The organism is Pseudanabaena sp. FACHB-2040 (assembly GCF_014696715.1).
Taxonomy (GTDB): Bacteria; Cyanobacteriota; Cyanobacteriia; order Phormidesmidales; family Phormidesmidaceae; genus JACVSF01.
Window position 1 is genome coordinate 1 of sequence record NZ_JACJQO010000012.1, and the last position, 55,902, is coordinate 55,902.

The 55,902-nt window shown below is 53.8% G+C and carries 53 protein-coding genes, 3 tRNA genes and 1 pseudogene (1 of these 57 only partly in view); 29 read left to right on the top strand and 28 right to left on the bottom strand.

Annotated features, from left to right (window positions below):
• Positions 1 to 71 precede the first annotated feature (71 nt).
• Positions 72 to 144: transfer RNA gene (locus tag H6G13_RS14690), tRNA-His, on the bottom strand.
• A 110-nt stretch (positions 145 to 254) separates the two neighbouring features.
• Between H6G13_RS14690 and H6G13_RS14695 the strand changes: the two genes are divergently transcribed.
• From H6G13_RS14695 to H6G13_RS14715, 5 genes are all read left to right on the top strand, one after another.
• Positions 255 to 674, top strand: coding sequence for a DUF4359 domain-containing protein (locus H6G13_RS14695; RefSeq protein ID WP_190483983.1), 420 nt, complete (start codon positions 255 to 257; stop codon positions 672 to 674).
• A 156-nt stretch (positions 675 to 830) separates the two neighbouring features.
• Positions 831 to 1,766: a sirohydrochlorin chelatase gene (locus H6G13_RS14700; RefSeq protein ID WP_190483984.1), complete on the top strand. Its 936-nt coding sequence runs from the start codon at positions 831 to 833 to the stop codon at positions 1,764 to 1,766.
• Positions 1,767 to 1,971: 205 nt separating this feature from the next.
• Entirely contained in the window at positions 1,972 to 2,793 is an 822-nt protein-coding gene (gene cobA / locus H6G13_RS14705; protein WP_190483985.1) for a uroporphyrinogen-III C-methyltransferase, read from the top strand.
• Between the two features lie 200 nt (positions 2,794 to 2,993).
• Entirely contained in the window at positions 2,994 to 3,554 is a 561-nt protein-coding gene (def, locus tag H6G13_RS14710) for a peptide deformylase (RefSeq protein ID WP_190483986.1), read from the top strand.
• A gap of 43 nt (positions 3,555 to 3,597) precedes the next feature.
• Positions 3,598 to 3,792 (top strand): hypothetical protein, encoded by a 195-nt coding sequence (locus H6G13_RS14715; protein ID WP_190484346.1) that lies wholly within the window; start codon positions 3,598 to 3,600, stop codon positions 3,790 to 3,792.
• 95 nt (positions 3,793 to 3,887) lie between these two features.
• Here the strand turns inward: H6G13_RS14715 and H6G13_RS14720 are convergent, their stop codons facing one another.
• The 6 genes from H6G13_RS14720 to H6G13_RS14745 form a co-directional block, all read right to left on the bottom strand.
• On the bottom strand, positions 3,888 to 4,646 hold the full coding sequence (locus H6G13_RS14720; protein ID WP_242028336.1) for an anti-sigma factor: 759 nt from the start codon (positions 4,644 to 4,646) through the stop codon (positions 3,888 to 3,890).
• 19 nt (positions 4,647 to 4,665) lie between these two features.
• Complete coding sequence (locus H6G13_RS14725) at positions 4,666 to 5,250, bottom strand: sigma-70 family RNA polymerase sigma factor (RefSeq protein ID WP_190483988.1); 585 nt, start codon at positions 5,248 to 5,250, stop codon at positions 4,666 to 4,668.
• A 150-nt stretch (positions 5,251 to 5,400) separates the two neighbouring features.
• Entirely contained in the window at positions 5,401 to 6,030 is a 630-nt protein-coding gene (locus tag H6G13_RS14730; protein WP_190483989.1) for a CHRD domain-containing protein, read from the bottom strand.
• Positions 6,031 to 6,159: 129 nt separating this feature from the next.
• Complete coding sequence (gene nei, locus H6G13_RS14735) at positions 6,160 to 6,993, bottom strand: endonuclease VIII (RefSeq protein ID WP_190483990.1); 834 nt, start codon at positions 6,991 to 6,993, stop codon at positions 6,160 to 6,162.
• A gap of 29 nt (positions 6,994 to 7,022) precedes the next feature.
• The gene (locus H6G13_RS14740) at positions 7,023 to 7,271 is read right to left on the bottom strand and encodes a hypothetical protein (protein ID WP_190484404.1); all 249 of its coding nucleotides are present in this window, start codon (positions 7,269 to 7,271) and stop codon (positions 7,023 to 7,025) included.
• Between the two features lie 106 nt (positions 7,272 to 7,377).
• A complete protein-coding gene (locus H6G13_RS14745) occupies positions 7,378 to 7,623 on the bottom strand; it encodes a helix-turn-helix transcriptional regulator (protein ID WP_190483991.1) in 246 nt (81 codons plus the stop codon).
• Between the two features lie 127 nt (positions 7,624 to 7,750).
• Here H6G13_RS14745 and H6G13_RS14750 point away from each other — a divergent pair, with 127 nt between their 5' ends.
• Positions 7,751 to 8,005, top strand: coding sequence for a hypothetical protein (locus tag H6G13_RS14750; protein WP_190483992.1), 255 nt, complete (start codon positions 7,751 to 7,753; stop codon positions 8,003 to 8,005).
• Between the two features lie 103 nt (positions 8,006 to 8,108).
• Here the strand turns inward: H6G13_RS14750 and H6G13_RS14755 are convergent.
• A pseudogene (locus H6G13_RS14755) lies at positions 8,109 to 8,447 on the bottom strand (HEPN domain-containing protein); the annotation flags it as partial.
• A gap of 29 nt (positions 8,448 to 8,476) precedes the next feature.
• Positions 8,477 to 8,800, bottom strand: a complete 324-nt coding sequence (locus H6G13_RS14760; protein WP_190483993.1) for a nucleotidyltransferase domain-containing protein — start codon at positions 8,798 to 8,800, stop codon at positions 8,477 to 8,479.
• A gap of 275 nt (positions 8,801 to 9,075) precedes the next feature.
• On the opposite strand from H6G13_RS14760, the gene H6G13_RS14765 reads away from it, so the two are divergent.
• On the top strand, positions 9,076 to 9,477 hold the full coding sequence (locus H6G13_RS14765) for a hypothetical protein (protein WP_190483994.1): 402 nt from the start codon (positions 9,076 to 9,078) through the stop codon (positions 9,475 to 9,477).
• 122 nt (positions 9,478 to 9,599) lie between these two features.
• On the opposite strand, the gene H6G13_RS14770 is transcribed toward H6G13_RS14765, so the two are convergent.
• The 4 genes from H6G13_RS14770 to murA form a co-directional block, all read right to left on the bottom strand.
• The gene (locus H6G13_RS14770; RefSeq protein ID WP_190483995.1) at positions 9,600 to 11,276 is read right to left on the bottom strand and encodes a nucleoside hydrolase; all 1,677 of its coding nucleotides are present in this window, start codon (positions 11,274 to 11,276) and stop codon (positions 9,600 to 9,602) included.
• A gap of 174 nt (positions 11,277 to 11,450) precedes the next feature.
• Positions 11,451 to 11,532 (bottom strand) — tRNA-Leu (locus tag H6G13_RS14775).
• Complete coding sequence (locus tag H6G13_RS14780) at positions 11,511 to 12,386, bottom strand: M48 family metallopeptidase (protein ID WP_347277491.1); 876 nt, start codon at positions 12,384 to 12,386, stop codon at positions 11,511 to 11,513. Before H6G13_RS14780 ends, H6G13_RS14775 begins: the two co-directional genes overlap by 22 nt.
• A gap of 247 nt (positions 12,387 to 12,633) precedes the next feature.
• The gene (gene murA, locus H6G13_RS14785; RefSeq protein ID WP_242028337.1) at positions 12,634 to 14,010 is read right to left on the bottom strand and encodes a UDP-N-acetylglucosamine 1-carboxyvinyltransferase; all 1,377 of its coding nucleotides are present in this window, start codon (positions 14,008 to 14,010) and stop codon (positions 12,634 to 12,636) included.
• 208 nt (positions 14,011 to 14,218) lie between these two features.
• Between murA and H6G13_RS14790 the strand changes: the two genes are divergently transcribed.
• Both H6G13_RS14790 and H6G13_RS14795 read left to right on the top strand, forming a co-directional pair.
• A tRNA-Leu gene (locus tag H6G13_RS14790) sits at positions 14,219 to 14,302 on the top strand.
• Positions 14,303 to 14,530: 228 nt separating this feature from the next.
• Positions 14,531 to 15,319 carry an RNA methyltransferase gene (locus H6G13_RS14795; RefSeq protein ID WP_190483998.1) on the top strand — a complete coding sequence of 263 codons (789 nt, stop codon included), beginning with the start codon at positions 14,531 to 14,533 and terminating at the stop codon, positions 15,317 to 15,319.
• 56 nt (positions 15,320 to 15,375) lie between these two features.
• Here H6G13_RS14795 and H6G13_RS14800 read toward each other — a convergent pair whose 3' ends face one another.
• Positions 15,376 to 15,633 (bottom strand): hypothetical protein, encoded by a 258-nt coding sequence (locus H6G13_RS14800; protein ID WP_190483999.1) that lies wholly within the window; start codon positions 15,631 to 15,633, stop codon positions 15,376 to 15,378.
• A gap of 400 nt (positions 15,634 to 16,033) precedes the next feature.
• On the opposite strand from H6G13_RS14800, the gene lpdA reads away from it, so the two are divergent.
• The 3 genes from lpdA to H6G13_RS14815 all read left to right on the top strand — a co-directional run bounded on the left by lpdA (position 16,034) and on the right by H6G13_RS14815 (position 18,757).
• Positions 16,034 to 17,470 carry a dihydrolipoyl dehydrogenase gene (gene lpdA / locus H6G13_RS14805; protein WP_190484000.1) on the top strand — a complete coding sequence of 479 codons (1,437 nt, stop codon included), beginning with the start codon at positions 16,034 to 16,036 and terminating at the stop codon, positions 17,468 to 17,470.
• A 39-nt stretch (positions 17,471 to 17,509) separates the two neighbouring features.
• Positions 17,510 to 18,391, top strand: a complete 882-nt coding sequence (gene trpC, locus H6G13_RS14810; RefSeq protein ID WP_190484001.1) for an indole-3-glycerol phosphate synthase TrpC — start codon at positions 17,510 to 17,512, stop codon at positions 18,389 to 18,391.
• Between the two features lie 102 nt (positions 18,392 to 18,493).
• Positions 18,494 to 18,757 carry a DUF5340 domain-containing protein gene (locus H6G13_RS14815; RefSeq protein WP_190484002.1) on the top strand — a complete coding sequence of 88 codons (264 nt, stop codon included), beginning with the start codon at positions 18,494 to 18,496 and terminating at the stop codon, positions 18,755 to 18,757.
• Between the two features lie 130 nt (positions 18,758 to 18,887).
• Here H6G13_RS14815 and H6G13_RS14820 read toward each other — a convergent pair whose 3' ends face one another.
• From H6G13_RS14820 to H6G13_RS14830, 3 genes are all read right to left on the bottom strand, one after another.
• Entirely contained in the window at positions 18,888 to 19,403 is a 516-nt protein-coding gene (locus H6G13_RS14820; RefSeq protein ID WP_190484003.1) for a photosystem I reaction center subunit XI, read from the bottom strand.
• A gap of 122 nt (positions 19,404 to 19,525) precedes the next feature.
• Positions 19,526 to 19,651, bottom strand: a complete 126-nt coding sequence (locus H6G13_RS14825; RefSeq protein ID WP_190484004.1) for a Photosystem I reaction center subunit IX — start codon at positions 19,649 to 19,651, stop codon at positions 19,526 to 19,528.
• Between the two features lie 43 nt (positions 19,652 to 19,694).
• Positions 19,695 to 20,195, bottom strand: a complete 501-nt coding sequence (locus H6G13_RS14830) for a Photosystem I reaction center subunit III (RefSeq protein ID WP_190484005.1) — start codon at positions 20,193 to 20,195, stop codon at positions 19,695 to 19,697.
• Positions 20,196 to 20,368: 173 nt separating this feature from the next.
• Between H6G13_RS14830 and tsaD the strand changes: the two genes are divergently transcribed.
• Together tsaD and H6G13_RS14840 are read left to right on the top strand one after the other, a co-directional pair.
• A complete protein-coding gene (gene tsaD / locus H6G13_RS14835) occupies positions 20,369 to 21,424 on the top strand; it encodes a tRNA (adenosine(37)-N6)-threonylcarbamoyltransferase complex transferase subunit TsaD (protein WP_190484006.1) in 1,056 nt (351 codons plus the stop codon).
• Between the two features lie 30 nt (positions 21,425 to 21,454).
• Positions 21,455 to 23,224 carry an RluA family pseudouridine synthase gene (locus tag H6G13_RS14840; RefSeq protein WP_190484007.1) on the top strand — a complete coding sequence of 590 codons (1,770 nt, stop codon included), beginning with the start codon at positions 21,455 to 21,457 and terminating at the stop codon, positions 23,222 to 23,224.
• A gap of 43 nt (positions 23,225 to 23,267) precedes the next feature.
• On the opposite strand, the gene H6G13_RS14845 is transcribed toward H6G13_RS14840, so the two are convergent.
• From H6G13_RS14845 to H6G13_RS14865, 5 genes are all read right to left on the bottom strand, one after another.
• The gene (locus tag H6G13_RS14845; RefSeq protein ID WP_190484008.1) at positions 23,268 to 24,518 is read right to left on the bottom strand and encodes a glycoside hydrolase family 10 protein; all 1,251 of its coding nucleotides are present in this window, start codon (positions 24,516 to 24,518) and stop codon (positions 23,268 to 23,270) included.
• Positions 24,519 to 24,681: 163 nt separating this feature from the next.
• On the bottom strand, positions 24,682 to 25,758 hold the full coding sequence (locus tag H6G13_RS14850; protein WP_190484009.1) for an S-layer homology domain-containing protein: 1,077 nt from the start codon (positions 25,756 to 25,758) through the stop codon (positions 24,682 to 24,684).
• Positions 25,759 to 25,880: 122 nt separating this feature from the next.
• Positions 25,881 to 26,744, bottom strand: coding sequence for an SDR family oxidoreductase (locus tag H6G13_RS14855; protein ID WP_190484010.1), 864 nt, complete (start codon positions 26,742 to 26,744; stop codon positions 25,881 to 25,883).
• 138 nt (positions 26,745 to 26,882) lie between these two features.
• Complete coding sequence (locus H6G13_RS14860; protein ID WP_190484011.1) at positions 26,883 to 27,923, bottom strand: hemerythrin domain-containing protein; 1,041 nt, start codon at positions 27,921 to 27,923, stop codon at positions 26,883 to 26,885.
• 302 nt (positions 27,924 to 28,225) lie between these two features.
• Positions 28,226 to 29,305, bottom strand: coding sequence for a PIN/TRAM domain-containing protein (locus H6G13_RS14865; RefSeq protein WP_190484012.1), 1,080 nt, complete (start codon positions 29,303 to 29,305; stop codon positions 28,226 to 28,228).
• Positions 29,306 to 29,509: 204 nt separating this feature from the next.
• On the opposite strand from H6G13_RS14865, the gene hemW reads away from it, so the two are divergent.
• From hemW to H6G13_RS14890, 5 genes are read left to right on the top strand one after another with little or no spacing between them, the layout of a single operon-like run.
• On the top strand, positions 29,510 to 30,823 hold the full coding sequence (gene hemW, locus H6G13_RS14870; protein WP_190484013.1) for a radical SAM family heme chaperone HemW: 1,314 nt from the start codon (positions 29,510 to 29,512) through the stop codon (positions 30,821 to 30,823).
• A 31-nt stretch (positions 30,824 to 30,854) separates the two neighbouring features.
• Entirely contained in the window at positions 30,855 to 32,435 is a 1,581-nt protein-coding gene (serA, locus tag H6G13_RS14875; RefSeq protein ID WP_190484014.1) for a phosphoglycerate dehydrogenase, read from the top strand.
• Between the two features lie 56 nt (positions 32,436 to 32,491).
• Entirely contained in the window at positions 32,492 to 33,382 is an 891-nt protein-coding gene (prmA, locus tag H6G13_RS14880) for a 50S ribosomal protein L11 methyltransferase (RefSeq protein WP_190484015.1), read from the top strand.
• Between the two features lie 9 nt (positions 33,383 to 33,391).
• A complete protein-coding gene (locus tag H6G13_RS14885; RefSeq protein ID WP_190484016.1) occupies positions 33,392 to 33,592 on the top strand; it encodes a hypothetical protein in 201 nt (66 codons plus the stop codon).
• Between the two features lie 17 nt (positions 33,593 to 33,609).
• On the top strand, positions 33,610 to 34,809 hold the full coding sequence (locus tag H6G13_RS14890) for a homocysteine biosynthesis protein (protein ID WP_190484017.1): 1,200 nt from the start codon (positions 33,610 to 33,612) through the stop codon (positions 34,807 to 34,809).
• A gap of 13 nt (positions 34,810 to 34,822) precedes the next feature.
• Here the strand turns inward: H6G13_RS14890 and H6G13_RS14895 are convergent, their stop codons facing one another.
• Complete coding sequence (locus H6G13_RS14895) at positions 34,823 to 35,971, bottom strand: hypothetical protein (protein ID WP_190484018.1); 1,149 nt, start codon at positions 35,969 to 35,971, stop codon at positions 34,823 to 34,825.
• A gap of 339 nt (positions 35,972 to 36,310) precedes the next feature.
• Between H6G13_RS14895 and H6G13_RS14900 the strand changes: the two genes are divergently transcribed.
• A complete protein-coding gene (locus tag H6G13_RS14900; RefSeq protein WP_190484020.1) occupies positions 36,311 to 37,198 on the top strand; it encodes a tetratricopeptide repeat protein in 888 nt (295 codons plus the stop codon).
• Between the two features lie 170 nt (positions 37,199 to 37,368).
• Here H6G13_RS14900 and H6G13_RS14905 read toward each other — a convergent pair whose 3' ends face one another.
• Positions 37,369 to 37,683, bottom strand: coding sequence for a hypothetical protein (locus H6G13_RS14905; RefSeq protein WP_190484022.1), 315 nt, complete (start codon positions 37,681 to 37,683; stop codon positions 37,369 to 37,371).
• 171 nt (positions 37,684 to 37,854) lie between these two features.
• Between H6G13_RS14905 and H6G13_RS14910 the strand changes: the two genes are divergently transcribed.
• Together H6G13_RS14910 and H6G13_RS14915 are read left to right on the top strand one after the other, a co-directional pair.
• Positions 37,855 to 38,493 (top strand): pseudouridine synthase, encoded by a 639-nt coding sequence (locus H6G13_RS14910; protein ID WP_190484024.1) that lies wholly within the window; start codon positions 37,855 to 37,857, stop codon positions 38,491 to 38,493.
• Between the two features lie 129 nt (positions 38,494 to 38,622).
• Positions 38,623 to 40,605: a serine/threonine phosphatase gene (locus H6G13_RS14915; RefSeq protein ID WP_190484026.1), complete on the top strand. Its 1,983-nt coding sequence runs from the start codon at positions 38,623 to 38,625 to the stop codon at positions 40,603 to 40,605.
• 61 nt (positions 40,606 to 40,666) lie between these two features.
• Here H6G13_RS14915 and H6G13_RS14920 read toward each other — a convergent pair whose 3' ends face one another.
• Complete coding sequence (locus H6G13_RS14920) at positions 40,667 to 40,888, bottom strand: DUF4327 family protein (protein ID WP_190484349.1); 222 nt, start codon at positions 40,886 to 40,888, stop codon at positions 40,667 to 40,669.
• A gap of 511 nt (positions 40,889 to 41,399) precedes the next feature.
• Here H6G13_RS14920 and thrS point away from each other — a divergent pair.
• Positions 41,400 to 43,226 carry a threonine--tRNA ligase gene (gene thrS / locus H6G13_RS14925; protein ID WP_190484028.1) on the top strand — a complete coding sequence of 609 codons (1,827 nt, stop codon included), beginning with the start codon at positions 41,400 to 41,402 and terminating at the stop codon, positions 43,224 to 43,226.
• Between the two features lie 67 nt (positions 43,227 to 43,293).
• Here thrS and H6G13_RS14930 read toward each other — a convergent pair whose 3' ends face one another.
• The gene (locus H6G13_RS14930) at positions 43,294 to 43,725 is read right to left on the bottom strand and encodes an iron uptake porin (protein WP_190484030.1); all 432 of its coding nucleotides are present in this window, start codon (positions 43,723 to 43,725) and stop codon (positions 43,294 to 43,296) included.
• A 157-nt stretch (positions 43,726 to 43,882) separates the two neighbouring features.
• On the opposite strand from H6G13_RS14930, the gene thrB reads away from it, so the two are divergent.
• The 4 genes from thrB to H6G13_RS14950 all read left to right on the top strand — a co-directional run bounded on the left by thrB (position 43,883) and on the right by H6G13_RS14950 (position 49,156).
• Complete coding sequence (gene thrB / locus H6G13_RS14935; protein ID WP_199305921.1) at positions 43,883 to 44,806, top strand: homoserine kinase; 924 nt, start codon at positions 43,883 to 43,885, stop codon at positions 44,804 to 44,806.
• Positions 44,807 to 45,392: 586 nt separating this feature from the next.
• On the top strand, positions 45,393 to 47,003 hold the full coding sequence (locus H6G13_RS14940) for an NAD(P)H-quinone oxidoreductase subunit 4 (protein WP_190484033.1): 1,611 nt from the start codon (positions 45,393 to 45,395) through the stop codon (positions 47,001 to 47,003).
• Between the two features lie 665 nt (positions 47,004 to 47,668).
• Complete coding sequence (locus tag H6G13_RS14945; protein WP_190484035.1) at positions 47,669 to 48,262, top strand: sulfite oxidase-like oxidoreductase; 594 nt, start codon at positions 47,669 to 47,671, stop codon at positions 48,260 to 48,262.
• 129 nt (positions 48,263 to 48,391) lie between these two features.
• Positions 48,392 to 49,156, top strand: a complete 765-nt coding sequence (locus H6G13_RS14950; RefSeq protein ID WP_190484037.1) for a cobyrinic acid a,c-diamide synthase — start codon at positions 48,392 to 48,394, stop codon at positions 49,154 to 49,156.
• Positions 49,157 to 49,169: 13 nt separating this feature from the next.
• Here the strand turns inward: H6G13_RS14950 and H6G13_RS14955 are convergent, their stop codons facing one another.
• Positions 49,170 to 50,903, bottom strand: a complete 1,734-nt coding sequence (locus tag H6G13_RS14955; protein WP_190484039.1) for a peptide ABC transporter substrate-binding protein — start codon at positions 50,901 to 50,903, stop codon at positions 49,170 to 49,172.
• 230 nt (positions 50,904 to 51,133) lie between these two features.
• Here H6G13_RS14955 and treS point away from each other — a divergent pair, with 230 nt between their 5' ends.
• Entirely contained in the window at positions 51,134 to 54,592 is a 3,459-nt protein-coding gene (gene treS / locus H6G13_RS14960) for a maltose alpha-D-glucosyltransferase (protein WP_242028338.1), read from the top strand.
• A gap of 98 nt (positions 54,593 to 54,690) precedes the next feature.
• Here treS and H6G13_RS14965 read toward each other — a convergent pair whose 3' ends face one another.
• The gene (locus H6G13_RS14965; RefSeq protein WP_199305922.1) at positions 54,691 to 55,377 is read right to left on the bottom strand and encodes a cation diffusion facilitator family transporter; all 687 of its coding nucleotides are present in this window, start codon (positions 55,375 to 55,377) and stop codon (positions 54,691 to 54,693) included.
• Between the two features lie 391 nt (positions 55,378 to 55,768).
• Between H6G13_RS14965 and H6G13_RS14970 the strand changes: the two genes are divergently transcribed.
• On the top strand, positions 55,769 to 55,902 hold the beginning of the coding sequence (locus H6G13_RS14970) for a precorrin-8X methylmutase (protein WP_190484042.1). The gene runs 496 nt beyond the window's last position; only the first 134 of its 630 coding nucleotides appear in the window; it begins with the start codon at positions 55,769 to 55,771; its stop codon lies beyond the right edge, outside the window.

A 55,902-nucleotide genomic window follows, 5' to 3' on the forward strand; every position in this document is an offset into this window, starting at 1 on the left:
TTTCACAAAATCTGGGGGCTTCTATTTAGGCAAGCTTTAGGCAAGCCATTTGCCCAGAGACCCGCAATAAGGGCGAACGAAGGGACTCGAACCCTCGAATGGTGGAACCACAATCCACTGCCTTAACCACTTGGCTACGCTCGCCATATTCGTTTTCGCGGTTCTAAGTATAGCATTCAAATAACTGTTTCAGCCACACACATTTCATAGGTGTCTGGGTTACCTTAAAGCATGACGAGGCAAGGGTAACCACTATGGCAGGTTCTCATTCCGGGGTCAGAACGATGGGGAAAATGAACCGGGTTCTCTGGCTGGGTGCTTTAGCCGCGATCTCACTGGTGGCGGTGGGTATGGCTGCGACCAACCCTGACCCTTTCGAGTACGAGCAGTATGCAGCAGATCGGTTATCAATTTATTTAGAAGATCAGCTTTGTGCTGACCTGCCTGCTTTTTTGGCTCAAGTTTTACAGGAGCAGTGTAGCGTCCTACTGAAGCAAAACCAGTCCGCTTTTCAGGAGATCATTCGCAACCATACACAGCGGCAAAATTTTGTTCTGTTCAGCCGCTATAGCACTACCTTGGCCCTTCCTGGCACCGGCCTGCTGCCCACCTATCAGGTAGACTCGTTAGGAGCCTTTAACCGCTTCTTCACCTATAGAGCTGTCCAGCACTGAGGTTTGGCTAGCCAAACGATAGAGAAAGTTTTGCTCTGTCAAGAAGGTAAATGCTGTTTTAGATACTGGAGAACAGAAGCCAGGTCCCTATAATATGTCTACACAAAAACGCCCTGGTGTGTTTTTGCTCTGTTCTGTGATTTAGGGGTGTCTCTTGTGTCTGCGTCTTCTCCTACAGCTTACCTGTTGATTGCTCACGGTAGTCGGGACCCTCGTCCCCAGGCTGCGATGAATCGTTTAGCGCAGTTAGTTCGAGATCAGCTCAGGGAGCGAACTGTACTGAATCGGCCTAATAAATCCTTCGGCGCGGATCTCAAGGCGGCCCCCTATCAGATGATGACAGCGGCGGCTCTGGTTAACCTGCCGACGCATCAGAGCCGATCTGCGCCTGCCATATCTAGTGATTGGGACCAGCAACCGCCGTATCCTATCGTGGGCACTGCCTATCTAGAGTGCACACCGTTGCCGCTGCATCAACAGGTGTATGAGTTCTGCGTGCGGGTTAAGGCGGCTGGTGTGGAGCGGGTAAAACTGGTGCCCATCTTTTTGCTGCGGGGAGTCCACGTGGTGGAAGATATTCCGCAGGAAGTGGCGCTGGCGCGAGAGCAGTTGGCGGGCTGCATGGCTATAGACTTATGCACCCATTTGGGCAGCCATTCCCGGCTGGGCCAGGTTTTGAAGGCAAAGGTGGCGGCGACAGCTTCTAAGTCTTGGCTGCTGCTAGCCCACGGCAGTCGACAGCCTGGCGGCAATGATTCAGTCGAGGCGTTGGCACAGTCTTTGAGTGCGAATGTTGCGTTTTGGTCGGTATCGCCAGATTTAGAAAGTCAAGTGGTGCAGCTGATGCAGTCGGGCTGCCAGCAGATCACAATCATGCCCTACTTCCTGTTTACTGGCGGCATTACGGATGCGATTACACGCGTAACTGAGGAGCTAGCCGAGCGGTTTCCTCGGGTGAATTTTCGGCTGCTGCCGCCTCTGGGAGCCACAGTAGAGGTGGCCCGATTGACTGCTGAAATTGCTTTGGATAGTTGCTCTTCGAGCGCGGGGGCTGTGATTAAGCCTATGAAGCGCATGGCGCTGCGGCATTAAGGTCAGCTGTTCCCCATGAACTGAATGGTCTTGGGGCTGGCCTATAATTGGGTTTACTTTTTGTGAGAGCTGGCCTCGAAAGGAGCTGGCTTGTGGGCTGTGCAATGGCTCTTTTGGGCCGGGCTTTGACCATCACATCTCCCGCTAGCCACTGCCTAGATAGGCTGCGGCAGCTGTCCTCCTGTCCCAATCAGGATATCGATGTATGACCTTATCAACTCTGCTTGGCCTTTCTGAGGCTCCGTCTGCTCCAGGTAAGGTGTATCTGGTAGGGGCTGGGCCGGGAGATCCGGGGTTGTTTACCCTGAAGGGTAAGGCCCTGCTGGAGTGTGCTGATGTGGTGGTTTACGATGCGTTGGTAAGTCCACCCATTCTGGCGATGATTAATCCTCAAGCCGAGGTGATTAATGCTGGCAAGCGCCGGGGTGACCACTCGCTGCTGCAGCCCGACATTACGCAACTGCTGATCGACAAAGTGCAGACCCATGCCCTAGTGGTGCGGTTGAAAGGGGGCGATCCTTTTGTCTTTGGTCGGGGGGGTGAAGAGATGGTGGCTTTGGTCGAAGCGGGCATTGCGGTGGAGGTGGTGCCAGGAATTACTGCTGGGGTAGCTGTTCCGGCCTATGCCGGTATTCCTATTACCCATCGTGACTACAGTTCTTCGGTAACGTTTGTAACGGGCCACGAGTCAGCTGGGAAGTACCGGCCCGAGGTGAACTGGTCTGCGATCGCACATGGCTCCGAAACCATCGTGATCTATATGGGCATCCACAACTTAACGAAAATTGTTTCTGAACTGCTGGCGGCGGGGCTGCCTGCTGCCACGCCGGTAGCGCTGGTGCGCTGGGGCACGCGCCCGCAGCAGCAGGAACTGCGGGGCACGCTGGAGACGATTATGGAGGCTATCCAAGCAGCGGATTTTAAGGCTCCTGCGATCGCAGTTATTGGCCAAGTCGTCAATTTATACGCGTTGCTGTCTGAGTGTCGGCCTGAAGTAATGAGCTATGGGGCCTCATCCGCCAGCTAAGCTGCCGTAGATTTCTGTAACATAGGCCTCTACAAACCTGAGCCTGATCAAGCAAGGCGCTAATATGCCTATGCTTTCTGACGGATGGGGGGGATCTATCGACCTTTGCTTGTCGTACTTTTAGGTCTATCTCGAAGTGAGTTTGTGTTGCTAGGATAGAAGCAAAGCAATTTGTCGCACAAGGGTATTCCCAGCCGCTTATGACCGCCGCAATCCAAGTTGAGAAAAAGAAAGTTCAGCAGCCGCCTCTAGAGATTCACGTTCTGGGAGACAAGGTGCTGCGTCAGCCCGCCAAGCGAGTTGCCAAGGTGGATGATGAGCTGCGGCAGCTAGTGCGGGAAATGCTGCAAACCATGTACACAGCTGACGGCATTGGCCTAGCAGCGCCCCAAGTGGCAGTCAACAAGCAGCTGATTGTAGTAGATGTAGACCCGGAAAATGCAGCAACCCCTCCCCTGGTGCTGATCAATCCGCAAATTATCCGCGTCACTAAGGATCTAGCGGTTGGGCAGGAAGGCTGTCTCAGCATTCCTAATGTGTTCCTCGATGTGTTGCGTCCGGCAGCTCTAGAGGTGTCATACAAGGATGAAAACGGTCGGCCTAAAAAGTTGGCAGCTTCAGAACTACTGGCCCGCTGCATTCTCCACGAAATGGATCACCTGAACGGCGTCATGTTTGTAGACCGGGTAGAAAACGCCTTGGCACTCAATCAAGAGCTGCAGAAACACGGCTTCTCCGCGAAAGACGTGCGGCCTGTATAGTAAGGTGGCAGGTAGTCTTTTTTAGGAGTGGATGACGGCCGTGATGACCCCCAAGAGCGGTGTGTTTTTGGCTGGTTCTTGTGTAGCTGCGATCGCAGCGGTTGGTTCCATCTTTGAACTGTCCTCCGGCCAGCCGGACTGGGGCACTCTGCCTACCAGCGTGGTGCTGGCAGTGAGCATTCCTCTGGTGGGGCTGCTGTTCTATGCCGCTGTAAAAGATGCCCGTGCCAATATGTAATAGGTCTTGGTAACGGCGGTTGCCCTAAAAGAATTAGAAAGGCCCAGGTTAATGTACTCAACCTGGGCCTTTTTGGCTAAAAAATAATCGGTGGTCTATAGCCGCTCAATTAAAAGCGGGGGCGCAACGTGCTGTTGGGGGGCCGCTGCATCTTCAACGGTAACGGCAACAGCAGTGACAGTGCCCTGGTCGCGGTAAACTCTGGGCACCAGAATATCCTCCACCAGATCGCCCTCGGCGTCGACCGTAAAGACTTGGGTCAAGATGGCGTCTTTCTCATCAGTGGTAAAGGGTGCGTCAGGTGCAACAACGGTCCAGAGCACGTATACCTGATTAGGCGGTAGGGGCGGCAAATCCTGTACGGTGAGGGTGCCCTCTAGCGTGTCGGGGTTGACCGCAACTGTAACAGACGCCGCTAGGGCAGCATCGGTAGGCTGCAGGGAAAAGGTCAGCGGAGCGGCAGCAGGCCCAGTAGAAGAGGCTATGCGGAGAGTCTGCAGCTCTTGCCAAAGCACATAGTTGCTGATGCTGAGACCGCCAATCAGAACAGCGGCAGCGGCTCTCCACCAACCTTTCCGGTCTGGGCGCTGGCGACCTAAAGGCGAGGACTCGACTACGTGCAAAGCGGGCCTAGAAGGTTTCTCGTAAGCGCTTAGAAGGGCATCGCGCAGGTGGGCCGGGGGCGCAACTTCTGGACTGTCGTAGGCCGACTCAAGGACCTGCTGTAGGCGAGCCACTTCTAACCCCAGCTCTGGATCAGCGGCTAGCTGCTGTTCAAACTGGGTCGCCTCTTCTGGACTGAGGTCACAGAGCACATAGCCTGCGATCAATAGCTGCAACTCTTCTGAATGCATCACCCCAGCCATTTGCTCCTTATTCTCGATTATCTTGAAGGGTTTGGCGTAGCTTTATCAGCGCCCGTCTGGCCCGCGCTTTAACGGTGCCTAGGGGCAGGTTGAGCTGCTCGGCAATTTTGCTTTGACTGAGGCCATCGTAATAAGCCATCTGCAGAATTTGCTGCTGCTCCTGCGACAGCTGAGTCAGCGCCGATTGAACTTCCTGGGACTGTTCCTGCGCCGCTACGATATCGACAGGTGAGTTTCTAGAGACCAGGGGATCGCTGCTGCGGTGCCACCGCTGTAGATGGGTGTGGGCAGACTGATGCGATCGCATCCGGTCAACCGCCCGCGATCGAGTGAGAATAGCCAGATAAGTTCGCAAGGAACCGCGTCGGGGATCGAAGGACAGCGTTCTAGCTAGACTCAAAAAGATGTCTTGGGTGAGATCTTCTGCCTCCTGAGCGTTGCCTAGCAACCTCAGGGCCAAGCCATAAACCAGCCCAGCATGGCGGTCGTAGAGCACACCTAAAGCCTCAGTTTGCCCCGCCCGCAAGGCCAGACAAAGTTCTGCATCGCTAGAGTTGAGATCGGCGTGGCTGCTGGGTGGCTCAGAATGCATAGATGCAGCTTGAGGAAATCTCCCGGATGCCCCGTTGTCGGGTTCAACCGACTCATCTTAACCTGTCGCAGGACGACTCGTCGTGGTAGCGGCAGGGGCAAAGCTAGGTTTATCCCTGCCGCACGGAAGCTTATCGGGCTGTAGATTGCCCTAGTAGGGCATTAAGATGCCGCGCAGTTCACCGCCCCGATTGCGGCTAGTGTGAAGATCAACGTAGAGCATGCCATTATTCAAAGCCTGCAGCTGCTCTTGGGTTAGGGTGTACTCGCCCATCGCCATGCCGCCCATGCCAGTATTGTTGAGCATGACCTGCAGAGCGTATTGGAAGGGGCCATTTTCAGAAGGCATACCCCGGTGAATGTGGAAGGCTGAGGTGATGTTGGCATTAGGCGGATCAACTGGGTCGGTAGCGTAGTTGCGTAGGGAGCTAGACAGGTTGTTGAAGCTGCCTCGAACTACCAGACGGTTACCCGACAAGACTGCTCCGACAGCTCCCCGCGCCCTGGACATAGGTGCTTTGGGAACTACATTGGCAGGCCGCAAAATTGCTCCGTAAGACATCATGCCGCTGCCGGTCATGCCTTGAGCCAGCAGTGCCGACTCTGCAGCGTTAAGGTTGGTGGCCAGAGCTTCTAGCGAAGCGGGCAATGAAGTGGCTTGAGCCGTGGTAGGGGCGGGAGTCGCCATGCGGCTAAAGGCGGGTGACGAGACACCGACTAAAAATAGGCAGGTTAAAGCGCCAAGCAAGCAATTCAACACAACGCGCTGAACGTTCTTCATGGGTATTCCTTATGGGATGAATGCGTGAGTTACCTGCGCCTGGCTCCAAAGCAAGGGGTATAGGGCAGGTGGTTGTATTTAGTACGAAGCTGGTTGGGAATTGGATGCAGGAAGCGGAGAGGCGAGGGATTAGCGGTGGGGGGATAGGGGTTGGCAGGTAGGGCAGTAGTAGTAGCGTCGTCCGCCGCTGATGGCTTTGATAATAGGGGTGCCGCAGATGTAGCAGGGCTGGGTTTCGCGGCCAAATACCCAGTGGCGATATTCCCGGCGAGCTAAGCCTTCTGCTTTGAGGCGAGCAGCTAGCGCTAAGTCGTTGGTAATGCCGTTGTGCTGGTAGGACTGGCGGGGAATTGCGATCGCACCTTTCACCAACCCCTCAATTTGTACTTCTGAGCAATCCATAGGCCGTAGCGTCGGATGAGTTCTAGCCACAAACAGGATCTCGCTACGTAGGTAATTGCCGATGCCGCAGAGAAACCGCTGATCGAGCAGCAGCGACGAAAGGCTTTTTCGCCGAAAGCGGGTCGAGGTGATCTGCTCTAGCACCGTCGCTTCGGTAGTGGTCGGTTTCAGTACGTCTGGCCCTAGGTTGCGGATGAAGGGGTGATGGGGCACTTCATCAGCGTATAGTACGGCAATGTCTGAAGCGCTATAGAGCAGGGCTGATTTCTTGCCGGTGTGAATAGCAAAGCGGAGCTGGCGCTTAGTGGGTGGGTAGTCGTGGGCCGAACGCACCATCCAAAGCCCGTAGAGCTGGTTGTGGCTATAGACGCAGATCTCGTTGTCGAAGCGAGTAACCATAGCCTTGCCGAAGGTTTCGATGGCCGCTACCGCTCGTCCAGCTAGCTTTTCCTCGAAGGGCTTGAGGTGCTCAAAGGCAAAGAAGACTGCGGTAGTGGGCTGATGTGCGATCGCTTTTTCCAGTCGATCTGCAGCTCGACGAATTTCCGGTCCTTCGGGCATGGGTTATAGGCAAAAAACTCCTCTTCTCACTATGCCGCTTTTTTCTTTTCTGCCTCTAGCCAGCCCAAGGAAAGCAAAAAAGAAGGGGAGGCGTTAGCGCCTCCCCTGTCTTTCCCGTTCTGCCCTTTGTCGTCGGGCTGTGTATTGCTGTCTTTTAACCGCTGGCGCAGCTGCTGTTGCCGCTTGACCAACTGCCGCTGTCGGGCTGATCCGCCTCGACCCTTGTCATTTCGCCCCTTACGACGAGGCGATTCCCACCGCTTCAACTGTTGAGACATGGTGTACCTCACGACTTATCTCTATTTTCTATCAGCTAATACAGCTCCGGCTAGGGCAATTCCCGATCTTATTGGCAAGGTTTACGGGAAAGCCTAACCCGTTAGGTTAATCCTGACTCTCATCTTTGAGCACATCTCCCAAATAGCGCTGCACAAACTCCTCAGCAGCCCGGTGATTTAGGGTTTTTAGGGCTTTGAGAATATCGGCAGCTGTCTCAGCCGTGGGGTCTCGCTCTTCGTGAAACCACTTATAGATAGCAGAGCGCTGCAACCCCATCGCAACGGCAAGGCTGTTTTGGCTAATGCCGTACTTGGTTAGGACTTCCCTTAGGGCTTTACCGGCTTTTCCCATGCTCCTTATCGTCCCAAAGGAGCACAACACCGTAAATGTAATCGGTTGAGATGACATTCTAATAAAAAAGCCCTATGATGGCTAATGTAATCGCAAGAGATGACATTAGCTTTTCGAGGTGCTCAATATGGTTAAAGCCTTTCTAACTTCAGACATTCCAGCCCACGAAGCTCAAGCTGCCGTGACTGCCGATTCTGCCGCTGAATCTGGTAGAGAGAGCGTCAGAATTTTAGTAAAAGGCTCGCCCCGTAGCGTGAAGCGAGTAATTCACGAACTCTATCGGGTAGGTTTTGCCGAGGTTAGGGAGTGGAGCAAACCTCAAGCCACCGGCCGAGTCAACGAAGTGATAAGGATTTTGACTCGCTACGTTTTGGGAGAATAGGGGCCAAATGCCAATCGAGCAAATTGCTTTCTGGGTCAGTGGCTAGAGCTGTTCTTGACTGGTTTTAATACATATCTGTAGCGATCTTGCATCTCACATTGCCCTATAGCTGCTGCTTAGCAAGAGCTATAAATTTTTCTGCTCTCTCACTCTGTGTCTCTACCTCTGCTCGGCTGGTTTTAGAAGCAGTATCATAGTCAGCTTTTGTACGAGACTGTTCTACTTGAATCAGATTTCGATGAAACTCTTTGGGGATGCGACCCGGTTTTGCATAGATTTCACCGAACTTGGCAATCACCCCAGAATGTTTAGAGAGTGATAGCCCTTCCTTTAGCAGGAAAGCCTCTGCGATGTAAAACATTGCATAGTAGGCTCTAGAGACAGCGATATCGTAGAGGCTCTCTGCAAGCAGTAATCTTGCGGCTTGGACATTTTCCTCAGCTTTTGTAACAAGCTGCTACTGCTCAAACGTCAAAGTGGACCCCCTTCCTGATAGACGTTACGAATAAGAGCATTTCCCTGGCTTTGGTAGCGGCTAGCAGAGACAAAAACATTGCAGATCACAACGCTGTAAGTCAAACAAAGATCTGAGATAAATTCGCCTGTTCGCTCGATCTCGATCCAAGGATCAATCTCACCTTTGAGGACTACCATCACGTCGATATCAGAATCAGGCTCTGCTTCTTGGTGAGCCCGAGAGCCAAACAACATTAATCGCTCTAGGCGTTCACTGTAGAGGTTTTTAAGGTAAGCCTGGAGCTGATCGAGGATTTCAGTCAGCTGAGGATGTTGCATTAGAGTAGGCCCATACTGCCTAATGACAGCATATGTCGAAATTTCTACGCTGTCTGTTTCATTGCTTTCCCTTGTTCTTAACCAGCAAGTGTGAAGATACAGGGGATGTTCTGAAGCTGCCCCACGGGGGCTGCAATGCCATGCCTGGTTGAGATGTAGGTCACCTTGAACAAAAAAAGAGACGCTAGCAATCTTGCTAACGTCCCTCTAAAGCTCAAGCGTAGGGTGGGCAAAGGGCAACCGTCCGTGCCCACCTTCTCAAGGCATCAGCGGCAGTGAGCATCCATCCTACAGCGCGCCACATCCTCGCTTTGTGGAGGGGTGTAGCCTTGCTTCTCGAATGGCTAGCAAAGTTTGTTGAATTCAGCACCGTAATTATTGAATTCGTCGCGACGATCCTTGAATTCGTCGCGCCATTTGTTGATTTGGTCGCGACGATCCTTGAATTCATCGCGCCATTTGTTGATTTGGTCGCGACGATCCTTGAATTCATCGCGCCATTTGTTGATTTGGTCGTGATGATCCTTGAATTCATCGCGCCACTTGTTGAATTCATCGTGCTATTTGTTGAATTGGTCGTGATGATCCTTGAATTGGTCGCGCCTTTTCTTGATTTTGTCCTCTTATTCTCAAGAAACGGCCCCTTTTTCTCAATAACCAGGCCAATTGCCTGCTAAAAGTTCAGAGCCAGTTTCGATTTAGCATAAATACTGACAGCGCGCGAAACATTCAGAGGGTCAGCCTCCGTAACTTGGCGTAGATCCTTGCTGAATGCTTCGCGCCTATCTCAATCTGGGGATTAATCCTTGTCGCAGACCACGCCAAAGACAAAATCCTGAATCGTCTCGGCAAAGTCCTCATCTCCAGCAGCAGGCTTCACCGATAGGGCCATCTCCACCGGGTTGTCCACCCGATTCCGACGAAACATATTGCCAATATCTCGCCGAAACAGCTCCGCCTGAGGAATTTGCCCCGTCACTGTCGTTGGGTCGCCGTTAGTCAAGGTAGTAATTTCCAGGTCGTTGAACGGCACAAAAGTGACAAAATCATTCCACAGACTAGCCACCGTGAGCGTGTCCCAGAAAAACAGTGTGTCAAACACAAAGACACCCGGAGCCGGTTGATTCGAGCGCTGCAGCGTTTTAACAAACTGAGCCGGGGCCGTATTACACACTGCTGGATTATTCTCAATCCGGTCGGCAAAGCCTGCCAAGTTGGCAAAGTCAGTAGCATTGAGCGGCACAATCGAGGTCGAAATGCCCGAATTCAAAACCTTATCGACAGCCAGGGCATCCACCCAAAAATTAAACTCTGCGTTATTGAGAGAATTAAACGCCTGCTTGTGCTGATTGGTTTGAATGCCTTCAAAGTTAGTGCCTGGAAAAGGCAAGTGGTGCATGCCAAAGATATGCTCCCCAGCCTGATAGTAGATGTTGCCCACTGTCCACACCGGGAAGGGCTCATTTAGGCGGTAGCGGCCCTGTTCGTCAAAGTTGTCCGCTTTATTGGTGTCCCAAGCGCCTCCCATATGGCGGGTCGAAACGACATCATCGAGGTCTTCCAGCTCAAGGTTGCGGGGGCAGCCGTACTTAGCTGGGTTCTTTTCGATTTTGTCGTAGGCCCTAGCCAGGTTGGTGACTGGCCCCACCGTGACTACCGTAAGTGGGTTGCTATCTTGATAAGACTCACAGATAGTAGAAGCGATAAACTCAGAAGCCTTTTTGCGAGGAGCAATCAAATCAAGTTCCGACAGACCAAAGGTATCTAGAGTGTTTTGAGCGGTGGGCAAAACATAGCGCAGCGTTTCATCGCGAAAGGCGCGGTTAAATTCGTTCCAGCAGACCACATCGGGCTGTTGAAACACGAACTCTTGGTGAAAAATGCACGGCTCTAGCGCCTTGCGTCCTCCCAAGGGAAGCTGCATTCGAATGGGGGTACGGCCTGCTCCCGGAATAGGTTTGCCAAAGGCATCAGCTTCGTTGGCAACCGCAATGGTGGCAACGCTCTCATCACAGCCCGAGTAGATTTTGGCATCGTCGTACTGGGCCAGGGAGATGACCTTTTGAAAAATGCCGTCGATGGTGCCTTCTTCAGCGGAAAAGTTGCCCAGCAGATCCTGCTTGAGTTGGGGGTAGCCGCTGGAGTTGTTGCAGTAGGCCTCACCGTGGGCCATGGTCGTTACACCTATTAGCTTCACTGGAGGGTTGGGCTGTTGGGAGGCCAGGGCCAGCACCAGCACGGCATAAAAATCTTCGAAGGCACCGTCGGTGTCGTAAATCACTCGAATCGGCTCCGAGGCCTGCTGGAGTGGAGGGGCCGGAGTTCCCTGCTGGAGGCTATCTAGATCGACACATTCCCCTGCCGCATTAATTAGATAGGCCAGCATACCAGGGCACTCCAGATCTTGAGCGTGAGTATCTGCCCCAACGGCCAAACTCACAACACCTGCTGAAACAACGGCCAAAAATTTTTTCATTGGGTAAATACTCCCTGCAAAGCTGTGATGCCCCCCCACGCTTCCTCGGGTGGGCAGGGAGAGCTGTCGTATCGTAGCAGGCTGCCCGAGACGGTTATGTTTTGCCCAATACGGCCAGATGTATGAACAAAAAAAGGGACGCTGGCAATCTTACCAGCGTCCCTTTTCAATCAATGGGCGGAGCGAGACTCGAACTCGCAAGGCCGAAGCCGCCGCATTTTGAGTGCGGTGCGTCTACCAATTCCGCCATCCGCCCGTTGTTTCAGCTTCACTATTATACTGAATTGGCTTCGATTTCAACAGCTGAAAATATTCTTGGCTGCTGGCCCAGCGATCGACCTCCCGCGCTCGCAGTACCGGCACCGGATGCGTAAGATCTTGGGTGCGGATTTGCTTGAGCATGTCGCCGATCTGGTCACTGCTGATGGCGTCGTAGGAGCGAGCCTGCTCTAGAAAGGCCTCTACATTGAGCTGGCTAGATAGAGTCGGGGAGCCGCCCGAGAGCTTCATTAGCAAGGAGGCGACAATCCGAGGGTCTTGGGCAACTAGGAGGGCGGCGCGATCGCACGTAAACTCCGCACACCTAACCCACTCCATCATCTGGGTCTGCAAAGCCTGAGCCAACACCTCGCCCATCGGTAGCTGCGTAGCTGCCAGGGACAAGAGATTAGCTAGCGTTAGATAAACCCCGTGGTCACATTTCAGATGGCCCAACTCATGGGCGATCACCGCCTGAATCTCCTCTGGCGTGAGCAAATCTAGCAACGAAGTGTGAACCACAATAAACGGCTGCTTGCCCCGCATGGCAAAGGTATAGGCATTGGGAACCGGATGCTGCCGGACATAGAGCTGGGGCGGCTCTAGATCGAGAACTTCACAGGCTTCTAGTAGCAGCGTGTGGAGCTGAGGCAGCTGTTGCTCACCCACTAGCACACTAGAAGCGATATTCTCTAGGTAGAAAAATTGCTCTCCCAGCGGACCGATCAGATTGCGGATCAGTATGTCTAGTCCTGGAAGCTGCTTGAGGGCTTGAGTCGATTCCTGGTCTAGGGGATGCCGAAACTGGTCTGCCTTAAGCCCCAATAAACAAACTTTCGAACCCATGCTCAGGTGTGGTGACCTCGTAGCGAAGAGCCTATCGGGTATTGAGTCCGTTGAGTCGGAGTGAGGAGAAGGCTAGAAATGAGCCTCAAAGACTCGGCTTGCCTGCTGTACTAGCTCCAATACCTGATGTTGGCTTGATTATTTGGATAGTATAGCGAGGTTTTTGGGCTCTCAGGGGGATAGGGGTGAATGACCTCCCTAATCAAACAGGTAACCAAGCAGGAGCGCAGCGCCTGCGCTCCTGCTCGATGGGTTAGAGGCTGACCTCCGCAGCTAAGGGAGTTGTGCCTGCCTCAGCTGCGGTCACCCGGCTGAGATTTGCCCCCAAGCCGCGCAGCTTGGCCTCTAGGTTCTCGTAGCCTCGGTCTAGGTGGTGCAGCCCTTGGATAACTGTGGTGCCTTGTGCTGCTAGTCCTGCCAGCACCAGCGCTGCAGAGGCCCGCAGATCGGTGGCCAAGACAGGAGCGCCCGACAGACCCGAAACCCCTTTGACAATGGCGCAGGTGCCATTCATCCGGATATCAGCGCCCATGCGGTTAAGCTCGGCTACGTGGCGCAGCCGATTTTCAAACACAGTTTCGGTAATCAGGCTGTTGCCATCGCACAGGCTCATCAGAGCCATAAACTGGGCCTGCATATCCGTAGGAAAGCCTGGGAAGGGGCCAGTTTGAATGTTGATGGGGCGGATGGTATCGCCTGGAATAAACCTTACTCGGTTAGGGCCTTCCTCAACGATGTCGCCCCCAGCCTCGCGCAGTTTGGCGATAACGGCAGTGAGATGCTCTGGAATAATCGGCGACAGGCTGATTTCAGAACGGGTAATTGCGCCAGCTACCAAAAAGGTGCCCGCCTCAATTCGGTCGGGAATGATGCCGTAGTCGGTGCTGTGTAGGCTGGGAACCCCGGCAATGGTGATGGTGTTGGTACCTGCGCCTCGAATGCGAGCTCCCATCGCTCGGCAGAAGTTAGCCAGATCGACCACTTCGGGTTCTTGAGCAGCATTTTCGATGATGGTTTCCCCATCGGCCAGGGTAGCAGCCATCATTAGGGTTTCCGTTGCGCCAACACTGGGGTAGTCGAGGTAGATGTGGGCTCCCTGTAGGCGGCGACGGCTACCTGGAATATAGGCATGAACGGTGCCGTGATCGATATGCACGTCGGCACCCATCGCCTGCAGCCCACGCACGTGCAGCTCAACCGGACGGGCCCCAATAGCGCAGCCTCCAGGCAACGGCACCCGAGCAACGCCCATGCGAGCTAGCAGTGGGCCGATGACAAAGAAGCTGGCCCGCAATCGGCTGACCAACTCGTAAGGGGCTTTGGTGTGACGAATCGTGCTGGCATCAATGTCGAGAGTGTTGCCATCTCTGGAAATTTTCATTCCCAGCGCCAGGAGAACTTCTCCCATACGCTCAACGTCTACCAAAGAGGGAATGTTGCGAATCCGGCACTGCTGAGAGCAAAGCAGGGCACCTGCCATCACAACTAGCGCAGAGTTTTTTGCGCCGCTGATGGATACGTGCCCCGACAAGGAGGCTCTGCCGTAAATTTTCAGCACAGAATCGTCTGCCTCGGGGGAAGCAGGCACGTTGTGCAGACCAGTTGGGGTAGCGATAGGCTTAGCCTCCAAAAACTTAATTAGTGCGACAGAATTTTTTCGTCTAGATTCTACCCGAAACATTCTTGCTCGCTACTGAGTTTTTAACCCGTTTTCGGCAATCTGACCTAATTGCTTGGCTACTTTCTTCTAAAGGCAAAAATCTTTTTCGAAGAAGTACTTGACGAAATGGGTTTTGTGCCGCATATTGATAAATCGCGGCACAAATGCTGCACCGCTAGCGGAACTGGCGGAATTGGTAGACGCGCTAGATTCAGGTTCTAGTGTTCGCAAGGACTTCCGGGTTCAAGTCCCGGGTTCCGCATATAAAACAAGACTGCTTTGCAGTAGTTTTGAACTTTGAAAAGTGCTATTTCGGTAGCACTTTTTTGTTTGTTTTAACGGAAAGAAATGAAGCTTTAGACTTTGTTATATATCGGGCCAGTTCTTCAATAAATTCTGATCAGTCGTTGATCAGTCGTTGGGATAACAGAAGGGAAGGGCTGGTTGTGGGTTGAGGTATCACTTGGGTTGTCACAAGGAAGCGTCGGCGATGTTGACGAGCTTGCAAAATTCTTTGGTTAAACACGTTCGCAAGCTGCACCAGGCCAAAGGGCGACGGGCCTATGGCCAGTTTCTGCTAGAAGGCACTCATTTGGTGCAGGAGGCCTGGGGGACGGGCTATCCCCTGGAAGTGGTGTGTTGCACCCCTGCTTGGGAGAGCCGCTACCCTGACCTGCAGCAGACGCTGGCTGGCTATGCGGCGCGGTTTGAGCGAGTGAGCCCAGAGGTGCTAGCTGCGATCGCAACCACCGTTCATCCCGATGGCGTTGTTGCTGTTGCCCCCCACCGCGCCCCGCTAGCAGCGGCGGCTGCTCCTACTCTGGGTATTGCTGTTGAAACCCTGCAAGACCCTGGCAACCTGGGCACGCTGATCCGTAGCGCTAGCGCTGTAGCCGCCGACGGTCTTTGGCTCAGCGCCGATAGCGTCGATCCAGCCCATCCTAAGGTGCTGCGAGCTTCGGCCGGACAGTGGTTTCGCTGCCCCACGACAGTGAGCCCTGACTTAGCGGCTCAGGTCAACCAGTGGCAGCAGGCAGGCATTCAGGTACTGGGCACCAATGCCCAGGCCGAGGTTGATTACTGGGCGGTTGATTTTCATCCGCCGACTGTAATCCTCCTCGGTAATGAGGGAGCTGGGCTTTCTCCAATCCTGCTAGAGCAGGTTTCGCAGCAGGTAAAAATTCCCCTGAACCCAGCAGTGGAGTCGCTCAATGTTGCGATCGCAGGCACGCTCCTGCTCTACGAAGCCCTGCGCCAGCGAATGGGGAGCGGTTCTTGAAGGCCCGATAGGGTGGAGCCAGACAACGCGTGAGCGTAAGGGCACTCAATTCACGTCTATGGGGTGTTCATGAACTGCTCAATGTCAGCCGCTGCTGCCTCAAGGGCTGCTTCTAGGTCTGACTGCGGCGAGGCTGTTGTCTGAGCCGAGGGTGCCGCCATTGCTGGAGGTGCTGAGGCTGTTGGCTGAGCAGGGGGTGTGGGGGCAGGTGGCTCAACCTCTGCTTCGGCTTTTAAGACGTTTTCTAATTGGCCTAGGGACTGCATGAATTCATCGCTAGAGGCCTGCCGCTGATAATGAGAATGATTTGACATGCAACTCCGCTCCAAACGGAAGGACAGTGGGAAGGCTGAAGCCTAATCCGCTTCAGCTAGGCGTGGGAGGATGTCAGGCAGCTCCCTAAATTAGGGTTTGCCCAATTTGGCGGGTTCTCTAACGCGAGGTTTCTTCTCAAGGGTTCTTCCAAAGATTCCCTCTAAAACAGTTCCCTTGCCCATCAGCGAGGATAGGAGCATACCTTTGGCCTGGGGCAATTCAAGGCCGGCCGGTGACTGGGGTTCACTAAGGCACCTACTGAGATGTTGTCTAAAACGCCGTCTCTAGTCAAGAATGGAAGAGGGCTGATACCCCTGGCTTTCTGTTTACAGAGATTTGTTTGCAGAAATGAGTCAGCCTGGGGTGAGGGCATGTTTAGGTGATGTCTGGGAGAGTGACGTGAGTCAAGCATTCGACTACGATCTGCTGATTATTGGTGCAGGGGTGGGGGGGCACGGAGCGGCTCTCCATGCCGTTAAAAGCGGCCTCAAGACTGCGATTGTAGAAGCCGGAGATATGGGCGGCACCTGCGTTAATCGAGGCTGTATTCCCTCCAAGGCCCTGCTGGCGGCATCGGGCCGAGTCCGGGAACTGCAGGATGCGGCGCATCTCAAGTCTTTGGGAATTCAAGTGGGGCAGGTCGGGTTTGACCGGCAGGCTGTGGCTGACCACGCCAAAAATCTGGTGGGCAAGATTCAGGGCGACTTGACCAACAGCCTCACCCGGCTAAAGGTGGAGACGCTGAGAGGTTGGGCTAAGGTTGCTGGTGAGCATAAGGTGGTGATTGAAACCGCCGAGGGCGAAAAGACGGTGACGGCCCGCGACATCTTGCTGGCTCCGGGGTCGGTGCCCTTTGTGCCACCCGGTATTGAACTTGATGGCAAGACGGTTTTTACCAGCGATGAGGCCATTCGCCTAGACTGGCTGCCCGACTGGATCGCTATCATCGGCAGCGGCTATATTGGCCTAGAATTTTCTGATGTTTATACTGCCCTCGGCTCCGAGGTGACGATGATCGAGGCGCTAGATCGGCTGATGCCGACTTTCGATCCCGACATTGCCAAGATTGCTGAGCGGGTGCTGATCAATCCCCGCGCCATCGATACCCGAGTGGGTCTGATTGCCAAAAAAGTGACCCCCGGTTCGCCGGTGCTGATCGAACTGGCTGACCCTGCCACTAAAGAAACCGTTGAAGTCCTAGAAGTCGATGCTTGCCTAGTAGCCACTGGGCGAATTCCTGCCACTAAGAACTTGGGGCTAGAGTCGCTCGGCATTGAGCTAGATCGGCGTGGCTATATCCAGGTTAATGACCAGATGCAGGTGCTGCGAGATGGTGAACCCGTAGCTCACCTGTGGGCCATTGGCGACTCTACGGGCAAGATGATGCTGGCCCATGCGGCTTCGGCCCAAGGGGTAGTGGCGGTTGAGAATATGTGCGATCGCACCCGCACCATCAACTACCAGAGCATCCCAGCGGCAGCCTTTACCCACCCAGAGGTGAGCTTTGTTGGCATGACGGAGCCCACAGCCAAAGCCCTGGCCGAAGCAGAGGGGTTTGCGGTTGACTCGGTGCGAACCTACTTTAAGGGCAACTCCAAGGCGCTAGCTGAAGGGGAGTCTGACGGGCTAGCCAAGGTGATCTACCGCAAAGACACCGGGGAGATCTTGGGGGCGCACATCATCGGTATGCATGCGGCTGACCTAATTCAAGAGGCGGCCAATGCGATCGCTCAGGGCCAGACAGTCACTGACCTGTCTTTCTGCGTCCACACCCATCCCACCCTGTCTGAGGTGCTGGATGAAGCCTTCAAGCGGGCTGTGGTAGTTCCCTCCTAGCGTTTTCTCCATATCCCTTCGCAGGCCCTCGCAGGATTTATGCACATTCGTCGCCGCCCGCCCAATCCTTCGGTTTCTGTGCAGGCTCTTCAGTATCAAATCCAGGTGCCTGATGCTGAGCCTCGCAACATCTTAGAGAAGATCATTTGGCAAAAAGAGGAAGAGGTCGAACAGCTGCGGCAACAGCAGGCTCTGCCAGAGCTACAGCGTCAGGTGTTAAGTGCGCCGCCGCCTCGGGACTTTGCTGCGGCCTTGCGGCAGGGTAAAACAACCCCGGCCCTGATTGCAGAGGTCAAAAAAGCCTCTCCTAGTAAAGGCGTGATTCGGGAGGATTTTGATCCGGCTGCGATCGCAAGCACCTATGCCAGCCACGGAGCTACCTGCCTGTCGGTTCTAACCGACAAGACCTTCTTTCAGGGTGACTTTGAGTACCTGGCCCAGATCCGGCAGGCGGTTGATTTGCCTTTGCTCTGTAAGGAGTTCATTATCTACCCCTACCAGATGTATTTGGCTCGGGTGAAGGGGGCCGATGCGGTATTGCTGATTGCAGCGGTGCTCTCTGACAAAGATTTGGGCTATTTCGTGCAGATTGCCAAAGCTTTGGGCATGAGCGCCCTGGTCGAAGTCCACACCCTAGAAGAATTAGATCGGGTGTTAGCCATTGAAGCGATCTCTTTGATCGGCATTAACAATCGCAATCTGGCCGACTTTACTACTAGCCTAGAGACGACTCGCCAGCTGATTGCTGCCCGTCGAGCCCAACTACAGGCCCGCAATGCCATCGTGGTCAGTGAATCTGGAATTCACGCGCCAGCCGACCTCAAATTTGTGGCCGAAGTGGGAGCAGATGCGGTGCTAATTGGTGAATCTTTGATGAAGCAGCCCGATCCAGGTCAGGCAATTGTCGATTTGTTTACCTAGTTTCTTCTACGATTACCGTACTCTGCTAATAACCGTATTTGCTGGAGCGCGATCGCAACATGGCTATTCCAGGTATTTTTTACTCAGCGGCTGGTTGACTCTATGGTGAACCCGGAATATCAGATTCCTCTTCCTTCTCACATCCACTACGAACTGCTGCTACAGCTTCTCGAACGGCAGACCATGGCCGCCGCATACCAAAACCCGGTATTGAAGACAAAGGTTCAAGAGCTGATCGGTACTCTTCGCAAAGCTCTGTCCCAACAGCGTCAGATAGAAGATATATGCCAGCAATCCAAAATCTCACTCGAATATTACTGGTCGTTAAATGATTTCTCAAAGCCGTCCTCCGCCCAGGAGAAGTAGGCATCAGGTCGGCTGTTGAAAAGCCAAAATCAGGTTCTTAAAAGAGAAGACTTAAAGTGAAAGAGCTGTTACTCATGAGTAACAGCTCTTTCACTTTAGGAAATGAACGTAATAAAGAACGCTCAATCTCTTAGCTGTGACCGCCGGTAACGACGCTCTGCAGCAGGGGCAGATTTGTCCACAGCAGGTAGGCAAAGGTTGCCCCACCAATGCCGCCAATCAAAAAGCTGCCAGCAAACTCGCTCCAGCCCTCTTCGGTCTCCAAACTAGCAGGAGGGGTGAAGGGAGTGGTCGTTTTGGTGACCGTCTTGTTGACGCCCGCGCCTGAATAAAGGGACAGGCAAGCAGTCAAAATGATGATCAGGCCAGCTGCAGACAGCAGGCCCGCTAGACCAGGGATATCAGAATCCCGCAGAGGACCAAAGTAGGTGAAGGGGCCAAACAGGAAATAGCCATGGGCCATGCCAATTTCCAGTCCTCGCCGCTGAGGCGAGAGGCCGGAACGGTAAGCAGGTAAGTTCCCAATAAAAGCTTTGGTGAAACCAGAGGAATTAATTGGGGTCTCTAGGTCTCCGACCTGCGGATCGTTAAGGGCAGGCCTGATGGGATCGTCTGATGGCCTTACAGGTGCAGTGGTAACCACCATAAAAAAGGGTTCTCCAACTCAAACAACATTCACAGCAAAGAATCAACAACCCATCTTCGATGAGCGATTGATTTGAGTCTTGGAAAGATATTAGAAAGCGTTAGGGAATTCCGCCTCTGCCCTTATGGGTGAAAGAGCAGATCTGGGAAGAATCGATTGAATTCGATTAGGGCACTTGACAAAATAAGCAACGTGATGGTGGCCAACACGGGAGCAGTTGACAAGTATCTTTGCAAACCATTAGACATGGGTTTGTTATTCTCCTGAGCGCAATGACTAGGACGTTAAGAATTAGCGAGGGGAAACGGTAATTTCGTTTTCCTTTGCAAACATCTCACCTGTGGTGATCTCTTTGAATGCTACGAGGGGCCAAGCGAATGCTCCCAACGCGCATTTAATAGCTAGGGGAAGCTCAATGACAACTTCTTTTTCTTCAGGGTTCTTTTCAGCACGCACAGCCATGATGTAAGAACGACCTGCCCAGCCGATGAAGCCAGCAATGTATAGGAACAAGATGCTGGGGATGATGAACTCACCTGCGTGAGAGAGGTCACCACTGACTACTAGGTGGGGCAGCCCTTCGGGTCCACAGAGGACATTGGATCTGCCATACATAGCAAAGCGAGCCTTGGCTGATTCGGTTTTGGCACCGTCAGCCCGCTTTTGGAAAGCAGCATTTTCGCTACAGGGGGTCAGGCCAGAGACATTGTCTCCAGCCAGTCCAGCGGAGGCTGGAGCGGCGAAGCCAAACCAGAGGCAAATGACCAGTACTACAGCAAACAACCGTCGCATAAACTGTTTCCTTTTGTTACAGAGAAACCAGGCGTTTTTGAACAAAACGTTACGTTTTTTGAACAGGAATTCACCCAACTTAGGCGCAATCATACCCCGCGGGGGAAACCCCGTAAAGCTAAGATGGATGGGGTGTTTACATCTCTACAAACTCTTATACAAACTGTTTAAGCATGGTCACAATTCTCGCTTTAGAAACAAGCTGTGATGAGACAGCAGCGGCTGTCGTTAGCGATCGCACAGTGCTCAGCAGCGTTGTGGCCTCTCAAATTGAGACTCATAAGCGTTATGGCGGGATTGTACCCGAGGTGGCCTCGCGTGAGCACGTGGTAACGGTGGGAGATGCGATCGCAACCGCCCTAGATCAGTCCCGCCTGGGTTGGGCCGATATTGATGGGGTAGCGGCTACCTGTGCCCCCGGCCTCGTCGGAGCGCTGATGGTGGGGTTAACGGCTGGTAAGACGCTGGCAATGGTGCATAACAAGCCGTTCCTAGGCGTGCACCACTTGGAAGGGCATATCTATGCCTCCTATCTGGCCGATCCAGACTTGCAGCCTCCCTACCTGTGCCTGTTGGTCTCTGGTGGCCACACTAGCCTAATTTACGTCAAAGACTGTGGCCACTACGAAACCCTGGGCCAAACCCGCGACGATGCGGCAGGCGAGGCCTTTGACAAGGTGGCGCGGCTGTTGGGCCTGGGCTATCCGGGCGGCCCTGTAATGGACCGTTTGGCAAAGGAGGGCAACCCCAAAGCCTTCCCGCTGCCCGAAGGCAATATTTCTCTTCCTGGCGGCGGCTTTCACCCCTACGACTCCAGCTTTAGCGGGCTGAAGACGGCGGTGCTGCGGCTGGTCGAGCGGCTCCGGGCAGAGGGCGTTGACCCACTGCCGGTAGCCGACATTGCCGCCAGCTTTCAGGAGACCGTAGCCAGAGGGCTAACCAAGCGAGCGATTGCCTGTGCTTTGGACTATGGGCTGCCTGCGATCGCACTAGGCGGCGGCGTCGCGGCCAACAGCGGCTTGCGGCAACACCTTCAGGAGGCTGCTGCGGAAAAGGGGCTCAAGGTTATGTTTCCGCCCCTCAAGCTCTGCACTGATAATGCTGCCATGATTGGTTGTGCCGCCGCCGACCACCTGAACCGAGGCCATCGATCGCCCTGGTCCGTGGGCGTACAGTCGCGCATGCCCGTGACCCGTGTGATGGAGCTGTACGGCGAATCTCAACCGTAAAGACCCGGTTCATCGCGTCTTTGTGCTGTCATGCTCCACCCCCTAACCGCCTTTATCGCCCCTCGTACCGCTGTCCCGGCTGAACCTCCAGACTATTGGTACGAGGGGCGCTGCCCGTATACAGGACAGATTCTGCGGCTGCCGAGGACCGGGTTGGCGCGTGCGATCGCACACGCCCTCATGGCTCAACTCGCGGCTGAGCGTGGTTCTGACACTGAGGGCAAAATGTATGGGGTCTTGTTGGTGCAGACAGCAGAGGGCAATCACGGTGTCTTAAAAGCATTTTCAGGGCTACTAGAGGGGCAAAGCGAGGTGGCTGGTTGGGTGCCGCCGATTCCGGGTCGAGAACAGGTTGCCTGCGAGGAAGCCAAGACCCTAGCCGCCCTTGATCAGATCAAACAGCGCCTGATAGCACTACAACAACTTCCTGAGCGGGAAAAGTTCAGGGTGCAGTCCCAGGAATTTGAAGCCCGCCTGAAGGCGCTAACCCAGGTGCACCAACAGCGGAAACAGCAGCGGCAGGCCCAGCGGCAGCAGGTTCAATCCCATGAGCTAGGGGCAGTGGCAACCGATCTTGCCGTCCTAGACGAGCAAAGCCGCCAGGACGGGCTAGAGCGGCGGCGGCTCAAGCAGAAACAAGCGGTGGTATTGGAGCCGCTAAAGGATGCGATCGCAGCTGCCGACTCCGAGATTTTGGCCCTCAAGCGCCAGCGCAAAGACCTCTCCCGGCGACTGCAGGCGCAAATGCATGAGACCTATCGCTTAACCAACTTCGCGGGCCAGTCTCAATCGATTGAGGCATTGGCTCAGAACGGCCTGCCTACAGGAACCGGAGACTGCTGCGCCCCAAAACTGCTGCAGTATGCCGCCACACAAGGATTAATGCCCCTAGCAATGGCCGAGTTTTGGTGGGGTCGGCCCTCAGCCAGTGGGGACAAGTTACCTAGACAGTTCTATGGGGCCTGCGAAGACCGCTGCCAACCCATAATGGGCTTTCTCCTGGCAGGACTCAGCCCCCGCCTGCAGCCTCTAGCAGGGGCGCAGGAGCCTGCGCCTGGTGCAACGTCTTTAGCTGTTATCCAAAGCCCCAGCCCCGTTTCGGTTTCCCACTCCTTGCCCATCCTCTACGAAGATGAATGGCTAATCGCCCTCGATAAACCTGCAGGGCTTTTGTCCGTCCCTGGCCGCTACCTCGACACCCAAGACAGCGTACTCAGCCGCCTACGTCATTCCCACCTAAAGGGAGACACCCTAATCGCCGTTCACCGTCTCGACCAAGACACCTCCGGCATTCTCCTGCTTGCCTGCGACCCTGAAACCGGCCAGCACCTCAGCCGCCAGTTTCAGCAGCGACAGGTGCAAAAGACCTACGAAGCCGTCCTAGAGGGCACAATCAAAACCCTGTCAGGGCTGATTAACCTGCCGCTGTGGGCTGATCCGCAGGATCGCCCAAAACAAAAAGTTGACTGGCAAAAAGGCAAGTCCAGCCTCACCCGCTTTCAGGTCGTTCCCTCAGCAGATCGATTAGAGAACTCCTTACCACCCGCAGCAAAACCCTGCTCAGAGCACGCTATCTCTACCCCAGTAACCCGGATTGAGTTCTTTCCCATTACCGGCAGAACCCACCAGCTAAGAGTTCACGCAGCCGATCCAGCAGGATTAAACGCACCCATCCGGGGCGATCGCATCTATGGCACCCCAGCAGCCAACCTGCGGCTGCACCTCCACGCGAGAGAGTTGCGCTTTCACCACCCCCATACCAACAGCGAAATTCATCTGTCCTGCCCAACCCCGTTTTAAGGCAGAGGACTGACCCACCACTTCTCTGCGTCTCCCCTCCTCTTCACCCAGAAACCACCGAAGCCCGTCGTCGAGGCGAGGGAAAAAGCGATCGCACTGCTGCCTGTCTTGCCTCAGGGGTTTCCCCTGCCGCATTCCAAAGCGTGTCGTAGAAAAAGAAAGAGACGCCTGCATAGCCTCGATCCCTCACAGAACGAACCTTCTGACTGATTAGGTTGATCGACACAGGAGCATTTTTAAGCCCAGTCAAAATGCCGACTGCGGTGGGAATGTGGCCTCGCGCCCGCACGATCTCAGGCTCCTGCAGAACGGCATTGAAGCTGCTCAGGCTGTCTCGATACACCTGCACAATCAGCTCCTCTACGTAGCCCTCCTGTTCCCACCGAGGCCAGTCCTGCAGATAGCGGCTGTAGGCAAAGCGAGCCGGATTGGGCGAAACGGAAATGACGGCATTGGGCCGATGGGTTTTAACGACTCGAAACACCTGCTCCAGGAATCGGCTGATCTTGTCTGCCCGCCAGCGCATCCACTCGGGGTCTTGGGAATTGGCCGGAGGCGTGCGACCGCCGTGTTCTTGCTGGTAGAGTGCCACAGTGTAGGAGTCGTAGCCAAACTCGACGGGCAGACCGAAGTGGTCATCTAGCTGCAAGCCATCGACGTCGTAATTGGCCATCAGTTCTGCCACCAGATCCAGAATGAACTGTTGCACCTGGGGATGAAAGGGGTTTAGCCAGACGCGCGTATGGCGGCCCTCTTGATAGAGCTTGGCTTGGGGTGAACTGCCCCGCTTCTGGGTCAGCCAGTCGGGGTGACGCTGGGCCAAGGGCGAGTTGGCCGGAGCCATAAAGCTGAACTCAAACCAGGGAATGACACTGAGGTTACGGGCGCGAGCCAGCCCTACCAGCTCTTGCAGCAGATCGCGGTTGCCCTGGGCTGCCTCTAATGCCTCATTACGCCCCTGGTCCTCCAAGTCGGGGTAAATGCCCTGCTTGTAGCCAATCTCACGGGTGGCAACCGCGCTGGGAAACAGCGTGTAGCCCCAGCTCCACACTGCCGGATAGAGGGTGTTGAAGTTTAGAGCAGCTAGCCGATCTAGAGCTGTTTCCAGGCCCTGCCTAGAGAACAGTACGTCGCTGTCTACATTGGTCATCCAGACGCCGCGAATCTCGCTGTCGCCCCGAGCATAGGCTAGAGGCACAGCATCTCTCGACATCCTAGCGCTAGACAGCCCCGGCACCAGCACCAGCCCTATGACCAGGACTACCAACAAGCAATAGCGTAAGCGTTTCACCATAATCTCCCCAAGGCGGTTTTCCTACCTTAGGAGAAGACTCGCCTTTTTGGATCTCCGTCTTCAGGGGGTTGTCCTCCGGAAAGATGGAGATGGAGGTTGGGCCTGCTTTTGTTTACTGAGCAGTATGTTTGAGCTGTTCAGTAGAAGCGTGTGCTTAGCCCAGCTACTGCTGCAGGGGGGGAACTACATAAGGAGAGTCAATTCTTTCAACGTCACCTCGCTCTACTAGTGCCTGATACAGCATTGCCACAATTTCTGCTCGGGTGGCAGGCTGCTCGGGTCTTAGCAGGTTCGGGTCAGGATGATTGACGACTAGCCCTTCTGCTGCCGCTGCTGCCACTTTGCCCCTAGCCCAGTCGGGTAGCTCACCGCTGTCCGGAAATCGGCTCAGAATTTCCTGGGTATAGGGAGAATCGGGAATGCCTAGGCCGCTGGTCAAGCTAACCAATACTTGCGATCGCGGCACCAACTCATCCGGCCGAAAATCTCCCTCTGGAAATCCCCGCATGTAGTTGGCTGCAACTGCTTGCTGAATCGCCTCAGCTGCCCAATAGTCAGGAGCAACATCGGTAAATTGAGGATTGCCAGGGGTTTGAGGGGTGCCAGGAGTTTGAGGATTAATCAGGGATTCGTTTAGAAGCGCTGCAAGTTCGGCCCGTGTCAGAGCCCGATCTGGCTGAAACTGCCCTTCTGGGAAATCAGGTAGATAGCCTGCTTCAAAGAGGCGAGCGATAAAGGGATAGGCCCAATGGTCAGGCGGGACATCGGAAATATCGAGAGGCGGCGGGGTCGTAGTGGCCGGGTCTGCTGGAACCGGATCTGCGATCGCTGAGTCTGCGGTTGCTACTGGAACACGTTGAGTCGGCAAGAACGGGCCAAAAATTCCGCCCGTCGCAGCGGGGTCTTCTAACGGGGCTGAACCTACTCCTGGGCGAGCGGTTTCTGGAACTCTGTCTTGCCGCAGCCGTTCTGCCTCTAAATCAGCAGGATCTCCTGGGACTGGGGCTACTCTTGGACGGGTTGGATCGTCCAGAGGGGCTGCTCCTGGATCACCCAAGTTAAACAGGCCAGTAGTTTGCAGGCCAGGTCGGGTCAACCCCCACAGCAAAATACCGCCCAGTGCCAAAAAGGCAACAACCACGGCAATAAACTCGTCAAAATTGAGAGGTGCGGAGGCAGAGTTGGTGGGGCGAGTGCGATCGCTCGGCGTTTCTCCAGGCTCAGGCGGTAGGTTGACCATAAACAAGACCCTTTGGCAGTGAGTTCATATTAACCCTACCTAGTAAAAGTCTTTAGTCAAGAGCAATAGCAGTTTAGGACGCAAGTTTTTGCGCTCTTAGAACTTGCGCCCCAAAACTGAGCCTAAGCGTTGACGACGACACCCCCATTGGGATGCAGCACCTGACCGGCAATGTAGGAAGAATCTGCTTCAGAAGCCAGGAACACAAACGAGGGAGCAACTTCACGAGGTTGGCCTGGGCGCTTCATCGGCACCTGCTCGCCAAAGGAGCTAACCTCCTCCTCCGGGAAGGAACCGGGGATGAAGGGTGTCCATATTGGGCCAGGGGCAACGCCGTTAACGCGAATGCCTTTTTCTAAAAGCGGCTGGGCGATAGATCGGGTAAACGCCAAAATTGCGCCCTTGGTGGTTGAGTAGCTCAGTAGCTTGGGGTTGCCCTTGTAGGCATTGATCGAGGTGGTGTTGATAATTGAGCTACCCGGCTGCATGTGGGGCACAGCGGCCTTGGTGAAGTAGAACATGGCGAAAATATTGGTGGCAAAGGTTTCGCCGAGCTGGGCTGCATCGATTTCTTCAATGCTGGTCTCTATGTACTGAACGCCTGCATTGTTGACCAGAATATCCAGCTTGCCCAGTTCCTGCACCGTTTGCTGTACGGCTTCCTGACAAAATTTTTCGCTGCGAATATCGCCTGGAATGAGTAAACAGCGACGGCCATAGGATTCGACTGCCTGCTTAGTCTCCTCGGCATCCTCATGTTCGTTCAAATAAACAATCGCAACGTCAGCCCCTTCTTTGGCATAAAAAACTGCAACGGATCGGCCAATGCCACTGTCGCCTCCGGTAATTAGGGCAACCTTATCCTGCAGTTTGCCGCTGCCTTTGTAGTTAGGGTCATCATACTCAGGCCTGGGCGTCATTTCTGCCTCAGACGCGGGCATTTTGTTTTGACTCTGAGGAGGAATTTGATCAGAGGTAATCGTCATGATGTATTTCCTAAATAGTTGATGCCTACAAACCATGCTCAAAGGACTTGATCAGGGCGAGACTTAGCCCTGATCAAGCATCACCTGCAAAGGATTAACCGCCTGCGCTTAGCCTGTGGTTGTCGAGTGCCAATGCAACTACATTTGAGACGCCATCTCAGTCTGCAGCTGCTTTTTGGCTTCTTTAAACTGAGCGCCCATTTGTTCGCGCTGCTCAGGGCTCATGTTTTTCCGCATGGCGGGAAACACGTGATTTTCTTCTTCGCTGGTGTGGTGCCCCACCATGTCGCGCAGCTGCTGCAGACAGGCACTAAACTCATCCGACTGTGGACTGAGGGACTTCATCTGGTTCAGCACAGACTCCATTTCAGCCTGGTCGTCATACAGCTCTTGGGTATCGCCTTCGCCGTAGAAAGAGCGAATTTTGGGATAGACTGCCTGTTCTTCAGCTTTGGAGTGAACAATCAGGTCTTGGTAGAGCTGGCCGAAGTATTCTTCGCTCTTTTGGCTGCTGGAAGCGTTTTTGATCTCTCGAATCAGCGTCTTTGCCTTTTGGTGATCCATAAAGATCAGGCTCATGATGTCGGCGTTTTCGTTGTCAGAGGCCTGGGTTTTAGCGCTGCCTAAAACGCCGGTCATGGCTGCCATGGCGTCTTGTACCCGCCCCCAAATGCTCTGGTCGGGCTCTTGTCCGGTCAGTTCCTGGGTGCCAACGTACTCCAGCAGGCCCTTGAGCTGTTCTTGGTGTGCCCGGGTTTCAAAGTTAACGGTGTTGAGGGGTGCGATCGCAGCTTCAATATCGGCCCCCACAACCTGCCCAGCCTTGTGAACTAGCAGACCAGACATTACCTGTCCATGCTTCAGCAGTTCGTGCTGAGACAGCTTTTCATACAGGCTTAGGTCAGAGCCTTGCATCATTTGCCCGACGTGCTCAACTAGCTGCTTGACAGTTTGCTTGGGCTCGCTTTGAATGCCATATTGAATGATGCTGGTTTCTAGAATTTTCAGGTTCTTCTCATCATCTTCCAGCATGTCTTGAACGCGGCTGCGCACCTTCTCATCCCGGCAGTCCTGAAGGAACTGATGCTCGTTGTTAATGATCAGATTTTGAATAGCCCGCATACCGGCTAATTTTTCTGCGATCGCAGTGCGCTTGGCATCCGTTAATGTGGTGACCATTCTTATCTTCCCCATTAGAACCGTAAAAATACAGCTTCACGGTCGCACACCCCATATCGAACGCCATCGTCCACTTGATAGAGGGCTTTAACGGGTCAAAAGCAGTTAAGAAAAGAGCGGAGTTTGATCGCTATTTTAGATGAGCCAATTCGCTTGAAAGGTTAATTGAGTTAATGCTATTGAAAGCAAAAAACAGCCAGTTCCTATCACGAACTCCGGCTGAGAGGTAGTATTGCATGGATAATCCCCTACAGCCTTACCGAGGCTATAGCGGCAGCGCTCTTGCTTTGAGAAGTCTTTACCTAAGCCACGATGGAGGTTTTAGGACGGGCAAAAATCATGCGTCCAGCCGAAGTTTGCAGCGATCCGGTGACAACTACACCCACTTCTTCACCGATGTAGTCTCTGCCCTCTTCAACCACGACCATAGTGCCGTCATTCAGATAACCAATGCCCTGAGCGGGTTCTTTGCCTTCTTTGACAATCTTGAGGTCGATGTCATCTCCAGGTAGATAGGAGGGGCGAATAGCCTGGGACAGGTCATTGATGTTAAGCACCTGAACTTCCTGGAAGCTGGCGACTTTATTGAGGTTGTAGTCGTTGGTCAGCAGGGCGGCATTGAGTTCTTGCGCCAGCTTAACCAGCTTGGCGTCCACCGTTGGGATGTCTTCGTAATCTTCAGAATTGATCAGCACCCGGTTGGGGTAGGCCTCTCGAATTCGGTTCAAAATATCTAAACCCCGCCGACCTCGCGTGCGCTTCTGATCGTTAGAGGCATCCGCAACCTGCTGCAGCTCCTGCAAAACAAACTGGGGCACCAAAATCTGCCCCTCCAGAAAACCAGTCTCTAGCAATCCCTCAATCCGCCCGTCAATAATGCAGCTAGTGTCGAGCACTTTAGTTTTTGAAGCTTTAAGAGTGCCCTCGGCCAGCAGCATTGATTCCATGCTGTTGGGATTGATCAGCCGCAGCAGAGAGCGACCGTGGGTATCGGCCAAGTTCATGCCCGATACGGCAAACAATACACTGCCGAGAACTGCGGTCATTGGCTTGATAAAGCCAAATTCCTGGGGAATGGGTAGCAGGAACAGAGGAGCCAGCATGAGATTGGCAATCAACAGGCCAAGAACCAACCCTACGGCTCGAGTCAGCAGACGCTCTGGGGGTAGCTCGCGGATCTGACGTTCTAGGCGGTGGTAGCTGGTTTGCATGACCAGCCCTAGCCCCGTGCCGATCAGCGCACCAAAGACTGCTGTGACCGCACTTAGGCCCTCCAGATTGGTGACTTGCTGCAAAATTCGCTCTGGCAGCAGGTCAACGCTGTAAAAGCCAATTCCTGCCCCCGCCAGGATAAAAGAAAATACAATGAGTGTGTCCAGCATGATAAGCAGCCGTTTAGGCTAGGGTCTGCAGGGAGTAAGAGCTTAAGCTCCTTACCCAGTGTACTCCGGAGGCCGATTGCCCGGTCGTGACTGCCGATGGGTAATCCACCCTAGTCAAACGAGCGAGTGACTTTGACTGGAATTTCCAGAGCTAAGCTGGCAAAAGTATACCTCTATAAATCCGTTGCTGGGGTTCGACTCTTCATGACACTATCGCCCCTGTCGGCAGATGCTGGCTTAAAAACGCCAGTTTCTCTCTTGCCGCCCCAGTCTGCCTATATTCACATTCCCTTCTGTCGCCGCCGCTGCTTTTACTGCGATTTTCCGATTGCAGTGCTGGGCGATCGCAAACGGGGAGAAAATTCGGGCACGATTGAGCAATATATCGCAACGTTGTGCCGCGAGATTGCGATCACTCCTGCCACGAGCCTGCCGCTGCAAACAGTGTTCTTTGGTGGCGGCACGCCCTCGCTGTTGTCGGTGCGTCAGCTTGAGCAGGTGCTGACAGTCCTAGATCAGCGATTCGGGATTGCCTCAGGGGCCGAAATTTCTATGGAGATGGATCCCGGCACCTTTGATCTGGCTCACCTACAGGGGTATTTGGCTCTGGGGGTTAACCGTATCAGTTTGGGGGTGCAGGCCTTTGATGACGATTTGCTCAAAGCCTGTGGTCGCACCCATACCGTGGCGGAGGTGTACCAGTCTGCCGAGTGGCTGCTGCAGACTGGGGTTGCTAGCTGGAGCTTAGATTTGATTTCGGGGTTGCCCCACCAAACGATGGCGCTGTGGCAGGCGGGGTTGGAACGTGCGATCGCACTGCAGCCCCATCACCTCTCTGTTTACGACCTCACAGTAGAGCCGCAAACTGTTTTTGCCCACCGCTATGAAGCTGGCGCAGCCCCGCTGCCTACCGATGAGCAGACGGCAGACATGTACCGTCTGGCCCAGCAGCGGCTCACCGCCAGTGGCTACCAGCACTACGAAATCTCTAACTATGCCCAGCCCGGTCACCAGTGTCGCCACAACTGCACCTACTGGGAAAATCGCCCTTACTACGGTTTCGGCATGGGCGCTGCCAGCTACGTCAATGGTCAGCGGTTTGGCCGCCCCCGCAAAACCCGTGAGTACAGCCAGTGGGTTGAGACCCTAGAGCAACAAGAGGGGTTGATTCAATGTTCAGTAACTTCACCAGGCGAACAATTTTTAGATCATTTAATGGTTGGGCTGCGGCTGGCAGAAGGCGTTGCTAGCACTACCTTGGCTCGGCTTTGTGATGGGCCGACCTGGCAACGGCTGCTGCAGGTACTGCGACCCCACATTGATAAAGGATGGGTCTGCCTTGATCCCCAGGGAGATTCTGCGGATAGCAGCGAAATCAGCTTGGGCCTGTCTGCCCATCTGCGGATTCGATTGAGCGACCCAGAAGGATTTCTCTTTTCCAATCAAGTATTGGTTGACCTGTTTGAGACTTTCTCCGACCTGATAGAAAGCGATGAAGGCGTCTCACCTTTGCAGTAAAATGGCAGCTTGTGAAATCCGTTGCTGAGCTATGCCCAAGGTTCTTGTTTCCGATCCGATTGAGCAGGTGGGGCTTGATATTCTGTCCCAGGTAGCCCAGGTTGATGTCAAAACCGGGCTGTCTCCAGAAGAACTCGCCAAAATCATTCCTGAATACGATGCCTTGATGATTCGCTCAGGCACCCGAGTCACCAAAGACGTGATTGAGGCAGGCCAGCAGCTCAAGATCATTGGCCGGGCCGGAGTCGGCGTTGACAATGTCGATGTTCCTGCAGCCACCCGACGCGGCATCGTCGTTGTCAACTCCCCGGAAGGCAACACCATTGCCGCTGCCGAACACGCGCTAGCCATGATGTTTGCCCTATCGAGGCTGATTCCAGCTGCCGATCAGTCGGTCAAATCGGGTGAGTGGAACCGCAAAGCTTTTACTGGGGTCGAGGTTTACAAAAAGACCCTTGGTGTGGTGGGGCTGGGCAAAATTGGTGCTCACGTCGCCACCGTGGCCCGAGCTTTGGGCATGAGGCTCTTAGCCTATGATCCTTTTATCTCTACCGAACGGGCTGAGCAGCTAGGCTGCCGCTTAGTTGATCTCGATCTCTTGTTCCGGGAGGCTGACTACATCACCCTACACCTGCCCCGGACTCCCGAAACTACTCACCTGATCGGTGAACGGGCTCTCTCCCTGATGAAGCCGACCGTACGCATCATCAACTGCGCTCGAGGCGGCATCATTGATGAAGGGGCCCTGGCAAACGCCATTCGAGAAGGCAAAATTGGCGGTGCGGCTTTAGATGTTTACGAGCAGGAACCTCTGGGTGAATCTGCTCTGCGAGAGCTAGGTAAGGCCATTGTGCTCACGCCGCACCTGGGCGCTTCTACTGAAGAAGCCCAAATTAACGTGGCTATCGATGTGGCCGAGCAAATTCGAGATGTGCTGCTAGGGCTCCCGGCTCGATCTGCGGTCAACATTCCCGGTCTGCGGGCAGAGGTGCTGGAGAAGCTGCGGCCCTACCTGCAGCTGGCTGAAAGCCTAGGCAACCTAGTGGGTCAGCTAGCCGGAGGACGCGTGGATGAACTGACGGTGCGGATGCAGGGCGACATTGCTCAAAACGACAGCCAACCCATTATGGTGGCAGCGCTAAAAGGGCTGCTCTCCCACGCTTTGCAAGAGCGGGTCAACTACGTCAATGCCAGCATTGAGGCCAAAGAGCGCGGTATTCATGTGATTGAAACGCGCGATGCTACCGTTAAAGACTATACCGGCTCTCTAACGCTAACGGCCAGAGGATCCCTGGGTGAACACTCGGTCACGGGAGTACTGCTGGGCGGCAACGAGATTCGCGTCACCGATATCGATGAGTTTCCTATCAACGTTCCCCCAACGAAGTACATGCTGTTTACCCTGCACCGGGATATGCCCGGTATCATTGGCAAGATAGGCTCCCTGCTGGGCAGTTTCAATGTCAATATTGCCAGTATGCAGGTGGGCCGCAAGATTGTCCGAGGTGATGCCGTTATGGTCTTAAGCCTCGATGATCCGTTGCCTGAGGGCATTCTCTCGGAGATTACCAAGGTTCCTGGCATCCGCGATGCCTATACCGTTAACCTATAAAGGTTGCTCTGAGCTGATTTGGCCTTGCCTCTGCGTCGTCTAGCTACCTCAAAACCTTGGTCAATAGCTGGTGGGAGATTCAGGTCTTTTGTGAACCCACGCTTGAAGAAACTGTCTTCTGGCGGTTCGATACCTTTGGCAGCTACGGCACCTCTAGCCAGCGCAAAGGCCAAACCTGTCTAGTACAGACCTATTTTCCCCAGCACCGATTTGAGCTGCTGGATTTGGCAGCCGTGTCTCTGCTGCTCAAGCAGGATGCGCTGTGCAGTGAGCTACCGCCCCCCCATGTGAGCTGGCGCTTAATTGATGAGGAGGATTGGTCAAAGAGCTGGAAGGAGCACTGGCATCCTCAGAAAGTTGGCGATCGCCTGCTAATTAATCCAGCCTGGCTGCCCGATCCCGAAGAGTCAGATCGGGCGGTACTCAGGTTAGATCCAGGGGTGGCCTTTGGGACGGGTGATCACGCCACTACTCAGCTCTGCCTTGAGTCTTTGGAGATGCGCCTGGAAGAAGACGCCTCTGAACTGGTCGTTGCCGATATTGGCTGCGGTTCGGGCATTCTTTCTATTGGGGCGCTGCTGCTGGGGGCAAAGCGAGCTTATGCCGTCGATACAGATGATATGGCGGTTAGCTCAACTCATCTCAATCGAGAAATCAATCATATTTCTGATAGCCGTCTAGTGGTCTATGAAGGCAGCCTAGATACTTTGATTACAAAGTTAGACGGGCCAGTAGACGGCATTCTCTGCAATATTTTGGCCGAAGTGATTTTAGACTTGATTCCTCGGCTCCACGAGATCTCTAAGCCCAGTACTTGGGGTATTCTCAGCGGCATTTTGCTGGAGCAGTCAAAGCTGGTAGCCGATACGCTGGAGCAAAATGGCTGGGTGGTCGCAACGCTATGGCGACGACAGGAATGGTGCTGTCTCAACATTAGAAGGTCCTAGCAGGCAGGTATGAACGCGTCTCCAGGCTTTGTCTTTAAAGTGTTTGGTCTGTCGGCTGCGATCGCATTTGCCATCAAGTTTCTAGCCCCCAAACTAGAAATTCCTGCGACTGCAAGCGTGAGCCTGCTCATGGTGCTGCTGCCGGTCATAGCTATGGCGGGGTTGCTGGCCTGGCAGCTCAAGCGCCCCGGTACCCCCGGCAGCAATTAAACTGGCGGCAAATAACTATGCGCACCCTCGACGAGATCAACGACAAGATTCGACAGCGTCGAGTGGTGGTAGACACTGCTGAAGCCTTTAAAGCGCGCGTCGCAGAGACTGGACTCGATCAGGCTGCCAAAGCTGTCGATGTCGTTACCACGGGCACCTTTGAGCCCATGGAGTCATCGGGAGCTATCCTAAATCTGGGCCATACCGATCCGCCGATCAAAATTCGTGAGTGCTATTTAGATGGGGTGCTGGCTTACGCTGGGTTTGGCGCTGTTGATTTGTACCTGGGGGCTAGCCAGCCGACCGCAGTACAGCGGACCGGAGAAAGTGCCGATAGTGAAGAGGTGCGCGAGCGGGGCGGCGGCCACGTAATCGCCGATCTGGTTGCCGGTAAGTCGGTTCAGCTCAGAGCCATTGGGCAGGCAACCGATTGCTACCCCCGCTCCTCCTTTGAAACCAGCATCACCCGAGATACGATCAACCAGTTTTACCTGTTTAACCCCCGCAACCTTTACCAAAACTTCATTGTTGGGGTCAATGGCGGCGATCGACCCCTGCTCACCTACCTTGGGCCGTTACAGCCTCGCCTGGGCAATGCCGTCTACTCCAATCCTGGAGCGCTCTCGCCGCTGCTCAATGACCCCGATCTGCAGGCTATCGGTATTGGTAGCCGCATTTTTTTGGGGGGCGGCACTGGCTACATTGCCTGGGAGGGCACCCAGCATTTCCCGCTACAGAAACGCTTGCCCAACCGCACCCCAATCGGCCCTGCTGCGACTCTGGCGCTGATCGGCGATGCCAAACAGATGCAGGAGCGGTGGGTGCGGGGCTGTTACTTCAAGGGATACGGGTCTTCTCTCATGCTGGGCGTCGGCGTGCCAATTCCCCTGCTCAACTTAGACATCGCATCTGGCTGTGCCGTCGAAGACAAGGATCTAGTTGCGCCGATTGTCGACTTTTCGATTCCTCGGCGAGTGCGGCCCACTTTTGGCCTGGTTAGCTACGCCCAGCTCAAGTCGGGCCAGATTACCGTTGATGGTCGTCCGGTGCGAACCGCTCCTCTGGCCAGCATTTTTCTCGGTCGCCAAGTAGCTGAGGCCCTAAAGCAACAGATTGAGGCCGGACAGTTTGAGCTAAGCCAGCCAGTTGCACCGCTGCCGTGCGATCGCACATTTCTGCCCCAAGATGTTTGGAGTGCCCAAATGGGCCTCAGCTAAACTAGCTGCTACTCTACTCTGCCGGTTTTGGTTTAGGAACCGGACTTCCTTCTGAAGGTTTACTGGGAGGCGCAGGGCGAGCGCCCTTGTTTATAGGCCGAGGCGAAAAAGGTCGACTGCCGCCCCCAGGACCACCCCCAGGACCGCCCCGGCGCGGTGGACCGCTCCGCCGGCCCCCAGGACCACCGCCGCCGCCTTTGCGCTTTTTAGGGGGTACAATTCCGACTGCCGAACCCCGCTCCAAAACCAGAGTCTTGGCCTCTCGCTTGACGTTGAGGTCCCAAAAATAACCAACGCTGCGGCCCTGCAAAGTCCCCTGAACCAAAAGGCGAAAAGCTTTGCGGGAAGCCGGAGGGCGCTTTAACCCCTGAAGAATTTTGACAATGATGATCTGCTGATCTTCCTCATAGCGAACAATTTCGCCTCGGATTGAGAAATAGTTTTCGTTGACTGGCGGCAGATCCGCTAACGACATCTTGGGCTTCTCAGCTTCAGCAGCGGGCTCTACCGCCTCAGTTGTCTGCTCGGTTGTCTTCCCAACTGTTTCCTCAGCTTTATCTTCACCTTCGGCTGCACTATTTTCTTCTGATTCGCTCTCTACGCCCTCTCCCGGCAGACCCAGCGTTTCCGGCTCCCAAACGCCTACAATTTGCACATGCAGGTCCTGGTCCTCTTCCTCATCATCGGCCTTGCGCGTGCGTGGGTAAACTACCCATAAATGAGGAGACTGCAGGTCAAGGTGCTTTTTCACTAGACTGGTTATGCGACCTAACAGCACAGCTTCAATCGTCACCCCATCTTCTGTCGCCAGCAGTCCCCGATTAAACTGTTCATCTTCGGGGGTGTAAGTACCGCGAATTAGCCCAATAGCCCGGTACTGCATGGGCTCACTGGGGGGAGCAATAGGCTGGTACTGACTAGCTGCATCTGCGGCTTCGGCCTGAGGTTCTTCTTTGCCGACAGACTGTGGCTGTGCTCTAACCACTGTGGGTGTTGTCGGTTCAGCTGCTTGCTCCCGTTCCGTAGGCGTAGGTTTGGTGGGTCGCTGGGGGGGCGAAACCAGGGTTGGGCGCTTTGGCGGCGTCTTCAGCGAAGCCGTCTCGGCTGGGGGGTCTGCCGGGGACTTAGAAAAATCTGGGGACTGACTCGCTGCCGAACTCATAGCACCACCAATATCCTCAACACAAAACAAGGGGTCTGCCGATGACCAACTTGCAACTTTCAAGCCTAGCGTAACATTCCCATTACGACTGTCACGGGATTGTGATGATTCACCAGGCTGAGAGCCTTGCTGCAAGCAAGAAATTGACCTAATCGGCAACTGCTGCCCCTAAAAAGCCGTCTAACTCTACTTCCATTTGATATTGGCTCATATCCGCATCTTTTTTAATTGACTTTTTCATTTCTTCTTTAAAGCTGCAAAGCTACGGGTTAGGTTTGCACCGCCCGAAGCGGCACACCGATAACGTTAAGATGGGCTTAGCATTGTGGGATTTGGACTATGGCTGCACAAAAAAACCGCTGGTTAATCGGAATAGTACTCATTTTTTCCCTGGTAGCCCTGTTAGCGGTCTCCTTACTGCCTATTCTGGGCAGTACCGGCAACAGACGGACTGAGGCTCCAGGTTCGACCCCCAATGCAGATGCTTCCTCCGCCCAAGCTGAACTGGAGTCGCGGGCCAAAGGGTACGAGCTGGTGCTACAGCGTGAACCCGATAATCAAACCGCTTTAAAGGGCCTGGTTGAATCTCGAATACAGCTAGGAGATTTGCAGGGTTTAGTAGATCCGCTAACCAGACTGGCTGAGCTCAATCCCACCGTGCCTGACTACCGAGTTCTTTTGGGGCAGACCAAGCAACAGCTAGGTGACCTAGAAGGAGCAGCCCAGTCCTACCGACAGGTTCTAGACAACCAACCTGGCAACATGAATGCCCTCCAAGGCCTGGTGGCTTTACTAGTGCAACAAAACCGTTCTCAGGCTGCAGTCGGGCTGCTGCAGGATACGCTAAAGAGCGCTGAGAGGCTCAGCACAACAGGGGGCAGCGCCGTAGACGTAACTTCGGTCAAACTGTTGCTGGCTGAGGTTTACTTAGAGGATCAAAAAGTGGACCAGGCCCTGAAGCTCTATGACGAGGCTATTCAAGAGGCAGGCCAAGATTTTCGACCACTACTGGCTAAGGCACTAGTGCTGCAGGATCAGGGTCGCCCAGAGGAGGCCCAACCGCTATTTGACCAGGCTCTGTCAATGGCTCCGGCCCAGTACAAGGATCAAATTCAGCAACTGGCAGCAGCTGGAACGACTGACTCAGAAACTCCTGCCTCTACACCAGATGCCGCTGCCGAACCGGTTGCCCCAGAAACCGACGGTGAAACTCCCCAAGGTGAGTAGAAACTTGGCTCCCTCCCAACCAAGACGAGAAGCTTTTTGAGGGTGAGAAAAGAGCCTGTTTAGTGAACAGATTTGTAACAAAGCAAAAAGCAGGCTCCCCAGAAGCTTATCTGGGGAGCCTGCTTTTTGAGATTAACGAGATTAAAACCTCAACAGTCAAAGGTAAAAAGTTAGCTGACGGCTTGGGCAGCCTGTTGCGAAGAGATCGCACCGGAAGCAGGTCTGGCTGTTTCTACCTGAGGCTCATCGGCTTTGAACTCAATGTGGTTCACCAGCGTTGTAACAAAGGCAAATAGCAGAAATGGAAGAGAAAGAACCAAAATAAGGCCAACAGTTGCCAGGGCGAAAACAGGTTGACGAGCGCCCATCAGTGCCAGTGAAGCGGCCAAGCTAATGAGCAGAATGACCAACCAAACAATGACCTGGCCATAGATATCCCCGAACGTCAGAGTACAGACGAAACGGTACTTCGGTGCCTTATCCATAGATTTGTCCTGAAACAATTCTGGTTTTCTCTCAGCATATCGGGCAGACCCGCTGCCCCACAGTTTCTAAACATTTTCACAAGAGTTGAAATCAAATGTTGCAAACTGTGATCATTCCAGCAGCCGTCTGCAGCCTGCGGGCTCTGTAAATGAATTGATTGGGATGGAGTTGTGACCTATCGATATCTCTTGTTCTACAAACCCTACGACGTACTCAGTCAATTCAGCGATGACCTGAAGGTAGAGAAAGACCTGTCTGAGAGCAACTGCCAGATGAGCCAAGTTGTGGCTACTGATGGCCAAGGCCGCCTTACTTTAAAGGACTACATTCCTGTACCTGACGTTTACCCAGTTGGGCGGCTTGACCGAGATAGTGAGGGGCTAATGCTGCTAACCAATCATGGCCGACTACAGCATCGCCTAACCGATCCTCGCTATGCCCATCGCCGTACCTACTGGGTACAGGTTGAGCGCATACCCGATGAAGAAGCGCTGCAGCGGCTGTGTTCTGGAGTCACGATTAAAACTTACCGCACCCGGCCTGCTCAGGTTAGGCTATTGCCCGACGAGCCTGATGTACCGCTTCGGCATCCCCCCATCCGATTTCGCAAGGCTGTGCCAACTGCCTGGTTGGAAGTTACCATTACGGAGGGTCGCAACCGCCAGGTCAGGCGTATGACGGCTGCTGTAGGTCATCCTACGCTGCGGTTAGTTCGGGTTGCCATTGCCCATTTGCGGCTAGAAGGACTCACTCCGGGCCAGTGGCGGGATCTTACCGCTTCTGAGCAGAGCCAATTACTGCGGCTATGAACCATAATCGAATAAAACAAGCGTATAGATGACACTGTTTGCCCTTGCCCAAACGCCTATCATCAAAGAGTGATGCTGCGTGTGGTCTTGCGCCTGTCGTGACCGGCTGCTGTGACGTTAGGCTGTGTGATGTTGATCTGCCCCCACTGTACCTTCGAGAATCCTGATCAAAACCGCTTTTGTCAACAGTGCGGATATGCGCTCCAGGTTTGGCGGGTTCTAGTGATGCCCCGACCCTCGCTGGGGCACCTTGCAGATGGCCTAGATCAGCCGGTTTCCTGGCCTCAAGAGCCGGAAGTGGAAAGGCTAGAGACCTCAGAGACCTCTACTGGGGGTGAGACACAAGCCCCTACGCTGGTGGCTCTTTTTCCAGAATATCCTTACCTAGATGCTCAACATCGGTATCAGCTCCAAGAAGGCAAGTCTGAGCAGCCCGTCACTGAGACCACAGCTTTGACGGTGATCGATTGCCAGCCCGCGGTAGAGTCTCCTCTAGCCAAGCTCCAGGCCAGAGGGCTGAGACACCCTGATCAAGATTGGGGGGCTTCTGATCTGGTAGCCAGCTTGCCTCAAGCTGCAATACCATACCTGTCGCTGCAGTCTCAATTCTTTCCGATAGTGCCAACCCTACAGGCTGCCTGGGAAGACTCAGCCTGTACTGTGCTGCTGTTGGAAGACCGCTGGTCTTGGTCGCTACTGGGCGATATGTGGAAACTGGGGGCTGTAGATCCGCTGCAGCAGCTGCACTGGTTTTATAAGATGGCTGAACTGTGGGATGCGTTGGCGCAGTGGCAGGCTCAGGTTAGCCTCCTAGATCTCACCAATCTTCGAGTTGATGAAGATCAAATCTTTTGTTTGGCCTACCTAAAGCATGACCCCTCAAATGCGGTTCTAGAACTGCCGACCCTGGGCCAGATTTGGCAAACGCTTATTGAACCTGCTCAAGAAGCGGTGCCGCCTGAGTTAAAAACCGTGATTGACCATCTCGCTGCTGGCAAGATTGCCTCTGTCTCTGATTTACAGACTCAGATAGTTCAACTGGTGGATATTTTTCAGGCTACAGCCGAGGTTGATCTACCCCTAGATGATGTAAAAGAAGACGCTGGAGAGCCAATAGTCATGCCTACTGATTTGCCTGAGCTGGAGATTGACGACAGGTTGGAGCCAGATCTGGAGTATTCGCTGGATACCTCGCAGGAAGCTCTAGGCGAAGATACAGCGCCGGCTGATGGGCTGGAAGAGTCTGAGGAGAACCTTGATTTGCCGACTATGGTGCTGCCGATGAAAATCGTGCGGCTAGATGAGGCCGGACGTACTCATGTTGGGCGGCAGCGAGATCACAATGAGGACTTTTTCAGCGCTCAGACCGAGTCTACTAAGTTAGAAGGCCCCCAGGGGACTTCACTAAACGTTAAGGGGCTGTACATTCTCTGCGACGGCATGGGAGGACATGCTTCTGGAGAAGTTGCCAGCAGCTTAGCAGTCAGAACTTTGCAAAATCACTTTGCTGAAAGTCCTGCAACTTTGCCTGAAGAGGATGCCTTAGCTGAGGCTGTCGCTGCTGCTAATCAGGCAATCTACGAAATTAACCAGGAAGGAGATCGATCGGGCCACGGTCGGATGGGCACTACTCTAGTGATGCTCATGCTGCACAATGACCGGGCTGTGGTTGCCCACGTGGGCGATAGCCGCCTTTACTGCTACACCCGACGATTGGGCCTGAAGCAAGTAACAGTGGACCACGAGGTAGGCCAGCGAGAGATTCAACGGGGGGTAGAACCTGCGATCGCATATGCCCGCCCCGATGCCTACCAGCTAACCCAAGCCCTCGGACCTCGCAGCAGCAGCGATCTCAGGCCGGGAATAAGCTTTCTAGATATTGCTGAAGATACGCTTTTTATTCTCTGCTCCGACGGCCTCAGTGACAACGATCTACTGGAGCTGCACTGCACCACTCATATTGAGCCCCTGCTGCACTCCAAAGCCGATTTGGAGGAAGGGACAAACCGGCTAATCGAGCTAGCCAATGAGCACAACGGCCATGACAACATCACCGCCATATTGATTCGGATTAAGCTTCGACCCAATATGGATAAGGTGATAGCTGCCTAGGCCGCTGACTCAAGGGGGCTGGCTCTAAGGCCATTGGAGCGGACAAAAGCGCCCAAGGGGGCTATTCTTCCCAGCTCTCTACTGCTAGCAAATCCCCAATCGGGTCTTGCGTTGAAAACTCAAAATCCTCTAGTTCTTTGCGCCAGTGAGCCCAGTCGTCTCCGAACAAAAAAGCAATCTTCCAGATCGGATCTTCTGGCTTGATCATCTTGGATTTGTTCACCAGAGACTGCACCTGGCGCTGAAATTTCACCATCGGATGAGCAACCTGCTGGTTGGTCATAGTCTGTGTCATATTTACAATTTTTTCAAAAACTTCTTTTGGTTTTCTGGCGGAAAACGGACAACACAATGGGTTGAAGCTAGCCGTGCTGCCAGAATTTTCTTTCCCAGTGAACAACAATAGCACAGGAAATGTCAAATCGCCAAAAGCAAACCCACTTTCTCCGATAGAGCCCGACTAAGCTGCCTTAGATATCTGGCTACTAGAGGGGGAATTGCCTTTCGAGATGACTTGCTCCATTCTGACACGGAATTTGACTCTTGACGCTGGCACGAAATTTTACCGCTCAGCTCAGCTTCTAGGTTAGCCTGCTGTTGCTTTATCGATATATCGGCAGCCCGCAGGCCGTAAAGCTTTTGCGCTGCAGCATTGACGGGTGGGTTGGACTTGTAGTTAGGTGGCCTACCCCTGCTGAGGGAGAGTGCTCAGCACCGGCAGCAGTTCGTTAAGATGGGAATCTGCGTGCTTGGTTGGTACACTGAACGTCGTTAATACAGCGCATTCCTGATCGATGGCTCCCTCTGACGCATCCGGCTCTCAGCTCGAAACAGAAAAAATTGATCTGCCTCGCACCAGCGAGTCTGAAGCGCTTAAGCAAATTCGCCACACGTTTTCCCACGTCATGGCAATGGCAGTGCAGAAGCTTTTTCCTAAAGCGCAGGTCACTATCGGTCCCTCGACTGAGCAGGGCTTTTACTACGACTTTGACAGTCCCGATCCCTTCACTGAAAAAGATCTGAAGGCGATCAAGAAGGAGATGATCAAAATCATCAACAGAGGCTTGCCGGTGACCTGTGAAACGGTTAGTCGAGAGGAGGCTCAGCGCCGTATCGAAGCTCTAGGCGAACCCTACAAGCTTGAGATTTTAGAAGGATTGAAAGATCCGATTACGCTGTATCACCTGGGCGAAGACTGGTGGGATCTCTGCGCCGGCCCCCATGTCAGCAGTACTAAAGACCTCAACCCCAAAGCCTTTGAGCTAGAGAGTGTTGCCGGAGCCTACTGGCGCGGCGACGAAACCCGAGCCCAGCTCCAGCGCATTTATGGCACCGCTTGGGAAACGCAGCAGCAGCTTGAGGAATACAAGCGCCGCCGAGAAGAAGCCAAGCGACGAGATCACCGCAAGCTGGGCAAAGAACTGGGTCTATTTATCTTCTCAGATGATGTTGGCCCTGGCTTGCCTCTGTGGACGCCTAAGGGGACTGTGCTGCGCTCCACCCTAGAAGATTTTCTCAAGCAGGAGCAGGTCAAGCGGGGCTACCTGTCGGTCGTGACACCCCACATTGCCCGAGTCGACCTATTTAAAGTCTCAGGTCACTGGCAGAACTACCGGGAAGATATGTTTCCCTTGATGGCAGACGATGATGCTGCCCGGCTGGCAGAGCAGGGCTTTGTCATGAAGCCGATGAACTGCCCCTTCCACATTCAGATTTACAAGAGTGAGCTGCGCTCTTACCGGGAATTGCCCATGCGACTGGCCGAGTTTGGCACGGTCTATCGCTACGAACAGTCGGGTGAGCTGGGCGGGCTGACTCGGGTGCGCGGGTTTACGGTCGATGATTCTCACCTGTTCGTGACGCCAGAGCAGCTTGATGACGAGTTTCTGAAGGTGGTGGACCTCATTCTCTCTGTGTTTGGCAGCCTGAAACTGAAAAACTTCAAAGCCCGTTTAAGCTTCCGCGATCCGGAGTCTGATAAGTACATTGGCTCTGATGCAGCCTGGGAGGTTTCTCAGAATGCAATTCGCCGGGCTGTGCAGACCCTTGGCATGGACTACTTTGAAGCCCCTGGAGAAGCTGCCTTCTACGGGCCTAAACTGGACTTCATCTTCCGCGATGCCCTAGAACGAGAATGGCAGCTGGGCACGGTGCAGGTAGACTACAACCTGCCCGAACGCTTTGATCTGGAGTATGTGGCTGAAGACGGGTCCCGTCAGCGGCCGGTAATGATTCACCGGGCTCCTTTTGGTTCTTTAGAGAGGCTGATCGGTATTTTGATCGAAGAGTATGCCGGGGACTTTCCGCTGTGGCTGGCCCCAACGCAGATTAGACTGCTGCCGGTGACCGAGGAGCAACTAGGCTTTGCTAAGCAGATTGCTGACCAGATGCTGGCTCGAGGAATTCGGGCAGAAGTTGATACTACTGGTGAGCGACTGGGCAAGATGATCCGCAATGCTGAAACCAAAAAAATTCCAGTCATGGCGATTATTGGGGCCAAAGAAGTGGAGGCCAATGCGCTGAGCATTCGCACCCGAGCTCAGGGAGAACTGGGGTCAATTGCGGCTGCGGAAGTCGTGGAGCGGGTGGCGAGTGCGATCGCAAACCGCGCCGATTTCTAGCTTTAAAGACTAAAGATTTGGGAGCGCCTTAATACCCTAGGCGTTCCCAAGCTATTGGCAGGTGGTCCTATCGACCCACTCTGCTATCGAGTTCATTCAATTCAGTTTGAAACTGCTGCATAGACTCAATCAGCAGATCAACTTCAGCTTGGTTAGCTGCCTGTCGTTCCTGAACAAAGCCTGACACTGCGTCTAAACAGGCGTTCATCCCAGCGGCAAATTCGTAGCGCGTAACCGGCTGATCGCCGCGAAACGTGCCGTCGGGGTAACCTGCCAGACAGCCATAGTTCTGCACGAGGCTCTGAATGGCCTGATAGGCCCAGGCATCGGGGGAGAGGTCAGAGAATACCGGCGTTTCTAGATTGGTTTGGGAGAGCTGCACCTCAGACAGCTCAGAAGCCCTTACCCAGCTTTGAGGCATGGCCGCCAGAGATAATCCGGCAATACCCAAAACAGTAACAACTTGACTAAAAACTGTGTGACGGTTGAAGCGTGTCATAAGTCAATATAAAGGAGCTCAAATGCTCTAACAGCTGTGACCAGAAAGAAGAATCTAAAGTTCGTCGGAGGCAAGGTTCTAGAAAAATGGTAGTATTCCTTTCGCCTCAGTCGCTGCGCTGGTGGACAGTTTGCTGCATTGCCCTGGAGAACCTGCCTTGCCCAACTCTGTAAAGGTGACTGTTCCTGCAACCACAGCCAATATCGGCCCTGGGTTTGACTGTTTGGGAGCGGCGCTGACGCTCTATAACCAGTTTCAGTTCACACTCCTAGAGGCCCCTGCCGGCACTGTCAAAGTGGATGTGACAGGAACCGAAGCAGGACGGGTTACGACCGACAGCAGTAATTTGGCCTATAAAGCCTTTGTCCAAGCCTATGAAAAGCTGCAGCAGCCCGTTCCTGCCTTAAATATCGCGATTCAGCTAGGAGTGCCCTTGGCTCGGGGTTTGGGCAGTTCTTCTACGGCTATTGTAGGCGGATTGCTGGGGGCCAATCACTTAGCCGGACAGCCCTTCAGTCCGGCGGATCTAGTGGCATTGGCCACTGAGATCGAAGGCCATCCCGACAATGTTGTCCCGGCGTTGGTCGGCGGCTGCCAACTGGCTGCCGCCAGTGAGTCAGGTCAGTGGATTTTGAGTGAAGTGCCTTGGCACCCAGATATTGTGCCTGTAGTGGCAATCCCTGATTTTGAGCTGTCTACCGAAGCGGCTAGGAGCGTGTTGCCTCAGTCCTACAGTCGGGCAGACGCGATTTTTAACATGGCTCACTTGGGTTTATTGCTGCGGGGACTGGCAACAGGCGATGGGGCATGGTTGAGGGAGGCGCTGTGCGATCGCATCCACCAGCCCTACCGCAAGGCGCTCATTCCTGGCTATGACAAGGTAACGGCGGCAGCTCTAGCGGCAGGGGCTCACGGTCTGGTGATCAGCGGCGCAGGCCCAACCTTATTAGCTCTCACCCCCCCAGATCAAGCTGCAGCGGTTCAACAAACTATGCAGGCTGCGTGGACAGCGGCCCCTGCAGCGGTGAGCGTTCACATTCTGGCCTTAGATACTGCTGGGGCGCGGGTAGAACACCTTTGAGCTGGGAGCTTTAGGGAGGAAGGGGAGTGGGAGTTGCGATCGCACCCACTCCCCTTCTCGCGTGTTAAAAGTCCGTTTCGAAGGGCTTTAGCTAACCCTTGAGTCAACTTGAGGTCATTTAGACCAAATTCCTCCCAGGCGAAAATCCAGCTGTGGACAGCTTCGTATTGAGCAGCACAAATGCGAGCAAAGGCTCCGGTTGTCTCATCTGAATGAGTTGTGTGGGAAATGGTGAAACTTTTTACGTCAAATTAATCGGCGTGAAATTTCTCAAGATTTCCGTATTTATGACTTATCAAAAGTTAATGAAGTTTTCTATACTAGAAGCGGGCGCACTGAAATTAAGTATTTCTGCCCACTGCGAACACCTCCGGTTAGTACGCCTAGTCGTAATCACCTCCGAGGCTACGACATCACGTGATAGATTCCTTCGACCTGATCCGCCTGGGTAGGCCGCTGTGAACCCCAAACGAAATGCCCCTCTGATGCCGCCATCCCAGGGTCATGTGTCCGCCTCAAGCTAGACCACTGCCTAAACCGGAACATCAGATACGCTGCTGTTCTTTTGGAATTCACGTGATTTGTGATGATTAGCGAACAGTTTCCGTGGCTAACGGCCCTTGTTCTACTGCCCATCCTGGCCATTCTGCCCATTCCAGTTCTGCCAGATCGGAACGGCCAAACACTTCGCTGGTATGCCCTAGGGATTGGCTTTATCGAATTCGCCCTCATTCTCTATGCATTTATCCGGTTCTACGATCTCAACACCAGCGGTCTGCAGCTAGTTGAAACCTACTCCTGGGTTCCCCAAATTGGTCTTAGCTGGGCGCTAGCGGTCGATGGTCTATCAATGCCCCTGGTTGTTCTCAGCGGCCTTATAAGCGCACTGGCCATTCTTGCCTCCTGGAACATTACCCGTAGGCGAAGACTCTACTTCAGCCTGCTGCTGCTCATGCTCAGTGCCCAGGTTGGCGTGTTTCTAGCCCAGGACATGCTCCTCTTCTTCCTAATGTGGGAGCTGGAACTGGTGCCAGTTTACCTACTGATTTCTATTTGGGGTGGTCAAAAACGCCTCTATGCCGCGACCAAATTTATCCTTTATACGGCGATTGGTTCCGTCTTCATTTTGGTGGCAGCCCTGGCAATGGCCTTTTACGGCGACCAGGTCACCTTTAACTTAAGTGAACTGGCGCTAAAAGACTATTCTTTAACCTTCCAGCTGCTGGTCTATGCCGCGCTGTTTATTGCATTTGCCGTCAAACTTCCAGTCTTTCCCCTGCACACTTGGCTGCCCGATGCCCATAGTGAAGCACCCGCTCCTGTATCCATGATTCTGGCCGGTGTGCTGCTGAAGATGGCTGGTTACGGCCTTATTCGCATGAATATCGAGATGCTGCCCGATGCCCATATCTACTTTGCCCCGGTGCTGGCAGTCTTGGGCGTCATCAACATTCTCTACGCTTCCCTCACGGCCCTGGGTCAAGATAATCTGAAGCGCCGGATGGCCTACTCCTCTGTAGCTCATATGGGGTTTGTGCTAATTGGCTGCGCTGCCTTTACAACCCTGGGCATGAGCGGCGCAGTGCTGCAGATGATTTCCCATGGTCTAATTGCGGCTGTGATGTTCTTCTTATCCGGGGTTGCCTACGAGCGCACCCATACCCTCGACATGAATGCAATGGGCGGCATGGCCCGCAAAATGCCAACCACATTTGCCCTGTTCACAGCAGGCTCAATGGCATCATTGGCCCTACCAGGCATGAGCGGTTTTGTCAGCGAGCTGGCTGTTTTCCTGGGAATGGCGACCAGCGATGCCTACAGCTCTGGCTTCAAGGCGGCCGTGATCATTCTGGCTGCTGTTGGAGTTGTGCTGTCACCCATTTACCTGCTGTCCATGCTGCGCCGGATGTTCTACGGTGCGCCGGGAGAAGTCCTCAGCAAAGTTACCAATATTATCGACATCCGGCCTCGTGAAGCATTTGTTGCGCTCTGTCTATTGGTCCCCATCATTGGGATTGGCCTCTATCCTAAGCTGGCAACCCAGATCTACGATGCCAAAGCCGTTGCGGTGTCTGCTCGGGTGCAAGATACCCTGCTGGTAGCAGAGCAACCCACCGGCCTCTATGCCCATGTCTTGACGGCTCCCGAACTGACAGCCACTAACCCCGAAGCTCTAGCAAGTTCAGTAGTTGACTAGGTCAGCACCTCAGTCAGCAGGTTAACTGCACAAGACTCAATATTAAGTATCAAGGGTCAGGCTTTTGAAGAAGGTCTGACCCTTTAACTATAGAAACTTGTACCTAGCATCTATGTGATCGGAAGCCAATCTTTGACCTCGTGCCCGGTTAGAGAGCCTGCCGCAATCAATAATCTACTACGGTTTCCCTCAATACCTTCTGCTGACAACCGTAATTGTACGCTTGAGGTCGCCCAGTGCCTATGACGCTTTCGGTAGTGTCTCTCTAGGCGGTTCGTTCGAAATTTAGAAAGATAAAACAGTAGAAGACATCATCTACTGCTTCTAAAACATCTACGTGCATTTCATTGCCATGACTAAGACCAAGCAGTGTCCTGACTGCCGCAGCAGCCGACTTCAGCGTATTGGAGTGTCTGGCATCAAAAAGTGTTCCGAATGTGGCTCTTTTGTGGATCTCCGCAAAAAAGGCTGGCTCAAGCGGCTGATCTCTGCTTAAATGCCAGTCCGGTCTGCCCGAGTTGCGAAAGAATGGTTTAGGCTGATAGCAGAACAGCCTATGACCGTCTCCAGAGTGCGCTATTTCCTTTTGGTAGAGGTTACATATAGCCTCCTCCAACAACGCACCTGAAGCATGCCTTTCATCGTTGCACCTCTAGTAGACAGCCATGAAATTCTTCAATAAGCCAGGACCCGAGTTGGCAGATCGAGTACCCCCTGGGCAGCACCTCGCAAACGGATTTCCGGTACTCACTTATGGAGAAACGCCTCAAGTTGCAACCGCTACTTGGGAGCTGAAGGTCTGGGGCTTAGCAGCACCTAAAACCTTGACCTGGGCCGACTTTATAGCCTTGCCTCAATCTGACTTTACTGCCGATTTTCACTGCGTTACAACCTGGTCTAAGCTAGACGTGAAATGGCAGGGCACCAAAGTTACAGATTTCATGCAGGCTATCGAGGTTGATGCTAAAGCTGCCTACGTTATGCTCCACTGCTATGGTGGGTACACCACTAACCTGGCGCTGCCTGACTTTATTCGAGAAGCTAACTTTTTTGCTCATACCCTAGCAGGTGAGCCGCTACCAGCTGAACATGGAGGTCCCCTGCGGTTGGTGGTGCCCCACCTTTATGCCTGGAAAAGTGCCAAGTGGATTAACGGTCTAGAGTTTTTAGAAGAACAAGAACTTGGCTTTTGGGAGCGCAATGGCTATCACGAGCGAGGTGAGCCTTGGGCTGAAGAACGCTACAGCAGCCTCTACTAACGCATTGATTGCAGCCCAACCAGTCAAGTTGAGGCTGATGGCTAGTCGGGCAATAGGGGAATATTGTTAAGAGAACCCAAGCCAGCCCGACCAGCCTGGCTCGGGTTTCCCCTCTCTCTGGGTATTCCCATGCAAGACAGCGATCCTATCTATGTCTCCTTGCCGGTTGCCGCTAAGCAGTGGCTAGAGAGCCTGCCTTGGGAACAACGGCGCTATGTGCTGTCCCTCTGCCACATTATGTGTGCGACTCCGCCGGAGGTGCAGGCTGAATTTTTGGACGACTACACCGCAGATGGGTTAGTATCTCGCATTCTTCAAGACAAGGAAACTCAGCAGCGAGTTAACAGCTATCTACAGCGATTTCATATTGACCTGATTTTGACGGAAACCGTTCTTCGGCGCTATATTCGCCAGTTCTATATTCATTCAGCCCAAGACACTCGGCAACAGCCTGGCTTGTATCTTGAATCGGCGCTTAAGCTAGTAGCTAGCAGCAAAGAGCGAAACAGCGTTTTCAACTATATTTTGGGATTTGAGCTGATCAAGCTCATGTTTCAGATGAGCTGGTCCCAGCATGAGCGGCTATACCGGCTGCAGGTCAACCAAGAAGACTTCATCCGCGCCTTTATCAAGCCTATTCAGTACGCTCACCGGCTTAATAGCGTGATTGTGCCTAGGGACGAGGGTCAGTTTTTTGCTCGGCGAGACTACTTTGTGCAGAGACCTGACCTGCAGGGCAGACGATTGATTGAACTGGTGATCGCCACTTTTACAACCTCAGCTGTGACCAGCTTGGGGCTCTCGATCATCTGTCATCCCAAGTCGTTTCAGTTTGAATACGACGTTATCTTTGCCCCTGAACCTCAAGAAGCTATTTTTAATCAGGTAATCTAGTTGATTAGGTGATTTAGGGTCGTTGCCACTCGGCAATGTTCCAGGTATGGAGATCCCAGGGCGTGAGGTCGATGCCGACTAGCTGATTGCTGACCCCAGCCGCATCGGCGCGATGAACTACCGGCAGAACGACTGCTTCGTTGACTAACAAGTCATTCATTTGGATAAAAATTTGCTGTCGCCGCTCTGGATTAAGCTCTCGATTAGACTGTTCCCAGAGGGCATCGTAGGCAGGATTGCAGTAGCGGGCGTAGTTTTGCTTAGACCAGCTATTGGCTTTTTGAGTAATTTCATCACAGGTGTAGGTTTTCATGTAGGCTCCTGGGTCGGGGTTAGTGTTGCCAGTTGCCAACATTTGCAGGTCAGCCTGAAACCGCTCTACAGTCTCCGAGTTTGCCGGATCGCCTGAGAAGTAGACGGAGGCGTCGATACTCTTCAGCTCAACTCTTATGCCGATAGCTTCTAGAGATTGTTTAATGATTTCCTGAGTCTTTTGCCGCAGCGGGTTGACTGAAGTTTGAAAAACGACTGTCATTTCAATGCCTTCTTTGTCGCGGGTACCGTTGTTGTTGGTGTCTACCCAGCCGGCTTGGTCGAGCAAGGTCTGTGCCTGATCCAGGCTGTAGGTATAGGTAGTGTTGCTAGAGTTAAAGGGCTCGGGTGCTACCAGAAAGTTGGTTGTGGCTCTGCCGGTGCTCCCATAAAGCCGCTCGGTAATCGTTTCTCGGTCAATAGCCAGGTTAAGGGCTTGCCTAACTTGCGGATCTACTAGGAAAGGATGGGGAAATTGCAGACTGGAGCGCTCCCCATCAGGGGTTGCCTGGTTAGGATCTGTAAAGTTGAGGATGACTCGCTCAACCAGCGAGCCAAAGCTGGTAACTACCTCTCCCCGGCCTGCCGCTTCCAACTGCTGCAGCACCGGCGCTTCCACTTGTAGGTTGTAGGCAAAGTCGGCATCTCCTGTTTGCAGGACAGCGCGGGCTGCAGAGGTGGCGTCTCCGCCGCCCTTGAGCTCAATGCGCTTGAAGGCAAGGCTGTCGGCTGCCCGGTAGTTGGGGTTGGGCTCGTAGACAACCACATCTCCAGGGCGAAACTCAGCGACTCGGTAAGGGCCGGTGCCAACCGGCATGCGGTTAGCTGGAGCTTCTCGGCCATTGGCCCCAGCGTAGTCTTGAAATAGATGCTGGGGCAAAATCATCCCCTCAGTGCCGGTGAAAACAAGGTACCAGGCGGGGTTAGGTTCTTTAAAGATGATTTGGACAGTGGTGTTGTCGAGCGCTTCTACCCGTTCGATGCTTTCGTAGGTACCGGCAGTGGTAGAACCGACCTCAGGATTGGTAATAAATTCGTAGGTGAAGACGACATCATTGGCTGTGAAGGGAGTGCCATCGGACCATTGGAGCCCTTCCTTGAGCTGCCAAGTTACCGATCGGCCGTCGGCAGCAACGCCACCATTCTCCAAACTGGGTTCTTCAGCTGCTAAAAATAGAACCATTTCCCCTTGGGCGTTGAAGCTGGCTAGGGGTTCTAGAGTGATGCGGCTGGCCTCAGAGTCTTTAAACCCGCTAGAGAAGTGAGGGTTTAGGATGGTTGGGGCCTGCCAGTAAAGTAGCCGTAAGGTGTCGCTAGCTACAGCTTCCTCACGACTGACTGAAGCTGCTTCGGTTTGAACTGAATTGGGGCTAGATCGGCAGCTGCTGAGCAGTAGTAAGCACAGTAGGGGGAGAATGGCGTATCGGGAAGCCATAAGTTTTTTGTATTTAGGCAATTGTTCAAAGATATTGTGTAGCCCCTAGCTTAGCGGGCCTGAGTTCATAGAATGGTTCACTTGTAGTGCCTTTGTAGAGCCTTACTGGTTTAAGTACCCAAGATATTCCAAGGTTCGGCGAAGGTTCGGCAACAACTCTTACCTTTGCAAGATTGGGACATTGGAGGACTTTGGCTATTTTGGAAGAGAAAACATTCATGTTTGGCGGAATGACCTTAAAAGATGACCCCCTGTGGTTTAAGAGCGCCATTATCTATGAAGTACCGGTTAGAGCCTTTGCAGACAGTAATGGGGACGGTATCGGCGACTTTCGAGGCTTGACAGAAAGGCTGGACTATCTGCAGGAGCTGGGGGTCACGGCGGTTTGGGTACTTCCCTTTTTCCCGTCGCCACTGCGGGATGATGGCTACGATATCGCAGATTATACTGAAGTCAACCCAATCTACGGCACCCTAGGAGACTTTAAGGAGTTCCTAACCGCTGCTCACCAGCGGGATATCCGAGTGATTATTGAGCTAATCATTAATCACACGTCTGACCAACACCCGTGGTTTCAACGTGCTCGGCGGGCACCAATAGGCAGCCCTGAACGAGATTTTTATGTCTGGAGCGATACACCAGAGAAATATAAAGAGACTCGAATCATCTTTCAGGATTTTGAGACCTCGAACTGGACCTGGGATCCGGTGGGGCAAGCCTATTACTGGCACCGCTTCTATCACCATCAGCCTGACTTGAATTACGACAATCCGGCGGTTCAAAAGGCTGTATTTGAGGTGATGGACTTTTGGCTGGATCTGGGCGTGGATGGCCTCAGAATGGATGCAGTCCCTTACTTATACGAGCGAGAAGGAACTAACTGTGAGAACCTGCCTGAAACCCATGCCTTTCTGAAGCAGCTACGGGCCTACGTGGATGAAAAGTATCCTAATCGGATGCTGCTAGCGGAGGCTAACCAGTGGCCAGAAGACGCTGCTGCCTACTATGGCGATGGCGATGAGTGCCACATGAATTTCCATTTTCCGCTGATGCCCCGACTCTTCATGGCGCTGCGGATGGAGGATAACTTCCCAATTCACGATATTTTGCAGCAGACTCCGGCGATTCCTGACAACTGCCAGTGGGGCCTGTTTCTGCGGAACCACGATGAGCTGACGCTGGAAATGGTCACGGATGAGGACCGGGACTATATGTACCGGGTCTATGCCCATGACCCAGAGATGCGGGTGAACCTGGGGATTCGCCGTCGTTTGGCCCCGCTGCTGGAGAACGATCGCAGACAAATTGAGCTGCTCAACAGTCTGCTGCTGGCGCTGCCGGGCACCCCAGTTTTGTATTACGGGGACGAGATCGGCATGGGCGACAACGTCTATGTGGGCGATCGCAACGGGGTGCGCACGCCGATGCAGTGGACTCCTGACCGTAACGCTGGATTTAGCCGGGCCAATCCCCACCGCCTTTATCTGCCGCTGATTGTAGATTCGGAGTACCACTACAACACGGTAAATGTGGAGGCGCAGCGGGCTAACCCCAACTCGCTGTTGAACTGGATGAAGCGGCTGATCTCTACCCGCAAGCGCTATCAGGCGTTGGGGCAGGGCGATTTTCAAATGCTGCACCCAGATAACCGTAAGGTGCTGGCCTTTACCCGTACCCATGAAGATGAGCAGATTTTGGTGGTGGCTAACCTGTCTCGCTTTGTGCAGACGGTGCAGCTCGATTTGCTTGGGTTTAAGGGTCGGGTGCCGGTTGAGATCTTTGGCCGCACAGAGTTTCCGGCGATTGAGGAGCAGCCCTACTTCCTTAGCCTTGGGCCTTATGCATTCTACTGGTTTACTCTGAAGCTACAGCCCAGCCAGATGCAGCTTCAGCCGCAGATCGATCTGCCCACGCTGACAGTGGCAGATCCTTGGTCAACGGTGCTGCAGCAGCCGGCACTGCGGGAGCGGCTAGAGGCGCTGTTGCCAGACTACCTGCTGCGCAACAACTGGCTACCGAAGGGACGGCACATTGCCCGTACCGCCCAAATTATTGAGGTCATTCCTCTGCCCCACGATGGCCGAGAGGCTCAGCTACTGGCGCTGCGGGTTGAGTATACCCAGGGCGATCCGGATATTTACCTGCTGGCTCTAACCCAGGCTGAAGGGGAACAGGCACTGCATTTGCTGACTGAAAATCCCCAGGCAGTTGTAGCCCGTCTGCGCCGACCAGGCAACGATGAGGTGGCGGTGCTGGTGGATGCGATCGCAGACAAATCCTTCCTCATGGGGCTGCTCGACACCATTGCCCATAACCGCACCTATCGAGGCAAAACCGGTGAGCTAGTTGCCCACGCCACCGAGCTGTTTGAAGCCTTTGGCGGCAGTAGCTTGCAGGGAGAGCCGCTGTTGCTCAAGGGCGAGTTTAATAACACCTCCATCATCTACTCCGGCGAGGTGGTAAAGGAAGGGATAATGCCCCAGCTGATTTTAAAGCTATTCCGCAAAGCCGGAGAGGGTACCAACCCAGACCTGGAAATCCGTCGATTCTTAGATCAGCAGCGCTTCGAGCACATTACCTCAGTGGCAGGCTGCCTGGAGTACCGCCGTCCTAAGGAAGAACCCACGACTGTCGGGATCTTGCAGCAGTATGTGCCCGATGCTCAAAGCGCTTGGGAGTACTCCTTAGACAGCCTACGCAGCTTCTTTGATCAGGTGGCGGTGCAGCAGGCTGATTTGATGGCTGTGCCGGTGCCGCAGGGATCTCTGTTGTCTTTACGGAGCGTCTTTGACCTAGCTCTCGATAGCGAGATACCCCTGGGCAGTGAAGCTGGGCCATTTCCCCTGTCCTCTAATCTGGTGCCCACCTCAGCCGCAGATGTGCCCACAGTTAAGGCATTTATTTCCCATGCCATTGGTTCCTACCTAGCTAATGTGCAGCTCTTAGGTCAGCGCACAGCGGAACTGCACCTGGCCTTGACCTCAGATCCCAAAAATCCTGATTTTGCCCCAGAACCGTTTACGACCTTTTACCAGCGTTCGATCTATCAATACGATCGCAACATCGCAGGCCGGGTCTTTTTGCTGCTGAAGGAGCGAATGCCTTTGCTTCCAGAGGATGCTAAGCCATTGGCCCAAAGGGTTTTGAGCCTACAGCAGGATCTTTTAGAGCACTTCCGCCGAGTGCTAGATCTCAAAATTACGGCTCTGCGAGCGCGCTATCACGGCGACTACCATCTAGGGCAGGTGCTCTATACCGGTAAGGACTTTTACATCATTGACTTTGAAGGCGAAGCTGCCCTCAATCTCAATGAACGCCGAATGAAGCGATCGCCCTTGCGAGATGTGGCCAGTATGCTGCAATCCTTCCACTACGCGGTCACCCAGGCCTTTGAGGATGAGGTTGAAAGCGGCATGATCCACCCGGAACAGCGCGATCGCATGCAGCAGTGGGCGCACTTCTGGGAGCGCTGGGTAAGCGCCGGCTTCCTCCACGCTTACCTGACAGCGGCCCAAGAGAGCACCTTCCTGCCCAAAACCCAGCAGGAACTGGAGGTGCTGCTAGACAATTACTCGCTTACCAAGGTTCTCTCTGATCTGGGCTATCGATTGATTAATAACCCCAGCCAAGTCAAAGTGCCGCTAGAGCGAGTGCTGCAGTTCACTAAAGGATCGCCAGTCCACCGATAGCGCTGCCTTTAGTGGTGACGCCAAGGTAGATATGCAAAGGAACTGAGGGCTGAAAAACCCTCAGTTCCTTTTGTTAGTTGCTCCTTTGGCTGAATGGCTCAGGTGCGGTTGCGCGCAGTTAAGAGGGCTTCTAGGTCCGTTGAGCCGATTTCGAGAAGGCCAAGCTCTTGCAAACTCGGTTGTGTTATCTGTAGGGAGCGAATGCTTTGGCGAATCAAAGGAATGGCGCTGCCCCCGATTAGCAGGGCGACAGTTAGACTAATAGCGCCATCGAGCCAGAACCAGTGGAAGGTTGAAATTGCGATCGCACCCGCAATTACCCCCACCGAACTGGCAAGATCAGCCAACACATGCAAAAATGCGCCCCGCACATTTAAGTCCTGATGATTTTCGCCGTGCAGCATCCATACGCCTAGACCGTTGATCACTAGGCCAATGATTGCTGTTATCAGCATGGGTTCACTAAAGATAGCTTGGGGAGGGGCAATCAAATGCTTAACGGCCTCCCAACTGATTAACCCAGCCATCACCAGCAGACCAAAGCTATTAATCAAAGCTGAAGCCACGTCTAAACGAGGCCGACCTGCGGATTTACGCGCTAGCATGAGCCGGGTCAGCCAACTAGCCGTGAGCGCCAAAATAATGGCCCAGCCGTCAGCTAGCATATGCCCCGCGTCTGACTGTAGAGCCAAGCTGTGGCTGAACCCGCCCACGACCCACTCAATCGCTGCAAACCCCATGACCAGGATTAAGAGCCTGCGCAGCGGCCGGCGTTGGTCAGCCACTAAAGACGCTGGTGAAGCACATTGCGGAGAGTTACAGGAATGCCAAACTGCAATCATTCACGAACCTTTGCTGCAAATATTAAAGCGGGGGCTGGACTGCTGATAAAACGCAGGGGGCTATCTTATGATGTCGTCAATCCCTGCCTGAAGGTGCCCGTTTTTAAGTAGCCCTTCTACAGAGCGGCGTCACAGGCGCTGGCAGCACCGTCATTATGCAGTATTGCTTACCGCAAAGAAACGCTCAGGCTGAACCAATCGCCCGGAATCTTGAAAAAACTTGGTAGAGAGGGGCGCATCGGCACCTAAGCAGGCTCTCCAGTCGATGCGATGGGCGCAACACCTGATACACTTAGCCAAGCAATTACGACCCGACTCCCCTCCCAGGTTGGCTATGGAATGGCACATATCCGATGCTCAAAGTCTGAGAATCATCGACCAAGAAATCGGTGAGCACGCATTTTCTCCCTCAGAATACGAAATTGTCCGTCGGGTTATCTATGCCACCGCTGACTTTGAGTACAAATC

Excerpts from the sequence above, each read along its gene's own strand:
- hemW (WP_190484013.1), top strand. The coding sequence starts at position 29,510 with ATGACACTATCGCCCCTGTCGGCAGATGCTGGCTTAAAAACGCCAGTT.
- H6G13_RS14730 (WP_190483989.1), bottom strand. The coding sequence starts at position 6,030 with ATGAAGAACGTTCAGCGCGTTGTGTTGAATTGCTTGCTTGGCGCTTTA.
- H6G13_RS14695 (WP_190483983.1), top strand. The coding sequence starts at position 255 with ATGGCAGGTTCTCATTCCGGGGTCAGAACGATGGGGAAAATGAACCGG.
- H6G13_RS14770 (WP_190483995.1), bottom strand. The coding sequence starts at position 11,276 with ATGAAAAAATTTTTGGCCGTTGTTTCAGCAGGTGTTGTGAGTTTGGCC.
- H6G13_RS14915 (WP_190484026.1), top strand. The coding sequence starts at position 38,623 with ATGTTGATCTGCCCCCACTGTACCTTCGAGAATCCTGATCAAAACCGC.
- H6G13_RS14930 (WP_190484030.1), bottom strand. The coding sequence starts at position 43,725 with ATGACACGCTTCAACCGTCACACAGTTTTTAGTCAAGTTGTTACTGTT.
- thrS (WP_190484028.1), top strand. The coding sequence starts at position 41,400 with ATGGCTCCCTCTGACGCATCCGGCTCTCAGCTCGAAACAGAAAAAATT.
- H6G13_RS14815 (WP_190484002.1), top strand. The coding sequence starts at position 18,494 with ATGGTGAACCCGGAATATCAGATTCCTCTTCCTTCTCACATCCACTAC.
- tsaD (WP_190484006.1), top strand. The coding sequence starts at position 20,369 with ATGGTCACAATTCTCGCTTTAGAAACAAGCTGTGATGAGACAGCAGCG.
- H6G13_RS14885 (WP_190484016.1), top strand. The coding sequence starts at position 33,392 with ATGAACGCGTCTCCAGGCTTTGTCTTTAAAGTGTTTGGTCTGTCGGCT.
- def (WP_190483986.1), top strand. The coding sequence starts at position 2,994 with ATGACCGCCGCAATCCAAGTTGAGAAAAAGAAAGTTCAGCAGCCGCCT.
- H6G13_RS14850 (WP_190484009.1), bottom strand. The coding sequence starts at position 25,758 with ATGGTCAACCTACCGCCTGAGCCTGGAGAAACGCCGAGCGATCGCACT.
- H6G13_RS14890 (WP_190484017.1), top strand. The coding sequence starts at position 33,610 with ATGCGCACCCTCGACGAGATCAACGACAAGATTCGACAGCGTCGAGTG.
- H6G13_RS14845 (WP_190484008.1), bottom strand. The coding sequence starts at position 24,518 with ATGGTGAAACGCTTACGCTATTGCTTGTTGGTAGTCCTGGTCATAGGG.
- H6G13_RS14905 (WP_190484022.1), bottom strand. The coding sequence starts at position 37,683 with ATGGATAAGGCACCGAAGTACCGTTTCGTCTGTACTCTGACGTTCGGG.
- H6G13_RS14795 (WP_190483998.1), top strand. The coding sequence starts at position 14,531 with ATGTTGACGAGCTTGCAAAATTCTTTGGTTAAACACGTTCGCAAGCTG.
- trpC (WP_190484001.1), top strand. The coding sequence starts at position 17,510 with ATGCACATTCGTCGCCGCCCGCCCAATCCTTCGGTTTCTGTGCAGGCT.
- H6G13_RS14745 (WP_190483991.1), bottom strand. The coding sequence starts at position 7,623 with ATGGGAAAAGCCGGTAAAGCCCTAAGGGAAGTCCTAACCAAGTACGGC.
- H6G13_RS14865 (WP_190484012.1), bottom strand. The coding sequence starts at position 29,305 with ATGCTGGACACACTCATTGTATTTTCTTTTATCCTGGCGGGGGCAGGA.
- H6G13_RS14820 (WP_190484003.1), bottom strand. The coding sequence starts at position 19,403 with ATGGTGGTTACCACTGCACCTGTAAGGCCATCAGACGATCCCATCAGG.
- H6G13_RS14740 (WP_190484404.1), bottom strand. The coding sequence starts at position 7,271 with ATGTCTCAACAGTTGAAGCGGTGGGAATCGCCTCGTCGTAAGGGGCGA.
- H6G13_RS14715 (WP_190484346.1), top strand. The coding sequence starts at position 3,598 with ATGACCCCCAAGAGCGGTGTGTTTTTGGCTGGTTCTTGTGTAGCTGCG.
- H6G13_RS14940 (WP_190484033.1), top strand. The coding sequence starts at position 45,393 with ATGATTAGCGAACAGTTTCCGTGGCTAACGGCCCTTGTTCTACTGCCC.
- H6G13_RS14750 (WP_190483992.1), top strand. The coding sequence starts at position 7,751 with ATGGTTAAAGCCTTTCTAACTTCAGACATTCCAGCCCACGAAGCTCAA.
- H6G13_RS14955 (WP_190484039.1), bottom strand. The coding sequence starts at position 50,903 with ATGGCTTCCCGATACGCCATTCTCCCCCTACTGTGCTTACTACTGCTC.
- cobA (WP_190483985.1), top strand. The coding sequence starts at position 1,972 with ATGACCTTATCAACTCTGCTTGGCCTTTCTGAGGCTCCGTCTGCTCCA.
- H6G13_RS14855 (WP_190484010.1), bottom strand. The coding sequence starts at position 26,744 with ATGACGATTACCTCTGATCAAATTCCTCCTCAGAGTCAAAACAAAATG.
- H6G13_RS14760 (WP_190483993.1), bottom strand. The coding sequence starts at position 8,800 with ATGCAACATCCTCAGCTGACTGAAATCCTCGATCAGCTCCAGGCTTAC.
- H6G13_RS14720 (WP_242028336.1), bottom strand. The coding sequence starts at position 4,646 with ATGCATTCAGAAGAGTTGCAGCTATTGATCGCAGGCTATGTGCTCTGT.
- H6G13_RS14900 (WP_190484020.1), top strand. The coding sequence starts at position 36,311 with ATGGCTGCACAAAAAAACCGCTGGTTAATCGGAATAGTACTCATTTTT.
- H6G13_RS14860 (WP_190484011.1), bottom strand. The coding sequence starts at position 27,923 with ATGGTCACCACATTAACGGATGCCAAGCGCACTGCGATCGCAGAAAAA.
- H6G13_RS14825 (WP_190484004.1), bottom strand. The coding sequence starts at position 19,651 with ATGTCTAATGGTTTGCAAAGATACTTGTCAACTGCTCCCGTGTTGGCC.
- H6G13_RS14725 (WP_190483988.1), bottom strand. The coding sequence starts at position 5,250 with ATGCATTCTGAGCCACCCAGCAGCCACGCCGATCTCAACTCTAGCGAT.
- H6G13_RS14920 (WP_190484349.1), bottom strand. The coding sequence starts at position 40,888 with ATGACCAACCAGCAGGTTGCTCATCCGATGGTGAAATTTCAGCGCCAG.
- H6G13_RS14895 (WP_190484018.1), bottom strand. The coding sequence starts at position 35,971 with ATGAGTTCGGCAGCGAGTCAGTCCCCAGATTTTTCTAAGTCCCCGGCA.
- H6G13_RS14950 (WP_190484037.1), top strand. The coding sequence starts at position 48,392 with ATGCAAGACAGCGATCCTATCTATGTCTCCTTGCCGGTTGCCGCTAAG.
- H6G13_RS14800 (WP_190483999.1), bottom strand. The coding sequence starts at position 15,633 with ATGTCAAATCATTCTCATTATCAGCGGCAGGCCTCTAGCGATGAATTC.
- serA (WP_190484014.1), top strand. The coding sequence starts at position 30,855 with ATGCCCAAGGTTCTTGTTTCCGATCCGATTGAGCAGGTGGGGCTTGAT.
- H6G13_RS14840 (WP_190484007.1), top strand. The coding sequence starts at position 21,455 with ATGCTCCACCCCCTAACCGCCTTTATCGCCCCTCGTACCGCTGTCCCG.
- H6G13_RS14945 (WP_190484035.1), top strand. The coding sequence starts at position 47,669 with ATGAAATTCTTCAATAAGCCAGGACCCGAGTTGGCAGATCGAGTACCC.
- nei (WP_190483990.1), bottom strand. The coding sequence starts at position 6,993 with ATGCCCGAAGGACCGGAAATTCGTCGAGCTGCAGATCGACTGGAAAAA.
- treS (WP_242028338.1), top strand. The coding sequence starts at position 51,134 with ATGACCTTAAAAGATGACCCCCTGTGGTTTAAGAGCGCCATTATCTAT.
- H6G13_RS14830 (WP_190484005.1), bottom strand. The coding sequence starts at position 20,195 with ATGCGACGGTTGTTTGCTGTAGTACTGGTCATTTGCCTCTGGTTTGGC.